The organism is Paralcaligenes sp. KSB-10, assembly GCF_021266465.1.
In the GTDB taxonomy this organism is placed as follows: domain Bacteria; phylum Pseudomonadota; class Gammaproteobacteria; order Burkholderiales; family Burkholderiaceae_B.
In genome coordinates this window covers 1,316,557-1,373,395 of the sequence record NZ_CP089848.1, presented here as the reverse complement: position 1 = coordinate 1,373,395, position 56,839 = coordinate 1,316,557, and the positions used below count along the sequence as shown (strand labels likewise).

The 56,839-nt window shown below is 58.5% G+C and carries 52 protein-coding genes and 1 tRNA gene (2 of these 53 running past the window's edge); 15 read left to right on the top strand and 38 right to left on the bottom strand.

All coding sequences use genetic code 11. The features are described from left to right. Positions 1-199: the 3' portion of an AraC family transcriptional regulator gene (locus LSG25_RS06255; protein WP_232743835.1), read on the top strand. Its footprint begins 992 nt before the window's first position; 199 of the gene's 1,191 nt are visible here — the last part of the coding sequence; its start codon lies beyond the left edge, outside the window; it ends in the stop codon at positions 197-199. Here the strand turns inward: LSG25_RS06255 and LSG25_RS06250 are convergent. The 15 genes from LSG25_RS06250 to LSG25_RS06180 form a co-directional block, all read right to left on the bottom strand. Next, a complete protein-coding gene (locus LSG25_RS06250; protein WP_232743834.1) occupies positions 104-1,162 on the bottom strand; it encodes a TadE/TadG family type IV pilus assembly protein in 1,059 nt (352 codons plus the stop codon). The genes LSG25_RS06255 and LSG25_RS06250 overlap by 96 nt on opposite strands. Before the next feature lie 884 nt (positions 1,163-2,046). Further along, complete coding sequence (hslO, locus tag LSG25_RS06245) at positions 2,047-2,970, bottom strand: Hsp33 family molecular chaperone HslO (protein ID WP_232743833.1); 924 nt, start codon at positions 2,968-2,970, stop codon at positions 2,047-2,049. 141 nt (positions 2,971-3,111) lie between these two features. Further along, the gene (locus tag LSG25_RS06240) at positions 3,112-3,633 is read right to left on the bottom strand and encodes a gamma carbonic anhydrase family protein (protein WP_232743832.1); all 522 of its coding nucleotides are present in this window, start codon (positions 3,631-3,633) and stop codon (positions 3,112-3,114) included. Between the two features lie 83 nt (positions 3,634-3,716). Beyond that, a complete protein-coding gene (locus LSG25_RS06235) occupies positions 3,717-5,393 on the bottom strand; it encodes an acyl-CoA synthetase (protein WP_232743831.1) in 1,677 nt (558 codons plus the stop codon). A 109-nt stretch (positions 5,394-5,502) separates the two neighbouring features. Then, positions 5,503-6,006, bottom strand: a complete 504-nt coding sequence (locus tag LSG25_RS06230) for an RDD family protein (protein ID WP_232743830.1) — start codon at positions 6,004-6,006, stop codon at positions 5,503-5,505. 175 nt (positions 6,007-6,181) lie between these two features. Continuing rightward, a complete protein-coding gene (locus LSG25_RS06225) occupies positions 6,182-6,361 on the bottom strand; it encodes a hypothetical protein (RefSeq protein WP_232743829.1) in 180 nt (59 codons plus the stop codon). A 126-nt stretch (positions 6,362-6,487) separates the two neighbouring features. Then, positions 6,488-7,963 carry a class I SAM-dependent RNA methyltransferase gene (locus LSG25_RS06220; RefSeq protein ID WP_232743828.1) on the bottom strand — a complete coding sequence of 492 codons (1,476 nt, stop codon included), beginning with the start codon at positions 7,961-7,963 and terminating at the stop codon, positions 6,488-6,490. A gap of 12 nt (positions 7,964-7,975) precedes the next feature. Next, a complete protein-coding gene (locus tag LSG25_RS06215; protein WP_232743827.1) occupies positions 7,976-8,392 on the bottom strand; it encodes a CopD family protein in 417 nt (138 codons plus the stop codon). A gap of 75 nt (positions 8,393-8,467) precedes the next feature. Then, the gene (locus LSG25_RS06210; protein WP_370635961.1) at positions 8,468-9,760 is read right to left on the bottom strand and encodes a glutamate-5-semialdehyde dehydrogenase; all 1,293 of its coding nucleotides are present in this window, start codon (positions 9,758-9,760) and stop codon (positions 8,468-8,470) included. Between the two features lie 71 nt (positions 9,761-9,831). Next, complete coding sequence (gene holA, locus LSG25_RS06205; RefSeq protein WP_232743826.1) at positions 9,832-10,893, bottom strand: DNA polymerase III subunit delta; 1,062 nt, start codon at positions 10,891-10,893, stop codon at positions 9,832-9,834. Between the two features lie 7 nt (positions 10,894-10,900). Beyond that, complete coding sequence (gene lptE / locus LSG25_RS06200; protein ID WP_232743825.1) at positions 10,901-11,560, bottom strand: LPS assembly lipoprotein LptE; 660 nt, start codon at positions 11,558-11,560, stop codon at positions 10,901-10,903. 8 nt (positions 11,561-11,568) lie between these two features. Further along, complete coding sequence (gene leuS, locus LSG25_RS06195) at positions 11,569-14,226, bottom strand: leucine--tRNA ligase (protein ID WP_232743824.1); 2,658 nt, start codon at positions 14,224-14,226, stop codon at positions 11,569-11,571. A gap of 161 nt (positions 14,227-14,387) precedes the next feature. Continuing rightward, a complete protein-coding gene (rpmG, locus tag LSG25_RS06190; RefSeq protein WP_232743823.1) occupies positions 14,388-14,555 on the bottom strand; it encodes a 50S ribosomal protein L33 in 168 nt (55 codons plus the stop codon). A 34-nt stretch (positions 14,556-14,589) separates the two neighbouring features. Next, the gene (gene rpmB / locus LSG25_RS06185; protein WP_232743822.1) at positions 14,590-14,826 is read right to left on the bottom strand and encodes a 50S ribosomal protein L28; all 237 of its coding nucleotides are present in this window, start codon (positions 14,824-14,826) and stop codon (positions 14,590-14,592) included. 198 nt (positions 14,827-15,024) lie between these two features. Next, positions 15,025-16,218, bottom strand: coding sequence for a Bcr/CflA family multidrug efflux MFS transporter (locus LSG25_RS06180; protein ID WP_255696645.1), 1,194 nt, complete (start codon positions 16,216-16,218; stop codon positions 15,025-15,027). A 327-nt stretch (positions 16,219-16,545) separates the two neighbouring features. On the opposite strand from LSG25_RS06180, the gene LSG25_RS06175 reads away from it, so the two are divergent. Then, a complete protein-coding gene (locus LSG25_RS06175; RefSeq protein ID WP_370635994.1) occupies positions 16,546-17,733 on the top strand; it encodes a class I SAM-dependent methyltransferase in 1,188 nt (395 codons plus the stop codon). A gap of 51 nt (positions 17,734-17,784) precedes the next feature. Here LSG25_RS06175 and LSG25_RS06170 read toward each other — a convergent pair whose 3' ends face one another. From LSG25_RS06170 to radC, 5 genes are all read right to left on the bottom strand, one after another. Further along, positions 17,785-19,206 (bottom strand): MATE family efflux transporter, encoded by a 1,422-nt coding sequence (locus tag LSG25_RS06170; RefSeq protein ID WP_232743820.1) that lies wholly within the window; start codon positions 19,204-19,206, stop codon positions 17,785-17,787. Continuing rightward, entirely contained in the window at positions 19,203-20,972 is a 1,770-nt protein-coding gene (locus LSG25_RS06165; protein ID WP_232743819.1) for a glycosyltransferase family 39 protein, read from the bottom strand. Before LSG25_RS06165 ends, LSG25_RS06170 begins: the two co-directional genes overlap by 4 nt. A gap of 97 nt (positions 20,973-21,069) precedes the next feature. Then, positions 21,070-21,336: a type B 50S ribosomal protein L31 gene (locus LSG25_RS06160; protein WP_232743818.1), complete on the bottom strand. Its 267-nt coding sequence runs from the start codon at positions 21,334-21,336 to the stop codon at positions 21,070-21,072. A gap of 592 nt (positions 21,337-21,928) precedes the next feature. Beyond that, the gene (gene kynB / locus LSG25_RS06155; protein WP_232743817.1) at positions 21,929-22,558 is read right to left on the bottom strand and encodes an arylformamidase; all 630 of its coding nucleotides are present in this window, start codon (positions 22,556-22,558) and stop codon (positions 21,929-21,931) included. 275 nt (positions 22,559-22,833) lie between these two features. Beyond that, positions 22,834-23,511, bottom strand: coding sequence for a DNA repair protein RadC (gene radC, locus LSG25_RS06150; RefSeq protein WP_232743816.1), 678 nt, complete (start codon positions 23,509-23,511; stop codon positions 22,834-22,836). A gap of 49 nt (positions 23,512-23,560) precedes the next feature. Here radC and LSG25_RS06145 point away from each other — a divergent pair, with 49 nt between their 5' ends. The 3 genes from LSG25_RS06145 to maiA are packed head-to-tail and all read left to right on the top strand — an operon-like array spanning position 23,561 to position 25,653. Beyond that, complete coding sequence (locus LSG25_RS06145) at positions 23,561-24,037, top strand: peptidylprolyl isomerase (protein WP_232743815.1); 477 nt, start codon at positions 23,561-23,563, stop codon at positions 24,035-24,037. Next, positions 24,037-24,999 carry a 4-hydroxy-3-methylbut-2-enyl diphosphate reductase gene (ispH, locus tag LSG25_RS06140; protein ID WP_232743814.1) on the top strand — a complete coding sequence of 321 codons (963 nt, stop codon included), beginning with the start codon at positions 24,037-24,039 and terminating at the stop codon, positions 24,997-24,999. Before LSG25_RS06145 ends, ispH begins: the two co-directional genes overlap by 1 nt. A 9-nt stretch (positions 25,000-25,008) precedes the next feature. After that, on the top strand, positions 25,009-25,653 hold the full coding sequence (gene maiA, locus LSG25_RS06135) for a maleylacetoacetate isomerase (protein WP_232743813.1): 645 nt from the start codon (positions 25,009-25,011) through the stop codon (positions 25,651-25,653). A gap of 469 nt (positions 25,654-26,122) precedes the next feature. Here the strand turns inward: maiA and LSG25_RS06130 are convergent, their stop codons facing one another. Beyond that, positions 26,123-26,740 (bottom strand): 2-hydroxychromene-2-carboxylate isomerase, encoded by a 618-nt coding sequence (locus LSG25_RS06130; RefSeq protein ID WP_232743812.1) that lies wholly within the window; start codon positions 26,738-26,740, stop codon positions 26,123-26,125. Between the two features lie 206 nt (positions 26,741-26,946). Between LSG25_RS06130 and LSG25_RS06125 the strand changes: the two genes are divergently transcribed. Both LSG25_RS06125 and LSG25_RS06120 read left to right on the top strand, forming a co-directional pair. Further along, positions 26,947-28,395 (top strand): YdgA family protein, encoded by a 1,449-nt coding sequence (locus LSG25_RS06125; RefSeq protein ID WP_232743811.1) that lies wholly within the window; start codon positions 26,947-26,949, stop codon positions 28,393-28,395. Positions 28,396-28,446: 51 nt separating this feature from the next. Next, positions 28,447-28,522 (top strand) — tRNA-Thr (locus LSG25_RS06120). A gap of 63 nt (positions 28,523-28,585) precedes the next feature. Here LSG25_RS06120 and LSG25_RS06115 read toward each other — a convergent pair. Then, the gene (locus LSG25_RS06115) at positions 28,586-29,560 is read right to left on the bottom strand and encodes a quinone oxidoreductase (protein ID WP_232743810.1); all 975 of its coding nucleotides are present in this window, start codon (positions 29,558-29,560) and stop codon (positions 28,586-28,588) included. 94 nt (positions 29,561-29,654) lie between these two features. Between LSG25_RS06115 and LSG25_RS06110 the strand changes: the two genes are divergently transcribed. Further along, positions 29,655-30,506 (top strand): LysR family transcriptional regulator, encoded by an 852-nt coding sequence (locus tag LSG25_RS06110; RefSeq protein WP_232743809.1) that lies wholly within the window; start codon positions 29,655-29,657, stop codon positions 30,504-30,506. Between the two features lie 109 nt (positions 30,507-30,615). Here the strand turns inward: LSG25_RS06110 and LSG25_RS06105 are convergent, their stop codons facing one another. Then, positions 30,616-31,176 (bottom strand): transcriptional regulator, encoded by a 561-nt coding sequence (locus LSG25_RS06105; protein WP_232743808.1) that lies wholly within the window; start codon positions 31,174-31,176, stop codon positions 30,616-30,618. On the opposite strand from LSG25_RS06105, the gene LSG25_RS06100 reads away from it, so the two are divergent. Next, positions 31,110-32,276, top strand: coding sequence for an LPS O-antigen chain length determinant protein WzzB (locus LSG25_RS06100; protein ID WP_370635960.1), 1,167 nt, complete (start codon positions 31,110-31,112; stop codon positions 32,274-32,276). The genes LSG25_RS06105 and LSG25_RS06100 overlap by 67 nt on opposite strands. Positions 32,277-32,413: 137 nt before the next feature. Next, complete coding sequence (locus LSG25_RS06095; RefSeq protein WP_232743806.1) at positions 32,414-33,247, top strand: EcsC family protein; 834 nt, start codon at positions 32,414-32,416, stop codon at positions 33,245-33,247. Positions 33,248-34,022: 775 nt separating this feature from the next. On the opposite strand, the gene LSG25_RS06090 is transcribed toward LSG25_RS06095, so the two are convergent. The 7 genes from LSG25_RS06090 to LSG25_RS06060 form a co-directional block, all read right to left on the bottom strand. Beyond that, a complete protein-coding gene (locus LSG25_RS06090; RefSeq protein ID WP_232743805.1) occupies positions 34,023-34,214 on the bottom strand; it encodes a hypothetical protein in 192 nt (63 codons plus the stop codon). A gap of 76 nt (positions 34,215-34,290) precedes the next feature. Beyond that, on the bottom strand, positions 34,291-34,824 hold the full coding sequence (gene def / locus LSG25_RS06085; RefSeq protein WP_232743804.1) for a peptide deformylase: 534 nt from the start codon (positions 34,822-34,824) through the stop codon (positions 34,291-34,293). 47 nt (positions 34,825-34,871) lie between these two features. Further along, positions 34,872-35,102, bottom strand: coding sequence for an acetyl-CoA carboxylase biotin carboxyl carrier protein subunit (locus LSG25_RS06080; RefSeq protein ID WP_232743803.1), 231 nt, complete (start codon positions 35,100-35,102; stop codon positions 34,872-34,874). Positions 35,103-35,157: 55 nt separating this feature from the next. Then, positions 35,158-36,513 (bottom strand): acetyl/propionyl/methylcrotonyl-CoA carboxylase subunit alpha, encoded by a 1,356-nt coding sequence (locus LSG25_RS06075; RefSeq protein ID WP_232743802.1) that lies wholly within the window; start codon positions 36,511-36,513, stop codon positions 35,158-35,160. 30 nt (positions 36,514-36,543) lie between these two features. Beyond that, positions 36,544-37,515: a tripartite tricarboxylate transporter substrate binding protein gene (locus tag LSG25_RS06070; protein WP_232743801.1), complete on the bottom strand. Its 972-nt coding sequence runs from the start codon at positions 37,513-37,515 to the stop codon at positions 36,544-36,546. Positions 37,516-37,613: 98 nt separating this feature from the next. After that, the gene (locus LSG25_RS06065) at positions 37,614-39,848 is read right to left on the bottom strand and encodes an acetate--CoA ligase family protein (protein WP_232743800.1); all 2,235 of its coding nucleotides are present in this window, start codon (positions 39,846-39,848) and stop codon (positions 37,614-37,616) included. A 74-nt stretch (positions 39,849-39,922) separates the two neighbouring features. Continuing rightward, the gene (locus LSG25_RS06060) at positions 39,923-41,452 is read right to left on the bottom strand and encodes an acyl-CoA carboxylase subunit beta (RefSeq protein ID WP_232743799.1); all 1,530 of its coding nucleotides are present in this window, start codon (positions 41,450-41,452) and stop codon (positions 39,923-39,925) included. 154 nt (positions 41,453-41,606) lie between these two features. On the opposite strand from LSG25_RS06060, the gene LSG25_RS06055 reads away from it, so the two are divergent. Continuing rightward, a complete protein-coding gene (locus tag LSG25_RS06055) occupies positions 41,607-42,539 on the top strand; it encodes a LysR substrate-binding domain-containing protein (protein WP_232743798.1) in 933 nt (310 codons plus the stop codon). 26 nt (positions 42,540-42,565) lie between these two features. On the opposite strand, the gene LSG25_RS06050 is transcribed toward LSG25_RS06055, so the two are convergent. The 6 genes from LSG25_RS06050 to LSG25_RS06025 form a co-directional block, all read right to left on the bottom strand. After that, a complete protein-coding gene (locus LSG25_RS06050) occupies positions 42,566-43,483 on the bottom strand; it encodes a diguanylate cyclase (protein ID WP_232743797.1) in 918 nt (305 codons plus the stop codon). A 40-nt stretch (positions 43,484-43,523) separates the two neighbouring features. Further along, entirely contained in the window at positions 43,524-46,037 is a 2,514-nt protein-coding gene (locus LSG25_RS06045; protein WP_232743796.1) for an ATP-binding protein, read from the bottom strand. Continuing rightward, on the bottom strand, positions 46,034-47,380 hold the full coding sequence (locus LSG25_RS06040; protein WP_232743795.1) for an ABC transporter substrate-binding protein: 1,347 nt from the start codon (positions 47,378-47,380) through the stop codon (positions 46,034-46,036). The genes LSG25_RS06045 and LSG25_RS06040 overlap by 4 nt, the downstream gene beginning before the upstream one ends. A 250-nt stretch (positions 47,381-47,630) precedes the next feature. Continuing rightward, complete coding sequence (locus tag LSG25_RS06035) at positions 47,631-48,407, bottom strand: IclR family transcriptional regulator (protein WP_232743794.1); 777 nt, start codon at positions 48,405-48,407, stop codon at positions 47,631-47,633. Next, on the bottom strand, positions 48,404-49,270 hold the full coding sequence (locus LSG25_RS06030; RefSeq protein ID WP_232743793.1) for an N-formylglutamate amidohydrolase: 867 nt from the start codon (positions 49,268-49,270) through the stop codon (positions 48,404-48,406). The genes LSG25_RS06035 and LSG25_RS06030 overlap by 4 nt, the downstream gene beginning before the upstream one ends. Before the next feature lie 38 nt (positions 49,271-49,308). Next, positions 49,309-50,721, bottom strand: a complete 1,413-nt coding sequence (locus LSG25_RS06025; RefSeq protein WP_232743792.1) for a YfcC family protein — start codon at positions 50,719-50,721, stop codon at positions 49,309-49,311. A gap of 262 nt (positions 50,722-50,983) precedes the next feature. Here LSG25_RS06025 and LSG25_RS06020 point away from each other — a divergent pair, with 262 nt between their 5' ends. Beyond that, entirely contained in the window at positions 50,984-51,586 is a 603-nt protein-coding gene (locus LSG25_RS06020) for a hypothetical protein (protein WP_232743791.1), read from the top strand. A gap of 40 nt (positions 51,587-51,626) precedes the next feature. On the opposite strand, the gene LSG25_RS06015 is transcribed toward LSG25_RS06020, so the two are convergent. Next, positions 51,627-53,114, bottom strand: a complete 1,488-nt coding sequence (locus tag LSG25_RS06015; RefSeq protein WP_370635959.1) for a diguanylate cyclase domain-containing protein — start codon at positions 53,112-53,114, stop codon at positions 51,627-51,629. 307 nt (positions 53,115-53,421) lie between these two features. On the opposite strand from LSG25_RS06015, the gene LSG25_RS06010 reads away from it, so the two are divergent. Further along, the gene (locus LSG25_RS06010) at positions 53,422-54,576 is read left to right on the top strand and encodes an acyl-CoA dehydrogenase family protein (protein ID WP_232743790.1); all 1,155 of its coding nucleotides are present in this window, start codon (positions 53,422-53,424) and stop codon (positions 54,574-54,576) included. Positions 54,577-54,610: 34 nt separating this feature from the next. Further along, positions 54,611-55,585 (top strand): tripartite tricarboxylate transporter substrate binding protein, encoded by a 975-nt coding sequence (locus LSG25_RS06005; RefSeq protein ID WP_232743789.1) that lies wholly within the window; start codon positions 54,611-54,613, stop codon positions 55,583-55,585. Between the two features lie 68 nt (positions 55,586-55,653). Here the strand turns inward: LSG25_RS06005 and LSG25_RS06000 are convergent, their stop codons facing one another. Then, the gene (locus LSG25_RS06000) at positions 55,654-56,556 is read right to left on the bottom strand and encodes a LysR family transcriptional regulator (RefSeq protein WP_232743788.1); all 903 of its coding nucleotides are present in this window, start codon (positions 56,554-56,556) and stop codon (positions 55,654-55,656) included. Between the two features lie 138 nt (positions 56,557-56,694). On the opposite strand from LSG25_RS06000, the gene LSG25_RS05995 reads away from it, so the two are divergent. After that, positions 56,695-56,839 carry the start of an acetate--CoA ligase family protein gene (locus tag LSG25_RS05995; protein ID WP_232743787.1) on the top strand. 1,955 nt of this gene lie beyond the right edge of the window, so the window shows 145 of its 2,100 coding nt (coding positions 1-145); the start codon lies at positions 56,695-56,697; its stop codon lies off the right edge, out of view.

The window sequence follows — 56,839 nt, the reverse complement described above, 5'->3', positions numbered from 1 at the left end:
ATTGTTCAGGAGCCGTTATGGCGTGTCTCCGAGCGAGTGGCGCTCGTCCTGGCTTGCGTCCCGGATGCGGGGAGAACCCTCGTTGACCGCGGCCGGCCGGATATCAACTGCCGACACAGCACAGCGCCACGCCGCAGGCGGGATCGTCTGGCGCAACGGCGGGGCCGTCGGCGAGTCCCTCCGCGGAGGGCGGAGCTGAAGGTGCCGGTGCTACGTCCGAAACGGGCGAGGAAGAATCGAGGCGTGTACCGTCGGGCGGCATTTGGCCCGGCTCGGGCGCCACTGCGCCAGGCAGCGTGAATAGCGGCAGATTCAGGCACCATAGGCCATGGCAAGGGTCGGCCGCAGACATCGATTGGGCCTTTGCGGGGACGTGTTGCCAGACGATTTTCCGATTCGCCGATACCGGCCAGTCCACCGGGTGCGACTGCATGGTAAGTTCGAGTTCCTGGCTGATGGGCAGATAGCCGCCATGCGCCATGGCCTGGCCGGCATAAGACGACTGCGTGCCTAGCTGTTTTATCAATGCCTTCATGCCGGGCAGAATTGGTTCGTGCAGATACGTGACGCGCAAGGCAAGTACATTGGCCTGATAGATCGAAAGGCCGGACCGAGGGCCCTGGCCTTGAGGCCAGCCGAGCGCGCGGTAGCGCTGGTCCTGCTCCGCCTGATAATTGTTGTTGATGGCCGCCAAACCGGTTTTGCGCGCGATGTCCAGGCGCGAATCCGCAAAGTCCTGGAATGACGCTCTGCTGGGAGAGAGGAGTTCGATTTTCCAGGGTGGATTGCCGGTCGTTTGCATCCGCCTGGCGAATGCGATTTTCATCCGGTCGCCGGCAGTTTGATTGGAACCCGATATATACAGCGGCAGCAGGGCTTGCTCGAATGCCGCTTCGATTGCCTGCGGGCTGGCGTGCTGGGTAATGCCGGCACGGGCCGCCTGCAACAGCGCCACGCTGACGACTTGTTTGACGTAAAACCATTGGGCAAGTTCTATGCTGCCCATGCCGATCAGCAGGATCGGAATGGCACTGACCGAGAATTCAATCAGGCTGGTACCGCGTTGTGCTGTTTTTTCCTTGCATGGCGTACGAGCCGGCAGGCGGGGCCCGCGACGGCTGTCTGGACCGGGAGCACGGCGATAGGGATAGGTGGGCCACATGCCCTCAAGTGTGCCTTGAGCGCGATGCCGCGTCGATTGTGGATTATGCGCAGCGGGATGTGGCTTAGTGTGTTTTTTGAAGTGTTTACGGGATTTGGTGGATTGGTCGCTTTGGTATTTGAAGACGCCGTCTATCGGGGCTTGGGGTCAGGCCCGGCACGGCGTGCTTCATCCGGATTTAGCTCGTCAAGGCGGGCGTCGGTCGAACTCACTACGCCTCGCACACTGCGCGAGGCTCCGTTCAGACAGCGCCCGACGACTTCCCCCGCCTTGCCGAGCTAAATCCGGCGCACGCCTTACGCCGGTCCTGACCCCAAGCCCCGATAGACGGCTCGCGTTAGGGCATGCCTGGAATTCACTTACTCGTATTCGCAGTTATAGGCCTGCACTCATGTCTTTATCGCGTGGCCACTACATCACGATGTGCCAAACCCTGGATTTATTAAGCGCCCGACGCCTCAACGTAGCCTGTGATTGGCTCAACGCGGCTTTCCCAATGTATACCCCGATGCATTACCTCAACGCGAGCCGCAGGGTGGGCGGTGCTGTGCAGTCCGGCGGTAGTCCAGCGCCGGGTGCTGACGAAGGGAAGGCGGGGGCTTTCGGCGGGCGCTGTCTGAGCCCGGCCTCGCGAGGCCGGGCGAGTTCGCCCGACGCCCGCCTGGACGAGGCAGACCCGGGCAGTCGGCTAGCGCAGCTAGCCGACCGCTGGACGTGCCGGACTGCACAGCACCGCCCACCCTGCGGCGTCTTTATAGAAATACTTCCGCCCAGACAGACAACACAGCAACACAGCCCAAAGCCACAGACCAAGCCTAAAAACGGCTCAAAACAAAAGTCACTGAAACGCGCCCACCCCCGCGAACACTTAAACCAAAAATACTCTAGTGCACCGATTTGCGGTCGGGCTGCGCAATGTTCGCGCTTTCCACGAATAGGCCCGCGCAGTCGACCGCGTCGAATTGGTATGGCTTGCCGCAAAAATTGCAGGCAATATCGATATGGTCTTGTTCGCTGAGCATGCTTTCGATTTCGCCTCGGCCCAGCATGCGCAGCATATCGGCGACGCGTTCGCGGGTGCACGGGCAATGCCAGCGTACCGCCTGCGGTTCGAAGGCGATCAGCGACTCTTCCCAGAACAGGCGATGTATGAGTGTATCGGTATCCAGGGCCAGCAGTTCGTCGGTTTTCAGTGTGCTGGCCAGATGACCGGCGCGCTCCCACGTGCTTTCATGTGCTTCGGCGCTGGTCGCCGTCGTGCCTCCATGATTGGGCAGGCGCTGCATCAGCAGCCCGGCGCAGTGCTCCGCGTTCGATGCCAGCCACAGGCGCGTGTCCAGTTGCTCGGAATTGCGCATGTAAAGTTCCAGCACTTCGGCGACAGTAGCGCCTTCAAGAGGCACTATGCCTTGGTACGGCTGCATATGGGGCGCTTTCTTGCCCGGATCGAGCACAACGATAAAGCGTCCCTGGCCGTGGGCGTTGAGCAGGCTTTGCAGCGTTCCGTCCACGGGGATGTCGTGACCTTCACGCAGCGTGGCTGTGGCACGTATTGACAGGTCGGCATTGCATTCGACCACGATGAGCGCAACCGGCCCGTCGCCCTGCAACTGCAGAACCAGGGAACCTTCAAACTTGATATTGGCGGTGAGCAATACCGAAGCTGCAACGAGCTCGCCCAGCAGTTGCCGGACGCATTCAGGGTAATGCTGATGAGCCAGGCCGGTTTGCCAGGCACTGGTGAGCTTGACGGCCTGGGCCCGTGTACTGTGGTCTTCGAAAAGATATTTTTTCAGTTGATCGGTCATGGAACCATTTTAACGTATGGTCATGATATTGCGGTTCAGGGGGCGCTCAACCGGGCGGCCAGCCAGCCCCTATCATGCCTCATCTGTAGAGGGCCTTTTGTCTGGGCCCCCGCCGTTGCCATGCCGGCATACGGCGGTATGTCAGGGCAGGCGCTTGAGGCTTTTGCGGTATTGACGGCCCCGCTCTACATAATGGCTGGTATTCTCGTGCATGTTGCGAATTTCGTCGGCCGATAATTCGCGCACGACCTTGCCGATGCCTACAACCAGGGAGTTGTCCGGAATCTGGCGGCCCTCGGGCACGATGGCGCCAGCGCCGATCAGGCAGTTGCGGCCTACATGGGCATTGTTAAGCACGATGGCCTGCATGCCGACCAGGGAGCCTTCGCTGATGGTGCAGCCGTGAAGCATGGCCTGATGCCCGACGGTTACGTTGTCGTGGATCGTCAGCGGGCAGCCGCCATCGACATGCAGCACGCTGCCTTCCTGCACATTGCTGTTGCATCCTATCCTGATCGGGGCATTATCGCCGCGAATGTTCACATTGGACCAGATGCTGACCCCGGCCGCTATCGTTACATCGCCGATAATGTCGGCGCTTTCGAAAATAAAGGTGTCTTCATCGATGCTGGGGCTTAATGCTTCGAATTGGTAAATCGCCATCGGATATCCAAATAAGTCGGGTTGCTGCGCGTAAAGTCGCCGGCCTGCGCCAGCTGCCTTCTGGATTGTACCGTTTGCACAGCCTATTTTTTGTGCGGCTGGCCGTGCCCGGAACTGAGTTGCTGTTCGCGCGCCCGCAATACATGGCGGCGGATTTTCCCGGTTGTGGTCATGGGCAGCGCGTCGACGAACTCGATTTCCCTGGGACTCTGGTAGGGAGCGAGACGGGACTTGACGTGTTCCTGCAGCGTCTTGACCAGGCCCGCCTTGTCTGTATCGTGAAAGCCGGATCGTAAAACGACGTATGCCTTGACCAGGGCGCCTCGGGTGGCGTCGGGCTTGGGTACGACGGCGGCGTTGGCCACGGCCGGGTGGGTGATGAGGCAGTTTTCGACTTCGCCAGGCCCGATGCGGTATCCTGAGCTCTTGAAAACATCGTCGCTGCGGCCGGCATACCAGAAATAGCCGTCTTTATCGACCTGGGCCAGGTCGCCGGTTAAACACCAGTCGCCGATGAATTTTGCCTGAGTGGCCAGGTCGTTGCGCCAATATCCAAGGAATAATACGGGATCGGGATACCCGTGCATATCGTAGCGGTTAAGCGCGATTTCGCCGATCTGCCCAACGGCGCAGGGCTTGCCTTGCGCATTGAGGACGGCAAGCCGGTGGCCCGGATACGGGCGGCCGATGCTGCCTGGTTTGGCGGGCCATTTATGGCGGCTGTTGCCGATCAGGTAGTTCATTTCGGTTTGGCCGAACATTTCGTTGGGGGTAATGCCCAGTTCGCGCTCGCACCAGTCGAAAACGGCGGTTCCCACGCTTTCCCCGGCGCTCATGATGCAACGCAAGGCAAGTTTGTAGTGCTCGCGCGGCGCCCGGATTTCGTCCATCATGATTTTGATGGCTGTGGGAAACAGGAATGTATTGGTGACCTGATAGCGCTCCATGATTTCGAAGGCGCGCGTGGCGGAGAATCGACCCAGGGTGCCCACGATGGAGTGCCCGAAATACAGAGTGGGCAACAGCGAGTCGACGAGCCCGCCTGTCCAGGTCCAGTCGGCCGGACTCCAGAAAATGTCGGACTTTTGAGGAAACCAGTCTTGCGAGGCGACAAAGCCGGGCAGATTGCCGATCAGGGCGCTGTGGGGCAACAAAGCGCCCTTGGGGGCACCCGTGGTTCCCGACGTGTATAGCAGCAGGGCGGGGTCGGACGACTTGGTGACGACGCTTTTAAAACTGGTGGCTTGCCGAGCCAGAAGCGAACGCCACGGAATGATGCTGTCGTGCAGAAAGCCCAGCCCTATGACTTGCGTGAGCGCGGGACATTGCGTTTGGGCCTGGAGCAAATCGGGCCCGGTGGTGTGGTCGACAATGGCGACACGGGCCTCGGAGTCGCGCAGGCGCACGCTCAGGCCGTCGGCGCCGAATAGCGCCGACAGAGGCATGGCGATGGCGCCGACGCTGAAAATGGCCATGTAGGCCGCGGCGGTTTCGGGGCGTTGCGCCATGACGACAGCCACGCGGTCGCCGGGTACGACCCCCATTCTGCTAAGGCCATTGGCCAACTGATTGGCGGTTTCAGACAGGCGGGCGTAGGTCCAGACTTCGCGGTGGCCGAGTTCGTCTTCGAAGTAGATCGCGATGCGCCGGCCTTCATGCGGATTTTCCGCCCAGCGATGCACGCACGCCTGGGCGATATTGAATTGAGAAGGGACAAACCATTGGTAAGACGGGTACAGATCCGAGTATTGGTCGTTCATTGTCTTCTGTATCGAATGGCGCGGGGGGAGGTGCGACCTACCCTAAAGCATGACGGACAAGCAGGTTCTGTGCAATCCCCCTCGATAAGAAAGCCGAATACCCTAGGGTTTATACGGGGTGTTTGGGTGTGTCCGGCACTGCGATCAGACGTGTCCCCAGCAGGCGGTCGTGGAGAAACTGCTGATCGGCATCGATCCAGGTCCAGAGAAACAAGGTGAATGGGGCCGCGACGATGAGCAGGTCGGTAGAGCTGTAACCGCTGGCATGCGAGGCGGCGCGCACCAGCATTGCCGCAACCAGGGGAATCGGCCAGATCAGGATATAGCGCAGAATCAGACGAGAGAGCGGCGGAGAGGCGCCGTTGCGATCGATCAGCCGGATGTTCCAGGTTTTCATGGGCAGGGTTTGCCCCTGCTTGCGCCAGCAAAGCACAAAATACAGGCCGATTGCAACAAATAGCAAGGCTTGCCGGGTATGGCGCAGCATGAGTCCGCTGCGGCTTTGCGTAAGCGTGTCGAACAGGTAGCCCGCGAGGAAAATCACCCCGAACAACAGTACTGCTTCATACATCATGCAGGCGAACCGGCGCCAGCGCGAGGGGGAGGTGGACATGGGGGGCGACATTGGTTGCCGGACGGCGTCAGCGGACAAGGATTTGCTTGAATTCATAGGCGCTATTATCCCGCAATTCGTGGCCCCACAGAATAAAAGCCGCTGAGCGCGGCTTTTATGTGCTTAGGGCATCGGATGCCCTGCAAGGCTGTCATGGCAGCCTTGCCGTCAGCTTTTAGCTGGCGGATTTGACCTGAGCGTGGCTCGGTGCCGACTGAAACAGGCCGGCAATCCTGCCTGCCAGGTTTTTGAGCGCGACGGCCGGCTTGAAGCGGAACTGCTCTTCAATCGCTTGCAGCATCAACTGGCGTTCGAGTTCGTCGGTAAGGCGGATGTTTTGGTTCAGGTCTTTCATGGCTATTTACTCTACTTAAATTGAGCGTTTCGCTCAGGGTTAACCCTATTATAGGGGTTAACCCTAGATTTAAGCAAGAATTATGTTGCACTGCCATAAAAATGTTGCGCTACAGCACAGTATGTGTCAGGAGCCTGGGCGGCGATAGCCGGCCGCGACCATCTCGAAGCTGAACAAGCGGCAATCCAGGGCCCCGTTGTACAAGGGGTAGCGGCGCTTGGGCTTGAGGCGCAGCAATTGCGGCAAGTCCATGTCGCTGGAAATAATGCTGATTTCCCAGCCACTATAGTTCTTTTTGAGATTTTCCGACCAGGCGCGCCACAGGCCGGCCTCGTCGTTGACCAGGCGTTCACCGTAGGGGGGGTTGGTAATAAGCCAGCCCGATTCGGCCGGTGGCCGGACCTGTCGGGCATCGCCTGATTCGAAGCGGATTGAATCGGTGGTCAACCACGCGCGTTCCATATTGAGTTTGGCGGCGTCGATGGCGGCGGGGTCGATATCGTAGCCGACCAGCGGGCTTTCAAGCTGCGGCGCGATATGTGTGCGGGCCTCGTCCTTGATGTCGCGCCAATGCCGCGCGTCGTGGTTGCGCAGGCGCTCAAAGCCGAATGGGCGCCAGATGCCGGCCGGCACGCCCAGCGCGATCCAGGCCGCCTCGATAAGTATTGTGCCGCTGCCGCAGAAAGGGTCCAGCAGAGGCTGGGACGGGTCCCAGCCGGAAAGCGCCAGCAGGCCCGCCGCCAGATTCTCGCGTAGCGGGGCGCTGCCCTTGTCGAGTCGCCAGCCGCGTTTGAACAGCGATTCACCCGAAGTATCGAGATAGAGTGTGCCGGTATCCTCGGTGAGGAACAGGTGTACTCGGGCATCGGGCCTGACCGTATCGATATCGGGGCGGCTGCCTTCGCGGTCCCGCAGGCGGTCGCAGATGCCGTCCTTGGCGCGCAGATTGCAGTATTGCAGGCTTTTCATGGGGCTGCGTATGGCCGAGGTATCGACACGCAGGGTTTGTTCGGCGCCAAACCAGCGTTCCCAGGGAGTGCGATAGGCGAGATCGAGGATGTCGTCTTCATGATGAACCGGGCCGTGGGCCACTTGCACCAGAATGCGCGTGGCCAGCCTGGAATACAGATTGGCACGTTGTATGCCGGTCCAGTCGGCGTAAAAGCTGCATCCCGCGCGGGCGGGCTGGACCTGGTCGAAACCCAGGGCTTGCAGTTCGGCGGCCAGTGCTTCTTCGATACCTTGGGGGCAGGGGGCAAAGACAGGAAATATTTCGGCGCGCGACTGCGATCGGGAGCCCCGATGCTCGGTGTGCCGGGCATGAAATTCGTCGGTTTCGGGTGTGGCGGCCGCTGGCGCGGCGTGTTCCTGGCTGGATGCGTTGCGGGAGCGCTGTTTGCGGGGGGCGGACGCCACGGCGATGGGAGGAAGAGGAGCAGGCTCGCGTGTGTTGCGCTGCTGATCGCGTGCGCGCTCGAGCTGGGCAACCTGGCGAGCCCGTCCTCCGGCTCGTTTGCGGCGTTCAGCCGGCGCTTCGGAGGGGCGGGCGGCCGCTGTTTTTTTGAGCGTAAGCGTTTTTTTGGGCTTGGGACTATCGGTCATGGTCGCCTGGACTTAAAAGGGTCGGACTACGACCAGAATAATGATGATCAGCAGCAGAATAACGGGTATTTCGTTAAACCATCGGTAAAACCGGTGGCTGCGGGTATTTTGCCCCGCCGAGAATTTTTTGAGTAGTCGTCCGCAGGCATGATGATAGCCGACGAGCAGGACGACGAAAAAAAGCTTGGCGTGCATCCAGCCGCTGCCCTGGCCTATTTTGTAACCCAGGAAAAGCCATAGTCCGAAGATCACCGCCAGAACCGCCAGGGGAGTCATGAACCGGTATAACCGGCGGGCCATGCCCAGCAGGCAGTCGAAGGTTGCGCCGTCTTGCGTTTGCGCCAGATTGACGTAGATGCGCGGCAAATAGAACAGGCCCGCAAACCACGAAACGACAAATAGAATATGGAAGGTTTTAATCCAGAGCATGACGCCGTTCAATAAAAAATGACCTGCGCGCAAACCGCGAAAGCCGTGCGGCTTGCCGGTGGGAAGCCGGCGTTTTCAGCCGCGCAGTTGGCCTTCGCCGGTAAGTACCCATTTGAGCGTGGTCAGGCCTTCGAGGCCGACCGGACCGCGGGCGTGCAAACGATTGGTCGAGATGCCGATTTCGGCGCCCAGGCCGTATTCGAAGCCATCGGCGAAGCAGGTGGGCAGATTGATGTAGACCGAGCTTGAGTCGACTTCGCGCTGGAACTGCGTGGCGGCGGGCAGGCTTTCAGTGACGATCGATTCGGTATGGCCGGAGCTCCAGCGCGCAATGTGCTCGATGGCCTGATCCAGGCTGTCGACGACTCGGATCGCCAGTATGGGCGCGAGGTATTCGGTGGCCCAGTCTTCCTCGGTGGCCGGTATGGCGCTTGCAACCAGGGCCCGGGTTCGTTCGCAGCCGCGCAACTCAACCCCTTTGTCGCCCAGTGTTTTAGCCAGGCGCGGCAGAATGCGGGCGGCGATGTCCTGGTGCACCAGCAGGGTTTCCATGGCGCCGCAGACGCCATAGCGGTAGGTTTTCGCATTGACGGCGACATTGTGCGCCTTGTCGAGATCGGCGGCGGCATCGATATATACATGGCAATTGCCGTCCAGATGCTTGATGAGCGGCACCTTGGCCTCGGCCGAAAGCCGTGCGATCAGGCCCTTGCCGCCGCGCGGAACGATGACGTCGATATAGTCGGTCATGGTAATCAATTGACCCACCGCCGCGCGGTCGGTGGTGCCCACGACCTGCACGGCATGGGCGGGCAGCGCCGCATCGGCCAGGCCTTCCTGGATAATGGAGCCCAGCGCCAGGTTGGAATGCAGGGCTTCGCTGCCGCCGCGCAAAATGACGGCATTGCCGGATTTCAGGCAGAGCGCGGCGGCGTCGATGGTAACGTTGGGGCGCGATTCGTAAATAATGCCGATCACCCCAAGAGGTACGCGCATCTGCGCCACACGCATGCCGTTGGGCCGCGTGGTGGATGCCGTCTGGCTGCCGATGGGGTCGGGCATGTCGGCAATTTGCAGCAGGCCCGTGGCCATGGTGTTCAGTGCCTTGTCGGACAGCGTCAGGCGATCGATCATGGCCGGGGCCAGTTGATTCTTCCTGGCATGGTCGAGGTCTTTGGCATTTTCTTCCCGCAGATATTCTTTATTGGCTTGCAGGCGTGCGGCCATGGCACGCAGGGCGTGAGCCTTGGCGTGGCCCGCGGCTTTCATCATGAGGCGCGAGGCCTGGCGGGCCTGCATGCCCAGAACGGTCATGTCGTGGATGACTGCGTCGGTTGACGCTGCGTCGAGAACGGTGGAGTCGGTCATGATTCAAATAAAACAGGGGATACCGGGATTATCCCAGCTTTCCGGGCTTTCACAAAAACGGGCGGCGACGGTCAATGTGCGGCCCTGGGTTTGCCGGCGGCGATACGCAGGGCAAGCCGCCCCATTTCTTCCCATGGGTCGTCGAGCCGGCCGGGCACCTTCAGCCCTTTGATAAGGCGATCGACATCGTGGGCGTGCTGGACGGCGGCCGGCCACGCCTTGTGCGGCACGCGCGCCAGCGTCTGGCGCACCAGCTGTTCGCGTGCCCCGAAAATCCGTTGATTGCGCATCTCGCTTCCCAAGTCGCGACCCAGCGACTGGGCCAGCGCCAGCCGGGCCATGATGCGGATTTCGTCGCCGACCGCCCAGAGTACCAGGGGCAGCGCTTCTCCTTCGGCGCGCAGTCCGGCCAGTATGGTCAGGGCCTTGGCTGCCTGGCCGGCCAGCATGGCATCGCGCAGGCCGAATACATCGTAGCGCGCCACGTTCAGGACGGCGCGCTCGACGTCGGCGGCGTCGATCTTGCCTTCGGGGTACAACAGGGCCAGTTTCTGTATTTCCTGAAAAGCCGCCAGCAAGTTGCCTTCGACCTTGTCGGCCATCCATTCGAGCGTTGCCGGATCGAGCTGCTGATTCTGCCTGGCCAGCCGTTGCTGTATCCAGCGGGGCAGATCGGTGCGCTCGACGTTGGCCAGTTCAATGGCTGTGCCGCACTGCATCAGGCCCTGTGCCCATTTGCTGGTGCGGGTTGTCTTATCCAGCCGCGGCAGGCTGACCAGCACAAGCGTATCGGCAAGCTCGCCGCTTTGCGCCATGCCGGCCAGTTTGAGGAGGACTTCGCCGCCTGTCTTGCCAGGCTTGCCGGTGGGGATTTTCAATTCGATCAGGCGTCGATCTCCAAACAGCGAGATGTTCTGCGTTGCCGCGGTAACGGTGCTCCAATCGCTGCGCGCGTCGAGCATGAGGCTGGTGCGCTCGGCATAGCCCGCCCTGGTGGCCGCGGCACGCAAGCCATCCATGGCTTCGGTGATCAGCAGGGGTTCGTCGCCCGACACAATGTAAAGCGGATCAAGCGCGGCTTGAGCCTGTTGAAGGCTTTTCAACAGGCTGTCGATGTCGAGTCGGCGTCCCATGGCAGCCTTACTGCAGCCCGGTTCCCGGCGAGATGCGCGGCGTGATCCAGGGCGTGGGTTTGGGCGTATTCTGGTACCGTGAAGAGCCTTTGGGGTTTTCTTCGATCGGCTGCTGGTCCAGGTTCTTGACGGCTTCGGTCACATCGGGCGAGCTCAGGCGCCGAACGACGCGGTCCACCAGGCTCTTCTGCATTTGCTTGAACATGGTGCCGATTTCTCCCTGCTTGGCCTGAATCGCATTTGGATCGTAAGGCATGTCCTGGCTGGAAGTGAGTGTGGTGGGCGGCAGCAGTATGTGGCCCTTGGCATCGATCAGTTCGAAGACGAAGGTCAGGTTGAGCTCGTATTCTTCGACCAGGCCCTGGGCATTGATGGAAACTTCGCGCAGGGACTGGTTGTTGGCCAATTGAATCAGCTTGGCCTGGGCATCGCCCGGTTTGTCGACAAACCGGGTATTGGGCGAGCTGGCCTGGATGGCGCGCCGCATTTGCGCGCCGAATTCCGAGTTTTCGGGAATATTGGTATACAGCGTGTCGAACGGCAAAGGCGCAGTGCCCCGCAGCTTGAAGCCGCATGCCACCAGCAACGCGCATAACACAACGCAGACAAGCCCCCGCAAGCCGCGTTGCGTCGATGGGGAAGGGTGCCTGAGCTGGAAATTGTGCATAGCTGATTTTATCCGACAATATTGACGAGTTTGCCAGGAACCACGATGGCTCGCTTGACGGGCCGACCCTCGAGAAAGCGGGCTACGGCATCGTGGGCCACCGCCAGTTGCTCGATGTCGGCCTTGTTGGCGCCGTTGGCGACGGTGAGAGAGCCGCGCAGCTTGCCGTTGACCTGCAGCATGAGTTCGATTTCATCGGCAATCAGCGCCGCTGCGTCGACATCGGGCCAGGGTGCATCGAGCAGGTCGCCGTAGGCGCGATCGAAACCAAGATCCTGCCAGAGCTGCCAGGTGATGTGGGGCACGACCGGATACAGCACGCGCAGCAGGATGCTCAGCGTTTCGGCCACGGCCTGCGATGCGGCCTGGCTGTCGCCCAGTTTGGCCGACTCGATGGCGTTGAGCATTTTCATGCAGGTCGAGACCACCGTGTTGTACTGAATGCGCTGATAGTCGTAATCGGCCTGCTTGAGCAAGCCATGGATTTCGCGCCGCAGGGCCTTGATGGCTTCACTGGCCTGGGACCAGTCGGCGGCGGCAGCCGGCGCGCCCAGTACGGTTGACTGCCTGTCGAGGCAGAGCATCCAGAGTTTGCGCAGGAAACGGTTGGCGCCTTCCACGCCCGAATCGGACCATTCCAGAGTTTGTTCCGGCGGGCTGGCGAACATGACGAACAGACGGGCGGTATCGGCACCCATGGAGTCGATGAGCGACTGGGGATCCACGCCATTGTTTTTGGATTTGGACATGGTGCCTATGCCGCCATACTGGACGGCCGATCCGTCCGATCGCAGGTGCGATCCGCTGATCGCACCCTTGGCGTCGTAGGTGTTTTCGATCTCTTCGGGCCAGAAGTATTCGATGCCGCCCTGCGCGTTCTTGCGCGAGTAGATGTGATTGAGCACCATGCCCTGGCATAGCAGCCGGGTGAAGGGCTCGCTGAATTTCACCAGGCCCAGGTCGCGCATGACCCGCGTCCAGAAACGGGCGTACAGCAGATGCAATACGGCGTGCTCAATCCCGCCTATGTATTGATCCATGGGCATCCAGTAGTCGTTGCGGGCATCGACCATGGCCTTGTCGTTGTTGGGCGAGGTGTAGCGCATGAAGTACCAGGATGAATCGACAAAGGTATCCATGGTGTCGGTTTCACGCCGCGCCGCTGTTCCGCATTTCGGGCATTTGCAGGACAGGAATGCCTCGTGCTTGGCCAGGGGGTTGCCGCTGCCGTCGGGGATCAGGTCGTCGGGCAGCACCACCGGCAGGTCTTGCTCGGGCACCGGCACCGGACCGCAATCGGGGCAATGGATAATGGGGATTGGCGTGCCCCAGTACCGCTGGCGCGAAATCCCCCAGTCGCGCAAGCGCCAGGTGGTTTGTTTTTCACCCAGGCCCTGAGCAGCCAGATCGGCGGCCACGGCATCGACGGCCGCGGCGGTGCTCAGGCCGTCATATTTGCCCGAGTGGACGGTGTGCCCCTGCTGCTTGTCGCCATACCATTCCTGCCAGGCGTCGGTGGAATAGGTTTTGCCGTCGATGGCAATGACGTCGCGGATGGGCAGGCGGTATTTTTTGGCAAAGGCAAAATCGCGCTCATCGTGGCCGGGCACGCCCATGACCGCGCCGTCGCCGTAGCTGATCAGCACATAATTGCCGACCCATACATCGACCTGGGCCCCGGTCAACGGGTGTGTGACGGTCAGCCCTGTGAGCATCCCTTCTTTTTCGCGCGTGGCCAGTTCGGCCTCGGTCGTGCCTCCTTGCTTGCAGGCTTCGATAAAAGCCGCGAGCTCGGGGTTGCCGCGTGCCGCGTGCATGGCCAGCGGGTGCTCGGGAGCGACGGCGCAGAATGTAACGCCCATGATGGTGTCGGCGCGGGTCGTAAAGACATACATGCGTCCGTCTTGTATGAGTTCGCCGGTATCGTTCTTGATGTCGTGCGTAAAGGCAAAGCGCACGCCCGCGCTTTTGCCTATCCAGTTTTCCTGCATCAGGCGTACGCGCTCGGGCCAGCCGGGCAGGCCGCTTTTCACGTGATCGAGCAGTTCATCGGCGTAGTCGGTGATGCGCAGGTAGTAACCCGGAATTTCGCGCTTTTCGACCAGGGCGCCCGAGCGCCAGCCGCGTCCGTCTATGACCTGCTCGTTGGCCAGCACGGTTTGATCGACCGGATCCCAGTTGACAACCTGGGTTTTGCGATAGGCGATGCCCTTGTCGAGCATCTGCAGAAACAGCCACTGGTTCCATTTGTAGTATTGGGGGTCGCAGGCGCACATTTCGCGCGACCAGTCTATGGCCAGACCCATCGCCTGCATCTGCTTTTTCATGTACGCGATATTGTCGTACGTCCATTTGGCGGGCGGCACCTTGGATTTGATGGCGGCGTTTTCGGCCGGCATGCCGAACGCGTCCCAGCCCATGGGCATCAGCACGTTATAGCCGCGCATGCGCAACTGGCGCGCCATCATGTCGTTGATGGTGTAGTTGCGTACGTGCCCCATGTGCAGTTTGCCGCTCGGGTAGGGCAGCATGGAGCAGGCATAGAACTTGGGCTTGGCCGTGCCGTCCGGGAACGTGGCGTTTTCCACGACGCGATACGCGTCGCGTGCTTGCCAGTTTTGGTGGGAGGCCGCTTCGACGGCAGTGGGGTTATAACGTTCCTGCATGGGATCCGGGGGTTCAGTGAAATTCAGTAAGGTAAACCCCGCATTATAGGGCGGCGCGGCCGCCGAGGTCGAATGCGGGGTTGGCCCAAGGGGCGGCGTGTTTGGGGCGGGCATGAAAAAACCCCGCCGCGGCGGGGTCTTCGATAAAAAAACCGCTTTTTTTATTTAAGCTTGGTTTCTTTGTAATCGACATGCTTGCGAGCAACGGGATCAAATTTTTTGATCAGCATTTTTTCGGGCATGCTGCGTTTGTTTTTGGTGGTCGTGTAAAAATGACCAGTACCGGCGGTCGATTCGAGTTTGATTTTCTCGCGTATACCTTTTGCCATGATCAGCTCCTGATGGTTAGAACGCTAGCGTGGCTTAAGCCAGTTCGCCGCGGGCGCGCAAGTCGGCCAAAACGACATCGATGCCGTTTTTATCGATTGTGCGGATCGCTTTGGTGGAAACGCGCAAGCGTATCCAGCGGTTTTCGCTCTCGACCCAGAAGCGGCGCGATTGCAGGTTAGGTAAAAAGCGACGCTTGGTTTTATTGTTTGCGTGCGAAACATTGTTGCCCGTCATTGGGCCTTTGCCGGTAACTTGGCATACGCGTGCCATGGTCATACCCCTTGATAATTTAGATTGGCCTATCACCGTCACTTGCCCCACCGGCGACTCGGGCCATACATACATTGCATGCGGTTTGGCATGCAGCTTGGTATTCGGGCCTGTGCCTTGGTGGATAATCGTGTAGGCTAATTAAAAGACCGGTACATTCGTAAAGCCTAGTATTCTAATACGAAATGCCCAGTCTAATCAAGCGGTACGTAAGGCCACGCGCCCAAATAGCCACGACAGGCAGGCACAAAGCGCCAGCATGCCTGTCAAAGGCAGGGGTGTACTGGATTGCCATTCACTGACGGCCAGGCCCGACAGGGCTCCGCACAGCATTTGCAATGTACCCATGAGGGCGGATGCCACTCCCAGGCGATTGCCCTGCTCGGACAGGGCCAACGCGGCGGCATTGGGGCTTACGAACCCCTGGCTTCCCATGAAGCCGATCAGGCAAAGCATGAGCAGAGGCAGCGTCATTGCGCCCGCGAGGGTGACCATCAACGCCGCCAGGGTTATGCCGGCCAGGCAGATTTGCGCGATTTTAAGCAGGGTTTCGGGGGAGTAGCGGTTCAGCAGCCTTGCGCTGATCTGCGAGGTAATGATGAGCGCCGCTGCGTTAAGTCCGAATAAAAATCCGAAATATTTCGGATCGACATGAAAAATCTCGATGAATACACGTGGCGATCCGGAAATGTAAGCAAACATGCCTGCCGATCCGAACCCTCCGGCAAGCGTGTAGCACATGAATCCCCTGTGGCGCAGCAATCCCGTGTAGTTGCGGGCAATCGTGGAGACTCTCAGCGGAATGGCCTTTTCGGGTGGGAGCGTTTCGCGCATGTAGCGGATTACGCCCACCAGCAAGAGCACGCCGCAGATTGTCATGATCGCGAACAGGCCGCGCCAGCTTCCGAAAATCAGGACTTGTCCACCTAGAAGCGGGGCCAGTATGGGAGTAACTCCCATGACCAGTATCAGTACGGACAGGGCCTTGGCCGCTTCGCGGGTGTCGAAGTTGTCGCGTATGACGGCCCGCGGGATGACCATGCCCGATGCTCCGCCAAATGCCTGCACGATACGCCACAAGGTCAGGTGTTCGATACTACTGGTCAGGCCGCAGGCGATCGAGGCGATAATGAACAGGGCCAGCCCCATGACGAGAGGCAGCTTGCGACCGTAGCGATCGGCAAAGGGCCCGTAGAAAATCTGCGCGATGGCCAGGCCGAACAAATAACTGGCCAGTGTCCGCTCTACTTGCCCCTGTGTCGTGTTCAGGCCTTGCACTATCGCGGGGAATGCGGGCAGATACATATCGATGGCCAGCGGGCCGAGGGCCGTAAGCAGGCCCATCAAGATCAGCCACCGGGGGAAAGCGTGTTTTTTTTGCACAGAAGACATATCTGGAAAGGGTAAGGCGCCGGGGCGCCGGTGGCGTGGTCGCTGGTGCGTCAGGGGTGGCGCGCAGCCGGCAATCCTGCTGAATTAATGATACGGGAAATGGGGGACAGGGTGGTGGCCGGGTATTCGCGATCGGCCATTTGATGATAAATTGGACACAAATTGAGGGTGGCTGGCATCGTAGCACGTCTCAATTCGTCTTATTTTTGTGAAAACTTGGCTTTATTCAGAATTTCATCGCTTAAAAATAGGAGATTGCTTGTGAGTTCGGTTGTGTCTGCTGTCGAAAGTAAGCTTGCGCTGTTACCGTTGCCCGTAGAACTCGTCATGCCCGATGGAGCGCGTTTGGGAGCGCCCAATCCGCAGGTTCGCATGACTATCAAAGATAGAGCAACTCTGGCGCATCTGGCCACTGGTGAAGTGGGAGTACTGGGAGAAGATTATGTCGAGGGGAAGCTTGATATCGACGGCTCCATGCGCGATCTTATGCGGGTTGCCGCGGCTATTTTGCCCGGCTCGCCTGTTGATGCGGCTCGCGGCGGTTGGCTGACGGGACTGGTGCAGCGCCTGGTGTCGGTGTGGCGCCATTCCATCGAACGCGACGAACGCCAGATTCAGTTTCATTACGACTTGTCCGACGAGTTTTATGCCTTGTGGCTGGATCCGCGCAGGGTTTATTCCTGCGCTTATTTTCGCGAACCCGGCATGTCTGTCGCCCAGGCGCAGGAAGCCAAGCTCGATCATATCTGCCGCAAGCTCATGTTGAAAAAAGGCGAACGTTTCCTGGATGTCGGCGCCGGCTGGGGAGGGCTGCTGATGTGGGCCGCCGAGAATTACGGGGTTGATGCAACAGGCATAACCTTGTCCAAAAACCAGCATACCCATGTCAATCGCCTGATCGAGGCCAAAGGCCTGGGTGGGCAGGTACGCATGCATCTGCTCGACTACCGCAAGCTCGACGAATCGACGCCCTACGACAAGATTGCCTCGGTTGGCATGTTCGAACACGTGGGCAGGGCTCAGCTCAACGGCTATTTTTCCAAATTGCGCCGTCTGGTGCGCCCGGGCGGCCTGGTGCTCAACCATGGAATTACGGCCGGCGGCGTAAAGAACGCCGAACTTGGCGCCGGCATGGGCGAGTTCATCGAGAAATACATTTTTCCGGGTGGAGAACTGACCCACATCAGCAATGTGCTCGCCAATCTGACCGACGGCGGCCTTGAAGATGTCGATATCGAGAACCTGCGGCCGCACTATGCGCGTACCCTGTGGGCATGGAGCGATGCGCTCGAGGCATGTTTGCCGCAAGCCCGGGCGATTCTCGGAGGCGAGCAGGGTGAACGCTCGCTGCGTGCCTATCGAATGTACCTGGCCGGTTGCGCGATGGGTTTCGAGCACGGCTGGATAGCGCTGCATCAAATATTGGCCCAGCCCATTTCGATAGGGCGCACCGATGAACTCGACAGCCCGCCGGACTTGAGCTACCCATGGCGCCGCGACTACATTTATTCGTAGAAGCGTCGCCCGCAAGGGCCGGCTCTTGTGGCCGTCCCTTGCGGGCCTGCATCAAGCGGCTTGGCGGGAGTGGCGCTGACCGTGAATCCGCACCACGTGCCAGTACCAGCTATGCAGCAATAAGGCCGACAGGCCCAGTCCGGTCAGCGCCATGAGCCACATGGTTGCGGCACCGGTCGGTGCGCCGGGCATCAGGGCGTTGATGAGGGGGCGCAGGGCGCCGGCTCCAGCGCCGAAACCCAGCCACCAGCCTCCGACCAGTCCGATGCCGGTCAGGGCCACGATCTGCAACAGCAATGGGACGACCGCGACTTTATAGGCCCGCAGCAAATAAGACCCTATGCATTGCATGGCGTCGCATAGATGGAAAAAAGGAATGATCTGCAATAACGTTGCCGCGACGGCGGCGACCTGCAGATCGTCGGTATAAGCCTCCAGGATGAGCGGGCGGCCAACGATCAGCAGGGTTGCGGTGATCAGCGCACCGCCGAGCACCACAAGCAGCCCCGCCAGCCCGGTTTTTTTTGCGCGCTTGAAGTCATTGGCTCCTATCGCTTGCGCGGTGAGCGATGCCGAGGCGACCCCCACCGCCATGGGCATCATGTAGCACAGCGCGGCCAGATTGGCGGCAATTTGATGCCCGCCTGAAACAAACATGCCTTCCCGCGCAATCAGCAATGCCATGAAGCTGAAGGCGCAGACCTCAACCAGGTAAGAGCCGCCCATGGGCAGCCCCAGCCGCAGCAATTCCTTCAGAACAGGCCAGTGCAGGCGGCCGAGGGTGGGCTTGAATCTTGTGTAGTAGGGGTCGCGTCGCAGCACCCAGAGGCCCGTGCCCAGGCAAAGCCAGCTGACTACCGCAGTCGACAGGCCGGCGCCGGCGGCCCCCATTGCCGGCAGGCCGAGCTTGCCGAACATGAACAGCCAGTTGAAAAGGAATTTGAAGACGATGCTGATCAGGTTGATCGTCATTACGGTTTTGGGCCGCGACACCGCCGCCCCCAGTGCGTAAATCGTGCGAAAAACCAGTGTGGCCGGCAAAGCCAGAATCAGGGCGCGCAAGTACCAGGTGATTCCGTTGCGCACGGCAGGCTCGACATCGCCCGACAGCATCAACCAGACATCGGGGAACAGCATGGTCACGGCACCCACCAGCGACAGCCCCAGGGCCAGCCAGACACCCTGGCCCCAGGTTCGGCCTACTTCCAGATAGCGCCCGCCTCCGTAATGTTGGGCAAGAATGGGGATCAGGGCGTGCACGACGCCCATCAGGCCGACAAAAATGGTGATGTAGATGGACACGGAAAGCGCCATGGCCTGGAGGTCTGCGGCGCTTGCGTGGCCGGCCATGGCGGTATCGATCACGCCGAATGCGATACCCGCCCAGGAACTGACCAGCACCGGCCAGGCCTGCCTGAGTGTTTCCTTGATGTAAAACCCCAACGTTACCGGTGAAGGTATGGTGGATCTCATTTCTTGATTACGCGCAGCAACCGGAAGATTTCATGGCGGTCCGGCCCGCGCTTGCCCTGCCACAACACTTCGGCTGTGCCGGACTCGGCCGCTCCCGAATAGGCCGCCGTACCATTTTCGAGGCTCTGCGGTGAGGTTTGCTGCAGAATCAGCGTGCAATGGGAGTCGTAGCTGAAGTTAATTTGGTTGAAGACCAGGAACGAGGCGCGCTGGCCCGATCCGACTCCTTGTGCGCGCACGCATTCGTGCGGCTTTTTATAGGTTTGCAATGCTGTTTTCAGCTGGGCCGACACATCGCGATAACTGCGCACGTAGTCCAGCGCCGGCATCCAGAGCGTGGCCAGCAGCACCCAGGTGACAATCAGGCCTCCGGCCGACAGGACTGTTCCACGCCACAGGGCAAGGGGTTTTGAATGGAGCCGCCAGCGCACCAGCCCCACCCAGGTCAGGGTAGCCGCCAGGGCGATCAATACGGCTGCGGGCGCCACATGGGCCTCGTAGCCGGTCGTTTGTCGCGCGATGTTGTGGGCAATTTGCCGCGGCCAGCCTGTTTGCAGGGCAACCCATCCGAGCCATACCGTGGCGGCGGTGAGCGAAAAGCACATGACGGCAAACCAGTCCAGCGAATTGACGACTCCGCGCCTGAGGGTGGGCAGCGAGAAGGCGGCAAGCACGGCCACCGGCACAGCCATCAGGCTGTATTCAGGCTCGAATACGTCGGCCAGGAAAAACATGGTCAGCAGCGGCCAGGCGGCGAACATCAGCGGGATCCAGATATGCGGTGCCGCCAACCATGAGCGCCAGCGCCAGATCGCCAGCAGCGCAAAGGGCCAGGTGGGCCACAAGAACCAGGGCAGATCGCGCAAAATGCTCAAGCTTGTTTCGTAACTGGGCCAGGAGAAGGAGCCGAGATTCCATCTCCACCAGTTTTGCATCCAGTAGTCGCCGATCCGGTTGGCCGGGATCCACCACAGGGCAATCAGCGATATGGTCACTACTATTGTGATGACGAGCCAGTGCTTGGCATGCCACAACACGCTGCGCGGCTGAAATATAAAGGGCACCGCCAGCATGATGGGCAGTGATCCGATCCAGCCCCGTGTCAGGAAAGCCCCGGCCAGTGCGACGCCCAGGGTAATCGCGCCGGACAATGGCCGGTCCAGCATGCGGGCCACGGCGTAAAAAGCCAGGGCCTGGAATGCGATAAGGGCGGGCACCTCGGAGGTTTCGTGCATGCGCCACAGGATGCCCACCGTAGCGACAATGAGCAGGAGTGCGGCATCGGCAATCATGCGCCCGTAGTCGCGCACGGTGGGTTCCCCGCCAAACGGCAGGGCCAGCGGTTGCGGTTCCGGACGGCGGCCCAGCAGATAGGTGCCGTACCATATCGAGCTTGTAACCAGCCCGAACCACAGCAGATTGGGCAGGCGCGAGGCAATCAGGGCGGCGTTCAGGGAGGAGGTGAAGTACTCGAAAAACGGCCCGAAAAGCCAGATGCTGAAAGCCCCGACCCAGGTAATGAGGGGGCCGTCCTGCGCGTGGGCAAGCACCCCGACCTGCGGCAGCAGCCAGGCCTGCGCCGGGCCGTGCAAGGCGGTGAGCATCGTGGCCAGCCCCACCACATCGTCGGTTTTCCAGGGGTCTCGAAAAAACAGCCCCGCAAAAATGTAAACGACTCCAAGAACCAGGAGCAGGATTCTAGGCAGCTTGATCGTAGCCGGCGCAGTCAGGCGAGCGGGGGTGGATCGGGAGTCGTTGGGTGACACGGAAATGGGCGCCCCGAGAGGTAAAAAGACAATGCTATCTTAAAGTAAAAAGGCAGCCGCTAGGCTGCCTTCAAGGAACGACGCAGGATCGTTCGATTTACGATGCTTTCTTGGTTGTGCCAGCGGTGCGGGCAAAACGGGCGCGGAATTTTTCAACGCGGCCGGTTTCGACGATGCGTGTTTGAGCGCCCGTGTAGAACGGATGCGATTCAGAAGTTACGTCGCACTTGAAAAGAGGGTATGTTTTACCGTCGAGTTCGACTGTTTCGCGGCTGTTGAGCGTAGAGCGCGAAATAAATTTAGTGCCTGTTTGCTGATCCAGAAACACCACGTCGCGGTATTCGGGGTGGATGCCTTCTTTCATGTCGGTTTCCTGTTATTCCTGGGATGCTATCCCAAATAGTCCGGGTCGCCAGCCAGGCTTGAAGGCATTTTGCGCAAAACCCCAAAGGGCGCCGCAGCTGTTTTTGCCAAACCTAACCACGTATCCAATAATTAGCCAGAAATTCTAGCATGGAAAGCCGAGGTTTGTAAATCGGTTGGCAAACTGTTTTTGGCGGCCGGGCCATTGCCTGGGGTATTTTGGGTTTAAGTGTTTTATGGCGGCTGGGCGCGATTCAGTCGATTTTTTTTGGGGCCGTTTGGGTTTGATATTATTACTTTGGACGGGTAATTCTATAAAGACGCCGCAGGGTGGGCGGTGCTGTGTAGTCCGGCACGTCCAGCGGTCGTGGTGCTGCGCACCCCGACTGCCCGGGTCTGCCTCGTCCAGGCGGGCGTCGGGCCAACTCGCCCGGCCTCGCGAGGCCGGGCTCAAACAGGGCCCGCCGACATCCCCCGCCTTCCCTTCGTCAGCACCCGGCGCTGGACTACCGCCGGACTGCACGGCACCGCCCACCCTGCGGCTGCGTTACGGGAATGCATTGAGTGCCGTAAACGCTTGAATCCAAAATGTTCTAGTTCAGCGACCGCAGCACGGCGCGCACCGGGCTGGCGTCGGCCTCTATAAAAGCCAGGGGTAGCGCAATAAGTTCGTAATCGCCTGCCGGAACCGCGTCAAGCACCAGGTTTTCGAGTACTCGCATATTGTGGCGCAAAATGGTCTGGTGGCTGTCCAGGGTTTTACTCGATGCTGGGTCGATGCTGGGGGTATCGATGCCGATGAGCAGGACGCCTTTATCGGCCAGGTACGCGACGGTTTCCGGGGCGAAGGCTGAAAACTCGTCGCTCCAGAGCTCGGTCGCGGCCCGCATGCTGGTTCGCACGAGTATCCGGGGTGGGGCACCGGCCAGGGACGGCAGCAGATCGTCGATGGTTATCAGGGGGCGGCTGTGGATGGCGTGGATGACCCGGCAGGGCCCCAGAAATGGTTCAAGCCCCAGCGTGCCGACGGGTGCTCCTTCGGCGTCGTAGTGCAGGGGGGCGTCGGCGTGGGCTCCCACATGCGGCGACATGGTTATTTCGCTGACATTGACTGGGCAATTGGCGCCGATGGACCAGCGCCAGTGTTGTTTATAAGGCGTGTCGCCCGGAAATACCGGCGAGCGCGACGATACGGCGGGTGATATGTCCCACAGATGTTTCATGGTCTTGTGCGGGAACCTCCGAGGCGTGGCTCGGAGAGGGATAGCGTGCCATGTGCGGCCCGGCCCCCGCTTCCTTTATGCGAGTGCTATCAACAGTTTGCAGGTGTTTGAAGCTTATACCATTCCGGCGGTTTTTGTTTGGAATGGCGGAGTGTTTGCACAGGGCCGCCACTACGTGTCCTCTGCGGATTGCCCCAATTCCTGATCGTGGGGCAACTCTTGCGGGCCCGCTGTCGCGTAAACCCGCTTGTGCAAGCGCGGGCGGCGAGCTGCGTTTAAATCTGCCCCCGTTCGGCCAGTGAAATGGCTTGGCCGCCCGTTACGATAAGGTGATCCAGCAATCTGATGTCGACCAGCGCCAATGCATGTTTCAGGTGCCGGGTGAGGGTCAGGTCGGCTTCGCTGGGTTCGGCCACGCCCGAGGGGTGGTTGTGGGCCAGGATCAGGGCGGCGGCGTGGTGCCTGAGCCCGGCCTTGATGACCTCGCGCGGGTATATCGACGCCTGGGTGAGGGTGCCTCGTGATATTTCCTCGCTGACGATCAGGCGGTACTGGCTGTCGAGGTACAGGGCCATGCAGTGCTCGACCCGCAAATGTCCCAGAGTGGCGGTACAGTAATGCTTGACACGCTGCGGCTGATCCAGGGCGTGGCCGGCCTTGAGGTCTTCGGCGAGGGCGCGCCGATTCAGTTCGTTGATGGCCAGGAGTTCGCAGGTTTTGGCCATGCCTAATCCGTCGATGGACAGGAGCGTTTGCGCGTCGGCCGCCAGCAGGCCGCGCAGGCCTCCGAATTGCGTCATCAGGCGATGTCCCAGGCTGACGGCGTCGCAGCCTTTTATTCCGGTACGCAGGATGATGGCCAGGAGCTCCGGCGAGGTCAGAACCGCTGCGCCGTGAGCGATCAGGCGTTCGCGCGGACGCTCGGGATTCGTCGGGGACGTGTGAAGTGTCATAAGAGGCTCTAAAATAGATCAATAGCAATGACCTCCACGGTGACAGATTTTGACTTCCATTTCCGATTCAGTGAACGCTTTTGTCCGCCCCGACTCCTACTTGACCCTGCATTATCGTATCGTACTGGCGTCCGGCCCCGGGGCGGGATCGGTGTTTGCCGACACCTTCGATGGCCGCCCCGCCACGCTGCAGATGGGCAACGGACAGTGGGCGCCCGGCATGGAAGAGGCCTTGCTGGGCCATGAAGACGGCACGCGTTTCAGCGTCGAGCTGCCGGCGGCCCAGGCTTATGGCGAGCGCAATCCCGATCTCCTGCAGCGTGTAACGCTGGCCATGCTGGCCGAGCACACCGAGCCCGGATCCCGGTTCCAGCCTGGCGATATGGTCGAGTTTTCGGCGCCCAACGGCGGTCGCTATTCGGGGGTATTCAAAGAGCAGGGCGATACCTGGGCGCTTTTCGATTTTAATCATCCGCTGGCGGGCGTCGATCTGCGCATCGATGTGTCTTTGTTGGGAGTATTGTAATGTCTGCGACACGCAACGAGACGCAGTCCGATGTCGAAGTCGTTCTGGCCCAGCCCCGGGGTTTTTGCGCCGGCGTGGATCGCGCCATCGATATCGTCGAGCGGGCGCTTGAGCTTCATGGCGCCCCTATCTATGTGCGTCACGAGATTGTTCACAATCGTTATGTGGTGCAGGATCTAAAAGCCAAAGGCGCCATTTTCATCGACGAGCTTCACGAGGCCCCCAAAGGCGCCATTGTCGTGTTTTCAGCGCATGGGGTGGCCAAGACCGTGCGTGCCGAGGCCGAGCTCATGGGTTTGCAGGTCTTCGATGCCACGTGCCCGCTGGTTACCAAGGTGCATGTCGAGGTTGCCAAAATGCGCGCAGCCGGGCGTGAAATCATCATGATCGGCCATCGCGGCCATCCCGAGGTCGAAGGAACTCTGGGGCAGGCGGACGGCGGCATGTATTTGGTCGAAACTGCCCAGGATGTGGCCCAGTTGCAGGTGCGCGATCCCGACAATCTGGCGTTCGTCACGCAAACCACTTTGTCGGTCGACGATGCCGCCGCGGTGGCGCACGCTTTGCGCACGCGTTTCCCGACTATTACCGAGCCCAAGAAAAGCGATATCTGCTACGCCACGCAGAATCGCCAGGACGCGGTCAAGATCATGGCGCCGGGGTGCGACCTGGTCTTGGTCGTCGGCAGCCCCAATAGCTCGAACTCCAATCGTTTGCGCGAGGTGGCCGAACGCAAAGGAGCGGTCGCGCACCTTATCGACGACCCAGGGATGATCGATCCGGCCTGGCTGAACCAGGCCCGGCGGGTTGGCGTAACGGCAGGTGCGTCGGCGCCCGAGGTGCTGGTGCAGCAGGTGATAGGCCGTCTTAAGGAGCTGGGAGCGGTTTCGGTGCGCACCTTGCCTGGAGCCCAGGAAAACGTGGCTTTTCCTCTGCCTAAAGAATTGTCGCGCAAACGTTAGGACGATGTCATGAAGCTATACAGCTACTTTCGCAGTTCCGCCGCGTATCGCGTGCGTATAGCCCTGAATCTGAAAGGCCTGAGGTATGAAACGATGCCGGTGCATTTGCTCAGGCACGGGGGGGAGCAGTTGTCGGACGCGTATCGCGCCTTGAATCCGACGGCGCTGGTGCCTACGCTGGTCGATGGCGATCTGACGGTGGGCCAGTCCATGGCCATACTCGAGTATCTTGAAGAAACTCATCCCGAGCCGGCGCTGCTGCCGGCCGATGCGCCGGGCCGCGCGCGGGTGCGCGCGATTGCCCAGATTATCGCCTGCGATATACACCCGCTGGATAATCTGCGCGTGCTCAGGTATCTGAAGCACGAGATGAATGTTTCTGAAGAAGCCAAGAATGCGTGGTACAGGCATTGGGTGGTCGAGGGTTTGACGGCGATTGAAAAACTGCTGGCCGGCAAGCCGCAGACCGGCCGTTATTGCCACGGCGATCGGCCTGGTTTCGCCGATTTGTGCCTGGTGCCGCAAGTGGCTAATGCGCGCCGTTTCGAGTGCGATCTGGGCGCCATGCCGACTATTGTGCGGATCGACGCCGCTTGTGCCGAACTTCCGGCGTTTCAACAGGCCGCACCCGCCAATCAGCCGGATGCCGAGTGATCGCTGGCGTAGGTGGCTTCTGCGGCCAGTCGCCCTCTGTGTTCTTTAGACGCGGGGGTGGCGGCCCAGGCGGGGTGGAGCTCGCATCGTCCGGTCCTGGCTTTCGCCAGGACTGCCCGCGGCCGCAGCCTGGATCGGGCGGTCGCGGAACTCGCGTCGTCCACAGCCCCCCGGGCTGTGGACACCCTTGACGCTCAAACAACCGCTCCCTTGCCTCCCGATCCAGGCTGCGGCCGCGGCGGACTCAAGCTCGCCCACCCCGCCTGGGCCGCCACCCCCGCTCGCATTGGAGTTTTTTGTACGATCCAGGCCTGCGTTTTTCGGATGATCACAGGCTTGCGTTTTTTGCACGCTTATGGGGCTGCGTTTTTTGCATATCCCCTATGCCAGCGTTTTTTGTAAGCGCACGGTGCTTCAGGACAATGCGGCAATAGGGGCTCGTACAGGTCCCTTGTGGCCGCCTGTCAGGTCAATCCGCCCGTACCCTTGCTGGGCGCCGCAGCCATTTGCGGATGTAATCGAAGCGGTCGTAGCCCCAGAACGGTTCGTTGTCCACGAAGACGAACGGAGAGCCGAATACGCCGCGCGCGATGGCCGCATCGATACTGGTTTTGAGTGAGGCTTTGATGTCGTCCTGCTGGATTCCCTCGGCTAGCCGAGCCGGTTCTACCTGCGCTTTCTCGGCCAGTTGCAGCACTGTATCCAGCTTGTCGATGTCTTGCTGCTGCGCGAAGTAGGCGCGGTATGCCGCGTGTGCGAACTGCCTGCTTTGGGCGGCGCCCAGGTTTTGTTGGATCCAGAGCATGGCGCGGGCGGCCAGCAGAGTGGAAATCGGAAATCGGGCCGGATGGTTGTACGGAATGTCGAAAAGGGCGGCGGTGCGGTCGAAATCGTGCCGCGAGTAATCCCCTTTGATAGGCACTTCGATCAAGGGCGGAACGCCCATTATCTTGAACATCGGGCCAAGCAGAATGGGGTGCCAGTTCACGGTACGGCCAAATTCCGCCGCCAATTGGTCGATGCGGGTACTGGCAAAATAGCCGTACGGCGATGAAAAATCAAAATAAAAATCGATGGGAGTGCTCATGGGTGTGGCTGCTCGCAACAAATGTTATTGGGATGGACGGCAACGGCCCTGGCCCTGAAGCGCCTGTTCGCAAAAACATGTAATTCTGGCTCGGTGCCGACAGGTCTGTTTGAGTGTATAGCGATTTTTGCTTTCTATTGGTTATGATTGTGGATTGCATGGCTTTTGCGCCATGCGTCGAACCATCATAAATCGGCAGGCTATCAATGAAAAAAAGCGCGAAGGTACTGGGTGTAGTGCTTGTTCTGGGAGTCGCCTACCTGGGCGCCTCCTGGTATGTGGGCAAGCGCGCCCAAGCCGTAATAGAGCAGTCCGTCCAGCAGGCCAATGTGCGCCTGGCCAAAATGTTGGGGCCGGATCTGGGCGGTAGCGGCCTTAAGGTTTCCATCGGCGATTACAGCCGCCATGTATTTTCATCCGATGTGACGTATGTGCTTGAAATGAAGGGCGCTGACGGCAAGCCGATCGATTTCAAGCTGGCCGATCATTTGCAGCATGGCCCCTTTCCGTTCGATGCGCTCCGTTCGGGCGATTTTTCTCCCATGCTGGCGTTCAGCCGCGCCCGATTGGCGCCCACGGCAGCCTCGCAAAAATGGTTTGATAGCCTGAAGGGGCAAACCCCGGTTGCGGCCGTGACCAAAGTCGATTTTTCAGGGGCAGGTCATTCGCAGTGGACGCTGCAGCCTTTGGATTACGCCAATGGCGGCGACAGCGTCAAGTTCAGCGGCGGCAAAATCGATATGGTGTTTTCCCGGAATTTCGACAACAGCACGATTACCGGGCAATTCGATTCGTTTGGCCTGGCGCAGGCCGACGATCATGAGAATCTGCAGTTCAAGAATATCGAGCTGAAAAGCAAAACGATCACGGCTGGTGAAAACGATACCCAGGTGCAGAGTTCCGCGAGTGCCGACAATATGGTTTTTTCATCCGATGTGAATGAGCCGCTGCAGGTTGAAAAGTTGACGGTCAACCTGGAAAGCCAGCAGAAAAACCAATTGCTCGACGGCGCCTTGCGATACGATTTCGGGCGCATCGTTGCCGGCAAGGCCGATCTGGGCAGCATTTCGGCCGGAGCCAAGGCCAGCCATTTCGATGTGGCCACGCTGAGCGCGCTGGCCAATCAGTACGATGCCATTAAAGCCAAGCACGGCAATGCTACCGATGAAGACTTGACACTGACCGATGCTGAGTCGGCCCTGCTGCGCCAGAAGTTCCTGGACGTGCTGGCCAGCAATCCTTCTGTGTCGATCGACCCTCTGGTCTGGAAAAACGACAAAGGTCAAAGCACAATTGCGCTGAATGTGAATCTGGTCAGCCCCGCCGACAAAGAGGCGGCTCTCAACGCGGGCGCCGATACGCTGTTGCCGCAAATCCTGAAACTGGTGACGCTGGATATCTCGATATCCAAACCCATGTTCATCAAGACAATGAGCCAGTTGCAGGGCGGCGGGCCGGCCGGCGGGCAGGCCGATATGCTGGGCGCCATGCTTTTCGATCAGTATCTGGGCAAGCTGCAGACCACCGGCCTGGTCAAGCTCGACAGCGACAAGGCCGTGTCGGCGATTCGGTACGAAAACAACAGTATCGATGCCAATGGCAAGAAAATGTCGGTGCAGGAATTTGTGCAAAGAGCCATGGCCGCGGTCATGTAATTTCGACAAATGTGTATAATGGCGGGCTTGGTCGGAACGGTCATCCGCCACGCCGATGTAGCTCAGTTGGTAGAGCAGCTCATTCGTAATGAGAAGGTCGAGGGTTCGACTCCTTTCATCGGCACCAATAGAATCAAGCACTTGCGCCAATCTTCACAGATTGGCGTTTTGTTTTGCGGCCTGCCCGCCCTCAGGGGATCAGCAGCACGCTGCCGGTGGTGCGGCCTCCTTCGAGGTCGGTTTGTGCCCTGCCGGCTTCGGCCAGGGTATATTCGTTGCCGATCTCGGCCACGACACCTGCTTGCATTACGGCGATGAGTTCCTCGGATGCGGCCAAATAAGTATTCGGGTCAGCCGAATAGGCCATGATGCTGGGGCGGGCGAGGGACAACGAGCGGCGCGGGCCCAATTGGTCGACGCTGATCGGCGGTATCGGGCCGGCCGCCTGGCCCATGCTGGCGACTGTACCGAAGGGGCGAACACAGGCAAGCGTCTTCAGGAGCATGTCGCCGCCTATGCCGTCGATGGCGAAGTCGACGCCGCGGCCATCCGTCAAGGCTGCGATCCCAGAGACGATATCGGCGTTGCGCCCAACGATGACATGATCGGCGCCGTGCATTTTGGCGGTCTGCGCCTTCCTGGCCGATCCGGCGGTGCCGATTACCCTTGCGCCAAGATGCTTGGACCAGCGCACCAGCATGGCGCCCAGGCCGCCTGCCGCGGCATGAATAAGAACTGTGCTTTCGGCATTGACCGGATACGTGCGCGTGAACAGCATATGCGCCGTTAGCCCTTTTAGCATCGAAGCCGCCGCAATGCGCGGGCTGATGTGGTCGGGCACCAGGATTGCCCGCACCCGTGGCAATAGCCGTGTCGTTGCATAGGCTCCGACCGGGGCGCCTGCGTAGACGATGCGATCCCCAACAGCGAGATCCGCGACGTCGTCTCCCACGGCTTCGACCACTCCGGCGCCCTCGACACCGAGGACCGCCGGCAGCGGCGCAAGCGGATACAGGCCGATGCGGTGGTAGATGTCGATGAAGTTGACGCCAATTGCCTGGTGCCGAATGCGCACTTCGCCTGGCCCGGGTGCCTGTGGCTCGCACGAGACGACTTCCAGTTGATCCACGCCGCCCGTGCCTCTCATTCTGATCATTTGATCCATTGCTTCCTCCATTAAGTTGGAGGTATTTTCATTGATTGCAGTTTGTTTGAAAATTCCCTAATATTTGTCATATTATGTGAAAAATTTAACAATAATGGATTGGGAAAACCTCCGTCATTTCGCCGCGCTGGCGCAAGCGGGCACCTTGTCCGGGGCGGCTCGGGAGCTTCACGTCGAGCACGCGACCATAGCGCGCCGCATTGCCGCGCTTGAAACCGAGTTGAGCCTCAAACTTGTGGATCGGCGCGGCCGCAGGCTGTCGCTTACGGTGGATGGCGAGCGCGTCGCAGCCCTGGTCGAGCGCATGGAGACGGGCGCCCGGGCGATCGACCGGGCAGCCGGAAGCGCCCGCTCCGCTCTGGCGGGCAATGTCACTATCAGCGCGCCGCCGACCTTGGCCGCGGCAATGTTGGCACGCCCGCTGGTGGCCCTGCGCACGCAACATCCCGCGCTTACGATTCGTCTGTTAGGCGAAACCCGCCAGGCTTCGCTGGACCGCCGGGAAGCCGATATAGCCATCCGGCTCAGTCGGCCCGCCGAAGGCGAGCTCATCATCGTGAAGCTCGCGGAACTTGCCTTTCGCCTGTATGGCAATCCTGCTTACTTGGGCCAGACGCAGCCGCAGGATTGGGCCTTTGTTGCTTATGATGAGGGCCTGGATCTTGCTGCGCAGCAAGCCGCCCTTATCCGGCAGGTGGCGGGCCGACCCATCCGTTTTCGGGCGAGTACGCTGGAGATCCAGCGTGCCCTGGTGCGGGAGGGGGGAGGCGTGGGAATGCTGCCGGATTTCATGGCAGGGGATGATTCGGCACTCGTTCCCGCGGTACCCGGCCAGCCGCCGGTGATGCGGGATGCGTGGCTGGTATTCCACGCCGACATGAAAGGCTCGGCCGCCATCCGCGCCGTCGTCAAGTCTATTCGTGAAGGTTTCGGAACAGTTTCCTGAAGTATTTTGAGCTGAAGCGACTCCCTGAATCAGCATGCTGAAAAAGAAAAATCACCACAAGCCGTCGGTGGATTGAAATCTTGTTCCGGCCGCGTACTGTGGCCAAGCTTCAGCTAAGCCACATTTCCTGCTCCAGGGCTAGCTCCCTGATGATCTGGATAATCAGGTAACGGCGATGTTCCGTCAACAAGCGCATTTTTTCAATCAGCTCGCGCTCCTCGTCGCTGTATCCGACGCTGCTCGCTGCGGGCTCCTTGGACACCAGCCGAGTTGGCTGCGCACGTATCTTTTCACCGACGCCGTAGCGCAGCCACTGAGCGGACACGCCCAGCCAGTCAGCGAGCGTTTCAATCTTGTCCGGCATGGGGCGGGACTTGCCCGACAGCCACTTTTGAGCCGCCTGCGGCGTGACAGGTTCGTTGGAATGCCGAAGATTGAATTGCAAGGCGAGATCCGCCGCCGTTTCGACTTTCTTCCGGCTGCGTTTCAAGGCTTGTTTGAGCCGTTCCGCGAAGGCAATTTTTTCATCATGAGATGGCATGCCGAAAGTGTGGCCCAAGAGAATCCGCAATTGAGAACCATTCGGTTGTTTAATAAAACCAAATGGTTTATATTGGCAACCGTTATCTTCTGAATCAAAATGTAAATATGCCTGTGCAACACCCCGCATCGCCAGATAGCGATGAAATAGATTTGTTCGAGTTGTGCCGCATATTATGGGAAAAAAAATGGGTGATTCTGGCGTTTACCATGTTGGTAACCGCCGTGGCGACGTTCTATGCATTCACCGCCGCGCAGCGGTGGACGTCCGTGGCCTATGTCAGTCCTCCCAGGGTCGAGCAGATAAAAGCCTATCTGGAGCAGCGGCGGGCGCTGGCCCGCGCGGATGGCACCAAGACGGTGGATACCGATCTTCTTATCAAGAACCTGTTTGCCAGTTTTGTTGATTTGAGTTCCGCGCAGCGCACCAAGCTGGAGTTCCTGGCCACCGCGCAATACTATAAAAATTTGAGTGCCAATGCCGATCCCGAGAATGCCAGGCGGATATTGACTCGCCTGGCCGACCATAGCCTATTGGTAAAATCTCCCGGCAAGGATCAGATCGCTCCGTATTACACCGTTTCCTTCACAGCGCTCACCGCCAGGGCGGCGCAAGAGGTTCTGGGCGCGTATATCGCGATGGTCAATAAAAAAGCTTTTGATTTGATCGATGGCGAGTTTGAAGATTCCCTCAATGCGAGCGTCCAGTTCCGGCAAGCCGAGCTGGAGAGTATTGAATTCAAGCTCAAAAGCGCTCGCGAGAATCAAATCGCCACGTTACAGACGGCACTGGCCACCGCGGGCAAGGCAGGCTTGAGGGATTACGCAGTAGGGCGAAATAATGCCGGCAACACGGTGATTGAATTGAGGGACGCCAATCATCTGTTCATGCTGGGCGAGAAATACCTGTCCGCCGAGCTTGACACAGCCAAAACATACCCTTTGATTTTTCCGGCCCGTTATTACGAGATCAAGCGCGAACTGAGCTTGCTGGAGCCTTTGCTGAAATACAGTATTGCGACATCCAACAGTTACAGTTTCCAGCTTTCCCCGACCTTGCCTGCATCACGCGATGCGCCAAAAAGGTCTTTGATCATCGCATTGGGCATCTTGTTGGGCGGAATGCTCGGTTGTGGGTGGGTTCTTGTGAATGAGGCCGTGCGAAAATACAAAATCGCAAGCCTGGAACGGACGGTGGCCGGCATGGAAAACAACCAGGGCCGTTCATAAAACGGACAGAATGACGCGGGTATCCGGTCGAGCGCGTCTCTTGATACTATTACCGGCAGAGCAGGGGCGAACAAGCCCGGTGTCGATGGCATGTCTGCCAGACACGAAAGATCTGCACGCGTACAGGAATCGTCTCGATGGATACACTCACGGCTCAGGAAACGGATGACTTGCGCAAGGCGGTGCGCCTGCTGGAAGAGCCTGGCCTGGGGATAAAGATTGCCAATTATGTCGGCAAGCCGCTGGCCCTGGGGGTCGACAGGCTGCCCCGCAATTGGCAACGAAAAATAGGCGAATATACAAAAAAATCCCTGCTCAGGGTTACGGACGCCGCCATTTTCACGATGGATGCGCGGAAAATACAAAAGGCATCGTGGGACTCGTCGCACAAAATAGCGGCGACGCTGGCTGGTGCGGCGGGGGGCGTGCTGGGCCTGGCGGGCCTGGCTGTGGAACTGCCTCTTTCGACGACCGTTATGTTGCGTTCGATTGCCGATATTGCCCGCAGCGAAGGGGAGGATCTATCCCGCCCTGAAAGCCGGCTGGCTTGTATCGAGGTTTTCGCGCTGGGCGGCAGGTCCAAAGACGATGACGCGGCCGAATCCGCCTATTTTATGGTCAGGACCGGCTTGAGCCAGGCCCTGGCGGCGGCCGCCGATTATGTGGCCGCGGCTAAAGCCGGCGAACTCGCGGGCAAGGCCGCCGCGGCGCCGCTGGTAGGTCAATTCATTGAAAAAGTCGCCAGCCGTTTTTCCGGGCAAGTGGCGGACAAGGTATTGGCGCAGGCCATTCCTGTGCTGGGGGCTTTGATGGGAGGTGGCGTAAATTATATTTTCATCGACCACTTCCAGGATATGGCCCGAGGCCATTTCATTGTCCGGCGACTTGAGCAGCGCTACGGGAAAGCGTTTGTCCAGGCGCAATATCAAGAGATATTCGCCGAGATTCTGGCTCGGCAACGTGGGCGTTAGTGTATTTTTGGTTTGAGTGTTTATGGCATTCGATGTTTTGGTCGGTTTGGTATATAAAGACGCCGTCTATCGGGGCTTGGGGTCAGGGCCGGCACGGCGTGCTTCATCCGGATTTAGCTCGTCAAGGCGGGCGTCGGGCGAACTCACTGCGCCTCGCACACTGCGCGAGGCTCCGTTCAGACAGCGCCCGCCGACTACCCCCGCCTTGCCGAGCTAAATCCGGCGCACGCCTTACGCCGGTCCTGACCCCAAGCCCCGATAGACGGCTCGCGTAATGGCATGCCTGGAATGAACGTGCTGGCCCCAGCGTATACCTCGATGCATGACCTCAACGTTTCTCTCAGTGCATGACCCCAATGCTTCTCTCTATGCATTGCCTCAACGCAAGCCGCAGGGTGGGCGGTGCTGTGTAGTCCGGCGGTAGTCCAGCGCCGGGTGCTGACGAAGGGAAGGCGGGGGCTTTCGGCGGGCCCTGTCTGAGCAGTGCCTCGCGTGCGAGGCACTGCGAGTTGGCCCGACGCCCGCCTGGACGAGGCAGACCCGGGTAGTCGGCTAGCGCAGCTAGCCGACCGCTGGACGTGCCGGACTACACAGCACCGCCCACCCTGCGGCGTCTTTATAGAATCAACCGCCGCCTACACAGCAAACACAGCAAACACAGCAACACACAACCCAAAGTCACTACCCAAGCCTAAAAACGGCTCAAAACAAAAATCGCAGAAACACGTCCAGTGCTGTAAAACACTTGAATCAAAAATCCTCTAACGCCTGGCCGTCAGAAGAAACTGGCTACACCCCAAAGCACCAGGGTTACGCCCCCGAGCATGCCGACCAGCAGCAGGAACGCGCCTTGCGAACCCTGGAGCATAGCCGGCCGCTGATCTTCGGGAATGGCGTACGCTCTGGCTGCCGCACGCGCTATTACCCAGCCGATCATGATCACTATGACGCTCATTACAGCGCTCACATACTTCTCCCCGCAAACGCCCGGTCACGGGCAAAACATGGCGCCAAGACTAGCATATTTCCTTCTGCCCTTGAGTTCAGTCGTCGGCGGCGGGATCGAGATCCGGAAACAGTATCTCGGTATAGCCGAACTGCGAAAAATCCTTGATTCGCGATGGGTACAGGCGTCCGATCAGATGATCGCATTCATGCTGGACGACGCGTGCGTGGAAACCTTCCGCCGTGCGTTCCAGCGGCTTGCCTTGCGGGTCGAAACCCGAGTAGCGGATATGCCGGTAGCGGGGCACCGCAGCGCGCAGGCCCGGCACCGACAGGCAACCCTCCCAGCCGTCTTCCTGTTCATCCGACAGCGGAGTAATGACGGGATTGCAGAGGATGGTTTGCGGCACGGGAGGCGCGTCCGGATAGCGGTCGCTGGCATCGAAGCCAAAAATGACCAGTTGCAGATCGACTCCTATTTGCGGCGCTGCCAGGCCTACGCCGCCCGCATCGCGCATGGTGTCGAACATATCGGCGATCAATGCGTCCAGCCCGGCGCTGTTGAAATCGACCACCGGCTGGGCAATGCGCAGCAGCCGGGGATCGCCCATCTTGAGTATTTCACGTAACACTATGATTTCCTGTCCTATGCAATAGTGGAAATATAGCGCAAGACGAGTCAGGCGGAATCTGTATCTATTATGGCGACCACTTGCCCTTCCGTCACGGGATCGTCTTCTTTGACCAATAGCTGGGCGATGCGACCCGATTCAGTGGTCAGTATTGGAATTTCCATTTTCATTGAATCGATAATCATCACAGGCTCTTCTTCGCCGATTGCGGCTCCTTCCTGTACCTCGATTTTCCATACCTTTCCAGATACTTCCGACAAAATTTCCTTGCGCGTCATTTTGTTCCTCTATAGCAATGCTTCAACTGCCCGGCGGGATTGGGCAGAAGATTTTTCAATTTCTGGGTCCCGGCCCGGCCACTTCCATACCCAGTCCAGTATGCACTTGCCCGGAGCGGAACTGAGGGCTTTCGAGCATGCGTCGCACAAATGGAATGTTGTGCTTGACGCCTTCGATGACCGTGGCATCGAGGGCGGCCAGCAGGCGGTCGATGGCTTGGTTGCGATTGTTCCCGTGTGCAATAAGTTTCAGGATCAAAGGATCGTAGTGGGGCGTTATCTCGTCCCGTTCCGAGTATCCGGTTTCGGTGCGTATTCCTGTTCCGGCCGGCAGCCTGAATGTTTTGAGCGTGCCGGGCGAAGGGTAAAAACGTATGGGATCCTCCGCATAAATGCGGGCCTCGATTGCGTGGCCGCCGTTCGGAATGGCTTCGGGCAGGACATCTTCGAGCTTTTCTCCGGCGGCGAGCCGGATTTGCGCAATGACCAGGTCGATGCCTGTGATTTCCTCTGTGACGGCGTGCTCCACTTGAAGCCGTGTATTCATTTCCAGAAATCTGAAGTCTGTGCCTTTCTCGTACAGCGTTTCAATGGTGCCAATCACGTCATAGGGAAGCCTGCGCAATACTTGCACAAGGTCGTCCGCCGCCTTGTCCAGCAAGGCGCGGGAAAGCAAAGGAGCTGGGGATTCCTCGATCACTTTTTGATAGCGGCGCTGAATGGAGCAGTCTCTTTCAAATAGGTGCCTGACATTGCCGTACTGGTCGGCGAGTATCTGGAATTCGATATGGCGCGGTTTCAGCAGCAGGTTTTCCAGATATATTTCTGCGCTGCCGAAACTTCTTTGCGATAATGAACGCGCCTGGTCGAGGGCCTTGGCCAGCTCGGCGGGATTGCCCGCGCTTATCATCCCGATACCGCCGCCTCCCGCCGCGGGTTTCACAAGTACGGGATAACCCAGCAGCTCCGCCGCGGCAAGCGCGGAAGCGGCGTCTCCATTCAGAAGGCCCGAGCTGGGTGCCATTGAAAGGCCGTGATGAATCATCAGGTCGCGGGCTCGCGTCTTGTGCCCCATGGCTTCAATCCACCGAGGGCTTGGGCCGATGAAGCGGGCTCCGGTTGCATTGACGCGCTGCGCGAACTTGGCATTTTCCGACAGGAAACCGTAGCCTGGATGGATGCCGTCGGCACCGGACTTGCCCAGCACATCCAGCAATGCATCCTGATTCAGATAGCTGGCCTTGGGTTCGGATTCGCCTATATAGAATGTTTCATCCGCCTCCGCCAGGTATTGAAGGCCCGCATCGGCCTTTGAATATACGGCGACCGATTCGACCCCTAGCGCGCGCAGCGCGCGAATGATGCGTGCCGCAACCGCGCCTCGATTTGCAATGATGACTTTGTTGAACATGTCTTGGCCTGTGGAAATTTCACTTCAGAATTATTTGGATTTGATTTCCACAAGATCAGGCAGTTGCTTGGCGACTTGCTGCCACATCGTCAGGTCGCGGCGAATTTGCGCACTGAGTTCGTCGGGGCGGCTGGGAGCCACTTCGCCGCCCACGGCCAGCAGTCTTTGCGAAAAATCCTTTTGCTGGATGATTTCCCGAGTAGCTTGCGCAAGCCGGTTCTGTATTGATACTGGCGTGCCGGCCGGTGCATACAGGATGTAGCGGATGGAGATGTCGTAATTCACACCGATCTCGGCCAGCGTCGGCACTGAAGGAAGGGCGGCGCTGCGCTTCAAGGAGGTGACGCCCAGCGGCTTCAGTTTCCCGCTTTGGATGAACGGCAATAGCGCGGGCAGCGCCGCAAATACCATATCGACCTGGCCCGCGATGGCATCGCTGGCCGCCAGCGCTCCTCCTTTATAGGGGATGTGAAGCAGCTTCATGCCCGCCCTGGCGTTCATCAACTCTACAAAAATGCGCACCGATGCGCTGGAAATCGTGAATTTCCCTGGTGCGGCTTTGGCCGCGGCGATCAGTTCTTTTATTGTTGGGAATTTTATCTTCGGGTTGGCGGCCACCACGAATGGCATCTGGGCAATCAGGCTTACCGGGAGGAGGGCGGACAAAGGATTGAATGGCGGCTTTGGGCCAAAAACCGAGTTCCAGATGTGGGCGCCGTCGCTGATGAGCAGCGTATAACCATCTGGCGCGGCTTTTGCAGCCGCATCGCTGCCGATATTTGTCGAGGCGCCGGGCCGGTTTTCCACAATGACCGCCTGGCCCAGCCGCTCCGAGAGGTTCTTGGCGAACAGGCGGGAAACAAAATCCGTGCTGCCGCCTGGTGAATAAGGAATGATGATATGGATGGTTCGTGTTGGATAGCTCTCGGCGAGGGCTGGCTTCAGGCCGCAGACCAGTGTCATGGCGATTATCGCGGCAAGGCGGGAAAAGTGGATGTTCATAAGTCTCCTTTGTGCATTTTTTAACCGGCGGGTATATGTTTATTTTCCTGCTCGGAGCTATAGCCGCGTGGAGGGCCGGCGCTGCGGCGGCTGGTTCCTTACAACTGCCTCGGTTCATACTCCAATTGTGGTTTTTTGAAATGAAAATTCTCATAGTTGGCGAGCGCTCTCAATGCGCAACCCGCCATGGCGAAATTTTCGAATACAGGTACGCCCGCCGCCGCTGCGCGATCCCTCTGCAAGCGGCGTGCCGCATCGGTTTCGGGACTGCCGTCCGAGCGTAATATGACTGCCAATGCCGTACCTCCATCTTTCGATTGGCGGTGGGCTATACAGGCGTCCATGATATGTTCCATCGTGCGTCGGCCTCGATAGCTCAGTAAGGCTGGCAGATTCAGATGCACTACGACCGCATCGGTGCGGCTATCGCTGCACAAGGCATCGAGAATCTCGCTGGCGACGCGGCCTTCGGTTCGGTCAAATACATTGGCCGGCACGTCGATGGGATTGTTGTCGCTGGCACCGTCGGGCAGATTCAAGGCGTGCAGCCGCTCTTTGGTTTCGGCGGAGAATTCCGCCAATGAGAAGCCGAGTTGGGCGAAGCCATCGCTTGCCACGACGCTGGCGCCGCCGCCGTTGCCCATAAGGGCAAGATTGCATGTCGGCCGCGTGAAATTCGGCCTTATGGTCTGGAACAGCAATAAGGCGTCGACCAGCTCTTCCATGGTATTGACCGGCACACAGCCGGTTTGCGTGGTTACCGCCTGCCACACCTGAATGTCTCCCGCCAGCGATCCCGTATGTGAAGCAGCCGCCTTCTGTCCCTGGCTGGTGCGGCCGCCTTTCAATAGCACGACAGGTTTCTTGGCGCCGGCTTTGCTTAGAAGCTCAAAAAAAAGTCTTCCGTCCTGAATGTCTTCAAGATATAGCCCGATGATGTGCGTTGCATCGTCGGCAAGAAAATATTCCAGCAGGTCGTTCGGCCCCAGATCGATGCTATTGCCTATCGTTACGACTCCGCTGAAGCGCAAGCCGCGCAATTGTCCGTACCGCAGCATGTCGATGCCAAAGCCGCCGCTTTGCGAAATGACGCCGACATGCCCGACCGGATTCTGAATCTTGTGTGTTTCCGTAAAGCTTACCCGCCCTCGGGGGGTATAGATACCCAGGCAATTGGGCCCAAGAACGCGCATTCCTCCGATCTTTATGGCTTCCATCAAATCGTGTTTACTGCCGCTGCCTCGCCCCCCCTCACCGAATCCGCTGGTCATGATTTGCGCAAATCTCAGCTTTCCCCTTGCGTTTTCCAATAGCTCCGGCACCGCTGCTCGAGGCACGGCTATGTAGGCATAATCGACCTGCCGGGGCATGTCGGAAAAGTTCCGGTACACGGGCCTGCCGTCGATTTCGGCCAGGCTGGGATGCATAGGGTATATTTCCCCTTCGAAACCGAGGATTTCCAGATTACGGATAAAACGGTTTCCGGCACCCCGGCCCGAAGCCGAGACACCCGCCACTGCGATGGTTTGCGGTGCGAATAGCGGCTCGAAATCCACGGGCCGGGCTTTTGGGCCATGCCATGCCCGGCGGCGTTCGGACGCGAAAGTGATACGCACATCCACCGCCACCGCGGTCTTTGTATCCACGATCAGCGGATTGATATCCAGTTCGTCTATTTCATCGGCCAATGTCATCAGGATGCCTGTGCTGCCCCCTACCTTGACAAGGGCATCGACGATGGCTTCTTCGTTCGCCACCATGCCTGCCCGCGCGCCTCGAAGAATTGGCAATGCGCGCAACTCCTTCAACATGGCCCACGCCTCGCGCGTGTCGACGGGGCACACGCGGAACACCACATCGGAAAAGATCTCCACGAACACACCGCCGAGACCCACCATCAACATGGGTCCGAATTGGGGATCAACGTAGCCGCCAATCACCAATTCATGACCCGGGGAGGCCATTTCCTCAACCAGAAATCCCTCTGGCTGTTGCCGCTCGGCAGGCCAGCCATCGCGAATTCCACATGCCGCGGCACGTACTTCATCGGCATTTTGCACACCGAGCCGCACACCGCCAAGATCACTTTTGTGCAAGGCTTGTGACGACAGTACCTTGACGGCGTAGGGAGATGACAAGCTTGCGCAGGCCAGTGCCGCAGCGTCGGGATCCGTCACGGCCAGCGAGCGCGGAACCCGCAGGCCAAAGGCGGCCAGCAGGGTCTTCCCGGCTTTTTCATTCAACGCCGTCAGGCCCAGCCGCCTGCATCGGTCGAAGTAGGCCGGCAGGTTATTCCGTTCAATGCTTTCCCTATTTGCCGTATGTGGATCCACGGAATTCAGTCCCTATCGAGGCTTGGATGACGCATTCAAGATTTGTTTCTCCAGATGATTTTCATGCTTGACCGCTAATAACTGGTCGGCCAATTGGCAAGAGCATGTTGACCTACGAAGCCTTCCCCGAGGTGAACCTTCAGCAAGCCTTTCAAGGTCTTTCGCGTATGGCGGGGATCGATGATCGCCTGCGTTTCGTAGAGCGCCGCGAGCGACCATGCCGACGAATCCTGCCGGATATCGGCAAGCAAGGCATCGAACCGCTCAGGGTCGTCTTCCCGTTTGAGTTTATGCAGCATATGCACGCCCAGCGCCGGATCGACAAAACCCAGGTCCGCTGTGGGCCAGGCGAGGACTTCATGGGAGTTTTTGCCACCGCCCATATTGAGATAAGCCTGGCCATAGCTTTTGCGCATGATCACTGAAATCTTTGGCACACTGACCAGACTCAGGGCATTCATCCAGTTCATGATGCGGCCCGGAGCCCAGCGCTTTTCACTGTCCACCCCGATCAAGAAACCTGGCTGATCCACGAGAAAAACGATGGGTATATTGTAAGAGTCGCATAGCACCATGAAGCTGGTCGCTTTGCGCATGGCGTCGATATCGATGGCGCCACCTTTGAATTTCGGATTATTGGCGATTACTCCCACGGAGTATCCGTCTATCCTGGCCAGCCCGGTGGTGATCGACTTTCCGAACCGCGCTTTCAACTCGAAAAAACTATCGAGATCGGTGATTGAACGGATAATTGCGCGAACGTCATATACCGCGGTGCGGCTTTCGGGAAGCGCCTCCAGCACCGCCTCGCCGGTTTCGTCGCTTCCTTCCGGCACCGGGCATCGAGGAGGCGTTTCACCCGCGTGGCTTGGCAGATAGCTCAGGAACCTGCGGATGATTTCGAGCGCCTGCTGGTCGGTATCGACGACGACATCGACCAGCCCTGTTGTTTCGCTGTGCAGGCGCCAGCCTCCAAGTTCTTCGGGATCCACCTTTTGATTGATCGCTATCGAGGTTACGCGGCTGCTGGCTACCGCCATGGTGGCACCTTTGCGCATTACGGCAAAATCCGCCATGCAGCTGTACCATGTCGACGAGCCGTAGCAATTGCCCAATAGTGCGGATACCCAGGGCGTCTTGCGACTACGCAGATATTCGAATGGGTCCTGGCCCAGCATCGCTCTGCCGGCCCCTCCCATGCGGTCTGGCATACGGGAGCCGGCGGACTCTCCCAGAAAAATAAGCGGCATGCCCCTTGACGTGGCTGTTTCCCGAATGTGACGGATTTTCTTGCCGTTGATGGCGCTGCTGCTGGCACCCAACACCGTAAAATCGTTCGACACCACGGCTACGTTGCGGCCGCTGATGGTGCCGTAGCCGGCGACCTTTGCATCTGCGGGTGTTTTCCCGCGGGTTTCGGGACGAATGCCGCGCGCGAACATGCCGGATTCGATAAAGCTGCCAGCATCGAGCAGGATATCCAGCCGTTCGCGTGCGTTCAATTGTCCGGACTCGCGCCGCGCGGCGAGCTTTTCTTCCCCTCCCATGGCGAGAGCTTCTTCCGTGCGACGCTTAAGCTCGTCAAGTGGTCCGCTGAATTTCATTGATACTCCGACAAAAATTGGGTGCTCCGGCGTCAAGCAAGTGTCGGGTAGAATGAACTATGCAGTCAAATATAAAATTAGCATCCATGTATGCATTTACATCATAGGTTTGCAGCCATGGTCAATACCGGATTCCCGGGAATATGATGAAATTTTGCGCGAGAGAAAAATGGGGCTCAAGGTCAATCTGAAACAGATCAGCGCGTTCAGGTCAGTCATGATTTCCGGCTCCACGAGTGGTGCCGCCGAATTGCTCAATATTTCACAGTCGGCTGTCAGCAGGCTGATACAAAATCTTGAAGCCCAGACCGCTTTCCCGCTTTTTTTGCGGCAGAATGGAAGGCTTTATCCTACGCCGGAAGCTTTGGCTTTCCTGGAGGAAGTCGAGCAGGTCTATAGCCGGCTGGATCATCTGGGCAATGTGATGGGCAATATCCGGATGCTGGAGAGCGGACATTTGCGCGTCATAGTTTCGACGCCGTTCGCGCAATGGCTATTGCCGGAGGCGCTGGCGCGCTTCCGAAAGAAGCGTCCGGATATCCGGGTGTCGGTGGAAATTGTCGTCAGGCGCGACATGCCCAAGTGGCTGGAAGAGCAGAAATTCGATGTTGCCTTGATTACCTTTCCCGTCGACTATCCCGTGGCGCATCTGCGCAATCTTCCAAGCCTTAACGCTGTGTGCATATTGCCGCTGGGCCATCCCTTGGCCGACGTTCCCGTCGTTCGTGCCCGCGACCTGGCAGGTCAGCCATTCATATCGATCATTCCAAACACGGTTCCGAGAATGAAGATAGACCAAATATTCAGCCAGCTTTCGATTCAGCGATCGGTGATGATCGAGATACAAACAGGGGCTTCGATCTGTTCCCTGGTCGCGGCGGGCCTGGGTGTGGCGATTGTTGATCCCGTTACGGTTGGGCGCCCCGAGGGCAAGAAATTTATCGTGAAGGCATTCCGGCCGACCATTAGATTCGATTTCGGCATGTTGCTGCCCATCCAGCGTCCCGTATCGAGCCATGCAGACGAATTCATCGGCATAGTGCGCGAGCAAATGAACGCTTTTCAGCAAGTCTGCAAGGCTTTATAGCGGCATGGACTGATTTCCGCCCGAACTCAGTCCCACAGTATGCGGTTGCGGCCCGCTTGCTTTGCCGAGTACAAATGCTTGTCGGCCACACTGACCAATTCCGCGGAACTGCGGCTGTTGGCCGGTATGGTCGAGGCAACGCCGATGCTTACCGTAACGCATGATGCATCGGGCGAGGCGGGGTAGGGAATGGCCAGCGATGCGATGGCGGCGCGGATCGATTCGGCGACATGGGCGGCTCCTTCTTCATCGGTATTGGGCAGCACGCAGGCGAATTCCTCGCCGCCGTAGCGCGCCGCCAGATCGGTTTTCCGCAGCATGGCGTCATCGATTGCCCGGGCGATTCGTTTCAGGCATTCGTCGCCGGCCTGATGGCCGCAGGTATCGTTGTAGCGCTTGAACGTATCCACATCTATCATGAGCAAAGCCAAAGGCTGGGCAAGTTCGGCCATGCGTTGCCATTCGCGTTCAAGGGTCTTGTCGAATTCCCGGCGATTCGCGATTCCGGTCAGGCCGTCGCGGTGCGACAGGCGTTCCAGCAAGACACGTTGCCGGCTCAACTCCAGGTGGTTGCGGATTCGGGCCCTCAGGACAGGGATGCTGAACGGCTTGGCGATGTAGTCGATTGCTCCCAGGCTCAAGCCTTGCTCTTCGTTTTCTTCATCGGTGAGCGAAGTCAGGAAAACGACGGGAATCGACGCGGTCGACCGATTCGCCTTGAGCCGCCGGCATACTTCCAGGCCGTCCATGCCCGGCATGCGGATATCGAGCAGAATCAGGTCGGGCTGATGCTCCATCGCCAACTGCAAGGCCTCGGCGCCGCTATAGGCGGTGAGGGCGCTGCACAGAGGCTCCAGTGCAACACTGGCGAAGGTGACATTGATAGGAAGGTCGTCGACGATCAGTACCTTTTGTCGGCGGCTTGGCATGTCTGTGGTGAACATGGCCTACATATTCCTTCCCATTGAGCGAGGTGCGAGGTTGTTATTCATGTTTGTCGTCCCATTCGGCGGATTGAGGTAAAAAACGCTCTTGCAGCAGTTGTATGCTCTGCAGGGTAGCTTGGCGAATTTGAGCAGCCAGCTGTTGGCTTTGCAAGAGATCGGCGCGCTTCACGGCCTGCTTCAGCTGTGCACCCAAAGCCGCCAATTGGCTCAGGCCCGCGTTGCCGGCGACACCGATCAGATCGTGCGCCATTTGGTCGAGAACCGTAAATTCCCCCTTTTGCGCCGAGCTGGCAATGTGCAGGCTGCGTACCCGGCTGTCTTCAATCAGCACTGTCAGCAGATTCTCGAAATGCTCGGCGCTCATGGTTTGCTGCATTCTACCCAAAACCAGGCCTTCAAGGGATATCTGCGCGGAATCGGCCGGCAAGTAGGCGCCGGGCGCGGACATGAACGCTGCATCGCCGCGGCGCCTGCCCGTCGAGGGCGGGGGAGCCGGGGCTTGCTGTTCGGCGGCGGGCAGCGCTGTTGCGTCAGGATCGTCCGGCCGCGGTACCTGTACGCAGCGCAGCAAGGTTTCCCATAGCACTTTCTCGTCTATAGGTTTGGCTATATGCGCCACCGTGCCGGCATCCTTACCGGCGGCGACATCGTGCGCGCTGGCGTTCGCCGTCATGGCAATGATGGGCAATGCGAGGAATCGCGGGTTGGCGCGCAATGTGCGAGTTGCGCTTAATCCGTCCATGACGGGCATCATCATGTCCATCAGTACAGCGGCGTAGGTACCATCGGGTGCAGCCTGCAATATGTCGATCGCCGCCTGGCCGTTTTCAGCCACATCGACGGCGATTCCTTCCGATTTCAGCAGTTCCACGCCGATTTGCCGATTCAGATCGTTGTCGTCGACAAGCAGGATGCGAAGGTTCTTCAACGTCGAAACATCGGGCAACGGCCGATCGGCAGGCGCCGGCACGTGGCGATGGCCGTCAGGCCTGTCGGCAAGTCGCGAGCGGGCCAGCCGAACCGTAAACCAGAATGTGCTGCCCCGTCCCTGGACGCTGTGCATTCCGACCTGGCCCTCCATAAGTTCCGCCAGATGTTTGGAAATGGCCAGGCCCAGTCCGGTACCGCCAAAGCGCCGCGTGATCGATTCATCGGCCTGCTGGAACGCCTGGAAAAGACGTTCCATCTGTTCGGTGCTCAGGCCGATCCCCGTATCCTGGACTTCGCATCGCAGCAGTATGCCGTCGGCGCCATCGGGCTGCGCATCCATACGCAGGCGTACTTCACCGCTTGCAGTGAACTTGATGGCATTGTTGAGGTAATTGAGCAGAATCTGGCGAATGCGGGTTGGGTCTCCAATGGCCATCGCGGGTACGGTGGCGTCTATGGCCACGCGCAAGGCGAGGCCTTTGTCGGCAGCCTTGGGCCGCATCATTTCTGTTACCTCATCTACCAGGCGTGGGAGGTCGAACTCGATTGCTTCTATGGTCAGCTTGCCGCTGTCGATTTTCGAAAAATCAAGAATGTCGTTGATGATTTCGAGCAAATGCCTGCCGGCCTGCAGGATTTTTTCCAGGCAGTCGCGCAAGCGGGGCGTCAGATCGTCTTTTAACGCAATTTGCGTCAGTCCCAGCATGCCGTTGAGCGGCGTGCGGATTTCATGGCTCATGGTTGCAAGGAATGCTGCTTTGGCCTGCGCCGCCTGCTCGGCGATATCGCGCGCGTGGGCGCTGGCAGCCGCTTCCCGCTCCAGTTGGTCGGCGCGCTGCATGGTGTCCTTGAACACCTGCAATGCTTTGGCCATGCTGCCTACTTCGTCGCGCCGCGACGTGCCGGTAATTTCATCGTCATAGTTGTTTAGCGTGAGTCTGCCCATGATGCGTGTCAGACGAACGATGGGCCGTGAAATCTGGATGATTGTCACGTACCCCGAAAGCACCAGCACCAGCACCAGCACGATCCCCACCGCCAGCGCCGTAGTCATGATCGTGCTGTTGGTGGTTTTGTTCAGCGTTACGGATGTTGTCTTGAAGTTATCGATGGAATTGTTGCGCAACGCATTCATTTCGCTTTGCAGGGTATGCATCGACGGTTCGAATTGCTGGTGGATGATGGCCAATGCGCGATCGCCGCGCCAGCGGGCGGCCCAATCGATCACCGATGCGGCCAGGGCGAACGATTCTTTTGAATGATCCAGAATGCGCTCCAGCTCGGCCTGTTTTTTTGGCATCAAGGGGCGGATCCGCTGTATTTTATCGTTGAACTGCGCCTGAAGACCGTCAATGATTTTCTGGCTGGTGCGCATTTTTGAAACTTCCTGCTCGGTCAGGACGGAATACAGCAAACGACTCGAATCGCTCATGCGCAGCAAGGCGTCGCCGATCAGCAGCGCGCTTTGAGCTTCGTGATTGATCAGTGCGCGGTACTCGCGGTCTACGGATCGCATGTTCGACAGGGCATACAGGGTGGTGAGCGCCGCCATTACCCCCAGCACAGCCACCATCAGAACGATCTTGGTGGCCAGTTTCAAATTGGAAAAACGCTTTTTCATGGAGTTTTCCCCACCTGGCTCACGTTGCTCCGCAGTCGTTGCGACGCCTTATTCCGGTAGCGGGCAATCACGTCGTGCAACTGCTGCGCGGCCTGTTCGTCGGTGATCTGGCCAAGGAAATGACGATGTACCACATCGTAAATGCCTTCCTTTACAAGAGGGGGATTTGCATTGCCCATGGCCACAGAGCCCATCAGGGTGCGCCGCATATTGGCACTGCGCATATCGTTGATGGCTTGTTGACCGCACGCATCGAAAGGCGCCTTGGAAACATCCACCCGTGCCGGCGCCGCGCCGGTCATGAGATTGAGGGCTGACTGGAAGTCCGGATTCATCAATGTGGATTCGAGACGCTGCTTGGTCAGTTTGCTGCCTGGCCCCTGTTTGAATACTACATATTGATCGCTATTGAACAGATAGACCCCTTGCGTGTCAGGGAACCGGAAACAATAGAAATCGCGGTCGGCCTTTAAATGATCGTGTACGAACTCGCCGTCTACCCAACTGCCTTGCACCTGCAGCAGTGCCTTGCCCTTGCGCACGAGATCAGTTGCCTGATCCCAACGCCGAGTATCGAAACCAGGGTCGACGTAGGTTTTCAGTATGCGCATCCGCCGGAAAATGGTTGCGGTCACAGGCGCTTCGAGCGTCTTGGCATCGAGCTCTATAAAAGCTTTTCGATAGAACTCGGCGCCTGCCGTTGAAACGGCCACCGATTCGAACAACAAGGTCTGCTCCCAGGCGTCGCCGCCAATGGCCAGTGGCAAGATTCCGGCTGCTTTGGCCTTGTCCAGCAATGTGATCAGGTCCGGCCATGTGTCGGGCGCCTGGCCGCCGATACGGTCCAGCGCCGCCTTGTTCACCCATAGCCAATTGGTCGAATGGGCATTGATGGGTGCTGCCATCCAATTGCCCTGATATTTCGATAGCGCCTGAATGCCTAGCGGCACCACCTCATCCCATTCTTCGCGGCGGGCCACTTCATTCAGATTTTCCAGCAAGCCGGTTTGGGCCCATTCGTGGATGGCAAAACCAATCATTTGCGCTGCTGTCGGCAGTTTGCCCGCGTCTACGCGTTGTCGCAGCACATCGGTGTAACGCGCCGTTCCGCTGCCCGAGGCAGACGCTTCGTGCCAGATGATTCCTTGCTGTTCGATATAGCGTTTCAGCACATCGATACTTGCGCGCTCGCCCTTGGACACCCACCAATGGAAGATGTCGACTTCCGCCGGCTGGGCGGATAAGGGCGGTCGTGCGGGCTCGGGCGGCTGGGCGGGAACGGCCGATGGGCTCAATGCCGCCAGCGCAACTATCCATCTGCATAAGTAGGACAGGGTCCACATGGCTGATTTCCGGGTAGGGGCCAGCTATCGGATGTTCTACACAAGAGATAAGAGTTCTGGGGTTTTGTAACTGGCCTTTCCAAAATACTACAACGAAAAGAAGCCATGGTTTCGTCGAACTTCATCAAGATTTGTCAAGACCGCCCTGTGGTGCGGCAGTCTGCGGAAGTGGCGACGCCGCGTGGAGGCCTGGTGGCGTGCGGATGGCGCAAATCATGGTGAATCCGCCGCTTTCAGTGAATCGCCCGATTCAGTCGCAGCGGGCGGAAATGATCAATGCGCTTTCCAACAGTTTTTTCTTGATGGATTGGGTGCGTTCATTGGAAAAGCGGTGGTCGGGCCCGGCAACGCTGAGGGATGCTATGACCTGCTTGCCCTGGTTCCAAATGGGCACGGCCACCGCGGCGGCGTGAGGCGTATTTTCCCCGCGCGAGATGGCGTAGCCATTGGCCCGTATCCGGTCAAGTTCCTGAGTAAGCTGGCTGCGCTTGACCAGGGTATCGCGTGTTCGCTGCGCCAGGGGCTGGCTCAGCAGGGCATCGAACACCTCGGGTGGGCTATGGGCCAGCAGCACTTTACCCGAGGCCCCCACATAGAGAGGCCGGCGGGCGCTGACATCGTTATGCACCCGATCGGGATCCACGGTGTCCCAGCGCGCTATGCACAGGGTTTCGAGGCCGTCGCGAATGCGCATCTGTACATTTTCGCTGAACAGTCGTCCCAGTTCGCGCAGATGAGGCCGCACCAGGCCTATGAGGCGGGTTTGCTCCTGGGCCGACAGTCCCAGATACAAAGCCTTGGGGCCTAAATAGTAGGCCGGTTGCCTGCCTTCTTTGCGAATCAGCCCACGGTGTTCCAGGGTGTACAGTAGCCGGAAAGCGCGGGCCTTGGTGTTATGGCTGGCCTGCGCCAGTTCCGTTAATCCCAATCCGGGGGTTTGGGCGATCTTGAGCAGCAGCGCAAGAGCCTCGTCGACAGCGGCGACGGTATAGTCGGGCGCGCTCAAAGTCTTGCACGGCTCGTTCACGGAGCGAAATCCAGGCTGTTTTTCAGCTCGGCCCGGATGTAGTCGGCGGTACGCCTGGCCACTTCGTGCAGATGTTTTTGCAAAGGCATAAAACCCTCGTGTTTGCTGAAATCCTGCTCGTCCATATACAGGCGGCGGTTCAGCTCGATCTGCAGACTGTACCGGCGCGCGGCCGGATTGCTGTACGCTTTGACGAGTTCGGCGCCTTTGTACGGCCGGTTGATTGACACATGGTAGCCGAGATCCCTGAATTGGTCGGCCAGCCACAGGCTGAATTCAGGCAAGGCGGTCGTGTGGTCGATGTCGCCGATGACGATATCGGGGCGCAGGGCGCCGGCATCGATGTTCATGGCATTGCCCACCGATTTCATCGAATGGCAATCGATATGCCATACCGCGCCGAACCGGGCGTGAGCCTGGTCCAGCAGCGTTTTGAGTTGATGATGGTAAGGCAGATAGTAATGATCCAGGCGGCTTTGCACTTCGGGCACGCTAAGCCGCTTGTCGTAGAGGGGCACACCCGGCAAGGCGTAGCGGCGGATCAGGCCCATGCCGGCGCGGGTCTTTTCGCTTGTCGAGATGGGGCCGGGCCAGGGCTGGGCCAGCAGTTCGGCGTCTATGTCGAGCATGCTGCGATTGGCGTCGATATAGCTGCGGTGAAATCGGGCGGCCAGCAAGTGGGCGCCTTCAGCGACCGCCCCTTGCCAAAGTTCGTCAACCCAGGCATCCCAGCCCGAATCCAGCGCCGCTTTCGGTGCGCATGTCGGAACGGTAGCCGGGAAGTCGTTGCTGCTGTGCGGCGAGTCGATGACCAAAGGGACCGCCGGGCCGGTGGGGGCATAGAGGGAATAGGCGCTTGTCATGTCTGGCTCTTGCGATGTTTGTGGCCGATGTGGTTTATTTAGTAGCCAATGGAAATGGCATAAGCCATGATGGCCAGCGACAGCACGGTCAGGATCAGCACCAGCGGCAGTATGAATTTCAGCCATTCGATGAAGTTGACCTTTCCGGCCGCCAGGAAAGCCAGCAGCATTCCCGATGTCGGGGTGATCATATTGGTCAGGCCATTGCCGAACAGGAACGCCTGCACGATGGATTGCTTGCCGATGCCCGATAATTGTCCGATGGGGCCGAGTATCGGGATGCTCATGGCGGCCTTGCCCGAGGTAGACGGCACCAGCACATCCAGGATCATTTCGACAAACATCATGCCTTGCGCCGCGAAGCTTGTGGAATGGCCTTCGGCCATGGATGACAGCTTGTAGATCACCGTGTCCAGCACCAGGCTGTCTTTGAGCACGATATTGATGGCCGATGCCAGGCCTATCAGCAATCCCGCCAGTACCATGCCTTTCATGCCTGTCAGGAACGCTTCGCAGGCATCCCTCAAGGGCAGGCCGGCGATCAGGGCCGATATGATCGCAACCACCAGATAGAATGTGCTCAGGTCTTTCGAGTGCCAGTTGTACTGGTTGACGCCATAAATCAGGCCCAGTACGCTGATGCCAAGAACCGATAGAATCGCCAGATGGCGCCCTCCCAAGGGCCGCCCGGCGCCGGCATGCTGGACGGGACTGGCGCTTGTGCCGGCGCGTCTTACATAAAACAGCATGTAGGCGATGCCTATAGCCAGATAGAGAACGAAAACGAAGACGCGCAAGCCTACGCCATTCAAGGCGGGCAGGCCGAGCAGGGGCTGGGTGATGTTGAGCGCAAGCGGGTTGGTAATCGACGCGATGTAGCCGATTTTCGCGGCAATCAACACCAGGCCCACCCCGAACAAGGGCGGCAGGCTCAGGCGCTCGGCCAGCAGCACAACCACGGGAATGAGCACCAGGTACTCGGAGATCAGGCCCAGGAAAGTGCTGCCGCAGGCCAGGGCAAGCATCAACAAGGGTGTGAGCCAGTACACGTTGCCGCGAGTCAGTTCCAGCAGCCGGTCTATCCCCGTATCAATGGCTTCGCTTTTGCGGATAATGCCGAACATGCCGCCGATAATCATAACCATGAAAATCAGGTCGGCAGCCTGGCTGAGTCCTTGGGGTATGGTGGCCAGGGTTGAAACCAGGCTGGCTGGCGCCGCCTCTTTTCCGGATGAGTGCGCGGCGCCGACAAGGACATCGCTGAAATGCCGGGCTTTCGGGATCACCTGATAGGTGCCGGCGATGACCAGCTTGCCCTGACGCTGGAACGAGCCCGAATCGAGCACATACGTCAAGGCCATTGCAAACAGCATGATCAGCAGCATGATGGCGACCGGGTGCAGCATTTTCTTTTCGGGTTTTCTTATTACCGCCGGATTGGAAATATCCACGGAATGTCTCCTGGTATCTTGTTTCGGGCAATGAAATCTTTTGTGCGCACCTAGTTGGCCATTGAATTTCCAGGCCATAAAGACATTTTCTCTAATTGACGGAAAAATAGGTCTTTTGTTTTGTTCAGTGAAACGGAGCCCGGTGGTTTCTGCAAGTCATGCCGGGCCAGCGGACCTTAACTCTGTTCCGAGCAGGGTTACGAGGGAAAAACCGGAAGGCGGACACTATACTCGAACGGTATTCTGGAACTGGAACGCCACAATGAGTCATCCCGCGTTTTTCGATAGCGCCCGCAAAATCACCATGCAGGATCCCCTGGCCGGCTTGCTTGGTGCCGCGGATCAGGGGGTCATCGACTATTCTTATGCCGACGCCGTCAAATTGGCGGGCCATTCATGCCCGACAGTGGCGGGAGCCTATTTAATGACACTCGCTGCTTTGGAGCGCTTGTATGGCAAGAATCTGCCGCAGCGCGGCGCCGTCAAGGTAGAGTTTCGCGCCGACCAGCGCAGCGGCGTCACCGGCGTGATCGCCAATGTGGTTGGCCTGATTACCGGGGCAAGCAGCGACAATGGGTTCAAAGGGCTTGGCGGTCTGTACGATCGCCGCAATCTGTTGTTTTTCAATGTGCCGCTGGCTAACGGCGACATTCGTTTCCAGCGCGTCGATAGCGGCGCCTGCATAGAACTCGCCTATCACCCAGAGGTTGTGCCGGCTTCACCTGTTGTCATGCAGTTGCTGCAGAAAATATTGGGCGGCGATGCGCTGGAAAGCGAAAAACGGGAATTCGCCCAGGGCTGGCAGGCGAGGGTTGAACGCATTCTCGAACAGGCCGACAATCCGGCGCTGATCACCTTTGCGTGACAGACTCCGATTCGGGTGGGCAGCTTCGGCCAGCTCGCTGTCACGAAGCCCGCCGCTCGCCCTTTCTTCTGTCGTAATGGGTTTTCTTGTCGTCGTACATGGCGATATCCGCCCTGCGCAGAGCGTCTTCGAGGCGCTCGCCGCCCCGGCAGGTTGCAATACCTATCGAAAAACTCAATAAGGAGCCGGAGTAAAACTGGTTGTTGAGTTCGATCAGCTTGTGAATGCTTTCGAGCATGGCTTCACCGTCGCGCTCATCGGCGCCCGGCATCAGTATGACAAATTCGTCGCCGCCTATGCGCGCGGCCTGGGCCGGCTTGTCTATGGCCTTGGCCAGCACTTCGCCGACGCGGCGCAGCAGGGCATCGCCGGCTGCGTGGCCCAGCTGGTCGTTGACGGTTTTCAGATCGTTCAGGTCGATCATGATGATGGTTACCGGGAATGGGCCTTTCCGTTCCAGCCGGTTCAGTTCGTCGACATAGAAAGACCGATTCTTCAATTTTGTCAGGACATCGTGCTTGCCGAGGTATTCAAGGTACGATTCGGCCTTTTTCCGTGCGGTGATGTCCGTCAAGGCCAGCAGCACGAGATCCCACTCTTGCTCATGCCCCGGAAATACGGAAAACTGCAGGTGGATATTGATGGCATTGCCGTCGAGCGCATAGTTGATCACTTCGCGTTGGTGGAACAGACGCCCCTCCCACAAGTCCATCAACTGTTCGCGGAAATGGGGCAGCATGTCGTCGCGGAACACTTCCGGCAGGCGGCTCAGCAGGGTGGCTTTATCGGCGACCTTGAGCATATCGAGCGTGGCTTGATTGACGTCCAGCACCCGAATCTCGGCCATGCAACGCTCGACGAATTCCGGGTGCACATCGGTAAAGGTGCGGAAATCGCTAATGCCTCGCATACGCACTTCGTCGAGCAGTCGCTTTATGGCCTGGAAGTCTTCGACCCACAATGACACCGGCGCGTATTCGAACACGCTGCGCGCGTACAGCTCGCTTGCGGCAACCCGCCTGCCGGCCTCTTCGAGCTCGGTGATGTCATCGACGGCGACCAGCACGCGGTCCCAGCGTGTTTCATGGCCAGGCAGGATAACGCCTTTGAGCAGGATGTCGAGGCGGCGGCCATCCAATGTGTAATTGACGCTCTTGCTTTGAAAGTGCAGTTTTCCGGACCACATCTGCACGAGCTCGCCGATGTGCGCATCCAGCATATCGTCGCGCAGCACGTGGTCGAGGCGGGCCGCCAGCTCGTCGAAGCTGCGGGCCCCGTAAAGCGTAAGAGTGCGCTGATTGACTCGCAGCACTTTGATGCAGGCCGAGCAGGCCGCGACACGGCTGGGGTCTTCTTCGAGGAAGCTGCGCAGATCGGAGACGCCCGCCGCGCGCCAGGTTTCAAATAAGTCGCGCAGCTTGCTGTAGTCTTCGAGCCACAGCGAAGTGGGTGTCACATCGAAAAAATCGACCAAGGCAACGCCCATTGTTTCGAGGTTGCGTTCGCTGTTGCCGGTGCCTGGCTGCATAGAGAGTCTCAGTGGGTTTGGTGTGTCGATGGGGTTGAATGGCAAGCAGACCCTGTCGATGACGGCTATTTTATAACGGCTTACTGGATTCCTTTTGTTTTTATAAGGATTTGCGTGGATTGCGCCGCGATCCGGCAACAGTTTAAAAATCGGATGAATTATTTATTTCGTATCAGCATTTAGTAAAAAAATACTTCAGGAATATCAGCCGCCTTGATAGGATTTGCCTGTCGGCCTCTGTAGAAGCCTAAGTCATGCAGAGTGCGGCTATCGACAAAAATTAATTTCCCGAGACGAGATATCAAGCATGATTCGTGATCATGAGGTGCTGAATATATTGCTGGATAGTGTCAGGCGCTTTGTCAGGGAGCGCTTGGTTCCTGCAGAAGCACAGGTTGCCGAATCCGACCAGATCCCAGAGCCGCTGATAGAAGAAATGAAGGCGATGGGCTTATTCGGCCTGACGATTCCAGAGGAGTATGGCGGCCTGGGATTGAGCGCCGAGGAAGAGGTATTGACGGTATTTGAATTGTGCCAGACCTCGCCGGCGTTCCGTTCGATGGCAGGCACCAACCTGGGTATAGGGTCCCAGGGCATCCTGATTGACGGTACCCAGGAGCAAAAGCAGACCTATCTGCCGAAGATGGCCAGCGGTGAATATATTGCGTCTTTTGCCTTGACCGAGCCCGGTTCGGGTTCGGACGCTGCATCGCTGCAAACCACGGCGATGAGGGACGGCGACAACTATATTATCAATGGCACCAAGCGCTACATCACCAATGCGCCTGAGGCCAGCGTGTTTACCTTGATGGCCCGCACGGACCCGGGCAATCGTCGGGCGGGCGGAATCAGCGCATTTATCGTCGACGCCAGATCTAAAGGCATTGCACTGGGTGCGGTGGATAAAAAGATGGGGCTCAAAGGCTCGCACACCTGCGATGTGATTTTCGAGGATTGCGTGGTTCCAGCCAAAAACATTATTGGCGGCAAGCCTGGCCTGGGGTTCAAGACTGCCATGAAAACTCTCGACAAAGGGCGTATGCATATTGCCGCGATTTGCGTCGGCGTTGCTCAGCGCATCTTGAATGACGCATTGAAATATGCGGTCGAGCGCAGGCAGTTCGGCCAGCCGATCGCGAACTTCCAGTTGGTGCAGGCCATGCTGGCCGATAGCAAAACAGAGCTTTATGCGGCTCGCACGATGGTGATTGATGTGGCGCGTCGCCGCGACGATGGCCTGGAGCATACGACGGAAGCGGCCTGCGCCAAATTATTCGCCTCGGAAATGTGCGGGCGTGTGGCCGACAAGGCTATCCAGATTTTGGGTGGCGCCGGTTATATGGCGGAGTACGGCATGGAGCGGTTTTATCGGGATGTTCGCATTCTGAGAATCTATGAAGGCACCAGCCAGATTCAGCAATTGGTGATTGCCAAAAACATGATCAGGGATTTTGCAGGATAAAAAGGGTTCGATTTCAATTTTTTCTGGAGACTTTATGGTGCGTAAAAAAATAACATCGTGTTTTGCGGCGCTGGTGCTGGGTTGTTTCTCTATGGCATCCCACGCGGAATCAAGCTATCCCTCGCGATCGGTGGCAGTGGTGGTGCCGTATTCGCCTGGAGGATCATCGGACATAGCGGCCCGCCTGGTGGCCAGCAAACTGTCCGAGATGAACGGCCAGACGTTTATCGTTGAAAACAAGCCCGGTGCAGGTGGAAATATCGGTGCCGCGTTTGTGAAAAGGGAGAAGCCGGATGGCTACACCATCCTGCTGGCGACTACCGGCCACGCCATCAACCAAACCTTGTTCAAGAAATTGAACTACAGCCTGATCAATGATTTCACGCCTGTGACGACCCTGGTGTCGGGCGCACTGACTCTGCTGGTGAAGGGCGACAGCCCGATGAACAATACCGGGGACCTGTTGTCTTATATCAAGGCGAACCCCGGCAAAACCTCGTTCGGTTCGGCCGGCATTGGTTCGTCTCCGCATCTGGCGGCCGAAATCATGAGGGACAATACGCCTTTCGATTCAATCCATATCCCGTTCAGCGGCAGCTCCAATGACATTACCGCCCTGATCGGCGGCCAGGTGACCTTCAGTTTCGAAACCTTGCCGGCCTCTCTGGCGTTTATCAAATCGGGCAAGGTCAAGGCCTTGGCCATCAGCACGGCAAAGCGCGATCCCGATCTGCCCGATGTTCCTACCATGCAGGAGCAGGGGTTCACGGGTTTCGACGTGGCCTTCTGGAATGGATTCTTTGTGCCTAAAGATACGCCGGCGGCCGTGTCGGAAAAACTGAACGCGCAGATCAAACAGATTCTCGCGATGCCCGATGTCGTGCGGAAATTCAAATCGATGGGGGTCAGCCCGGATTGGCGTTCGCTCGCCGATAGTAAAGATTATATGAAAGGCGAGGTCAAAAAATATGCCCAGGTTATAACCAAGGCGAAAATAAGCATCGAATAAACAGTTTGATGGGCCGCATTATCGCTTGTTAAAAAAGCTTGCCGCCCCTCATGGTGCCGGCAAGCTTGTTATTTTTTTTCTTGCGAAATAATCGACGAAGCCATTTCCAGAAAACGCAGCGTGGTTAGGGATTTGTACTTTGGGTTATATGCCAGAGCCAATCCCATAGCGGGCTGCGGGCTGCGCTTGGCCAGGTTTTTATACACCACGTTTTTCAGGGGCTTGGCCAATGCGCTGGACGGAACGAGCGCAATGCCCATACCTATTTCCACCAGAAAAAGAATGGTTTCGACCTGCTCTGCGGCCTGTGAAATCGTAGGCAGGAATCCGGATCCCTGGAAGAGCAGCATGGATATGGCATGCAAGCCAGGAACGGATCCGGCGGTATAGCCGATAAATGATTCGTGCTTGAGGTCGGCCAGTGCTATTTCTTCCTTTTGAGCAAGGGGATGCTGCCTGGGCACTGCGACCAGGAATCGGTCGTTTTCCACAATCTCGTACTTGATCGAGCTCATCAGGGTCAAGGGAACCCGGATGATACCTATATCTATTTCATTCTTTTCCAGTGACTGCACAATGCCCGAATTATTGTTTTCATAAAAATGCAGGCTGACTTGAGGATAGGTTTTTTTGAATGGTGTCAGCAGCTTTTGCAGCAGGGAATATTTGGCCGACCCGACGAAGCCCAAGGTGAGCTTGCCGTTCAGGCCCTTTTCGGTCATTTTTGCAATATGAGGAATTTCATGAATGCTGAACAAAGTTTGCTTGGCCAGTTCGAGTATGGACTCGCCCGCCTTGGTCAATTGGACACTATGCGTGGTGCGGATAAACAGCGGCACGCCGATTTCGTTTTCGAGCTTCTTGATGGACACCGAGAGGGGCGGCTGTGAGATATGCAACCGTTCTGCCGTGGCGCGAAAGCTGAGAGTTTCGGCCAGGATGACGAATTGCTGTAGTTGCCTGACTTCCATGCTAATACTTTTTATGACATAAATTTTGCATATTTAATATTATACAAGAATGTCTATCGATGTCATGATTTAAAAAATCGTGGCCCTTGAGAAAATGCCAGGCCGTCGATGCATGAATGACAAGTGTGGAGATAGAGATTGCATTCTTTTGACAAGGTGTTTTGTCCTCATTCCGTGGCCATTGTCGGGGCCTCTAATGATCCCGCCAGGATTTCGGGGCGTTCGCTGCACTATCTCATCCGGTCCCGTTATGCGGGCGCGATATTTCCCATTAATAATCGCA

Excerpts from the sequence above, each read along its gene's own strand:
- LSG25_RS06115 (WP_232743810.1), bottom strand. The coding sequence starts at position 29,560 with ATGGATCAAATGATCAGAATGAGAGGCACGGGCGGCGTGGATCAACTG.
- LSG25_RS06005 (WP_232743789.1), top strand. The coding sequence starts at position 54,611 with ATGGTGCGTAAAAAAATAACATCGTGTTTTGCGGCGCTGGTGCTGGGT.
- LSG25_RS06250 (WP_232743834.1), bottom strand. The coding sequence starts at position 1,162 with ATGTGGCCCACCTATCCCTATCGCCGTGCTCCCGGTCCAGACAGCCGT.
- LSG25_RS06015 (WP_370635959.1), bottom strand. The coding sequence starts at position 53,114 with ATGCAGCCAGGCACCGGCAACAGCGAACGCAACCTCGAAACAATGGGC.
- LSG25_RS06080 (WP_232743803.1), bottom strand. The coding sequence starts at position 35,102 with ATGACGCGCAAGGAAATTTTGTCGGAAGTATCTGGAAAGGTATGGAAA.
- kynB (WP_232743817.1), bottom strand. The coding sequence starts at position 22,558 with ATGAAACATCTGTGGGACATATCACCCGCCGTATCGTCGCGCTCGCCG.
- rpmG (WP_232743823.1), bottom strand. The coding sequence starts at position 14,555 with ATGGCAAAAGGTATACGCGAGAAAATCAAACTCGAATCGACCGCCGGT.
- LSG25_RS06160 (WP_232743818.1), bottom strand. The coding sequence starts at position 21,336 with ATGAAAGAAGGCATCCACCCCGAATACCGCGACGTGGTGTTTCTGGAT.
- LSG25_RS06170 (WP_232743820.1), bottom strand. The coding sequence starts at position 19,206 with ATGAGATCCACCATACCTTCACCGGTAACGTTGGGGTTTTACATCAAG.
- LSG25_RS06240 (WP_232743832.1), bottom strand. The coding sequence starts at position 3,633 with ATGGCGATTTACCAATTCGAAGCATTAAGCCCCAGCATCGATGAAGAC.
- LSG25_RS06040 (WP_232743795.1), bottom strand. The coding sequence starts at position 47,380 with ATGTGGACCCTGTCCTACTTATGCAGATGGATAGTTGCGCTGGCGGCA.
- radC (WP_232743816.1), bottom strand. The coding sequence starts at position 23,511 with ATGACACTTCACACGTCCCCGACGAATCCCGAGCGTCCGCGCGAACGC.
- LSG25_RS06230 (WP_232743830.1), bottom strand. The coding sequence starts at position 6,006 with ATGTCCACCTCCCCCTCGCGCTGGCGCCGGTTCGCCTGCATGATGTAT.
- LSG25_RS06235 (WP_232743831.1), bottom strand. The coding sequence starts at position 5,393 with ATGAACGACCAATACTCGGATCTGTACCCGTCTTACCAATGGTTTGTC.
- leuS (WP_232743824.1), bottom strand. The coding sequence starts at position 14,226 with ATGCAGGAACGTTATAACCCCACTGCCGTCGAAGCGGCCTCCCACCAA.
- LSG25_RS06210 (WP_370635961.1), bottom strand. The coding sequence starts at position 9,760 with ATGACCGACTCCACCGTTCTCGACGCAGCGTCAACCGACGCAGTCATC.
- LSG25_RS06095 (WP_232743806.1), top strand. The coding sequence starts at position 32,414 with ATGGATACACTCACGGCTCAGGAAACGGATGACTTGCGCAAGGCGGTG.
- LSG25_RS06180 (WP_255696645.1), bottom strand. The coding sequence starts at position 16,218 with ATGTCTTCTGTGCAAAAAAAACACGCTTTCCCCCGGTGGCTGATCTTG.
- LSG25_RS06130 (WP_232743812.1), bottom strand. The coding sequence starts at position 26,740 with ATGAGCACTCCCATCGATTTTTATTTTGATTTTTCATCGCCGTACGGC.
- LSG25_RS06100 (WP_370635960.1), top strand. The coding sequence starts at position 31,110 with ATGGTTTATATTGGCAACCGTTATCTTCTGAATCAAAATGTAAATATG.
- LSG25_RS06105 (WP_232743808.1), bottom strand. The coding sequence starts at position 31,176 with ATGCGGGGTGTTGCACAGGCATATTTACATTTTGATTCAGAAGATAAC.
- hslO (WP_232743833.1), bottom strand. The coding sequence starts at position 2,970 with ATGACCGATCAACTGAAAAAATATCTTTTCGAAGACCACAGTACACGG.
- ispH (WP_232743814.1), top strand. The coding sequence starts at position 24,037 with ATGTCTGCGACACGCAACGAGACGCAGTCCGATGTCGAAGTCGTTCTG.
- holA (WP_232743826.1), bottom strand. The coding sequence starts at position 10,893 with ATGGGACGCCGACTCGACATCGACAGCCTGTTGAAAAGCCTTCAACAG.
- LSG25_RS06060 (WP_232743799.1), bottom strand. The coding sequence starts at position 41,452 with ATGAAATTCAGCGGACCACTTGACGAGCTTAAGCGTCGCACGGAAGAA.
- LSG25_RS06045 (WP_232743796.1), bottom strand. The coding sequence starts at position 46,037 with ATGAAAAAGCGTTTTTCCAATTTGAAACTGGCCACCAAGATCGTTCTG.
- LSG25_RS06125 (WP_232743811.1), top strand. The coding sequence starts at position 26,947 with ATGAAAAAAAGCGCGAAGGTACTGGGTGTAGTGCTTGTTCTGGGAGTC.
- LSG25_RS06070 (WP_232743801.1), bottom strand. The coding sequence starts at position 37,515 with ATGAACATCCACTTTTCCCGCCTTGCCGCGATAATCGCCATGACACTG.
- rpmB (WP_232743822.1), bottom strand. The coding sequence starts at position 14,826 with ATGGCACGCGTATGCCAAGTTACCGGCAAAGGCCCAATGACGGGCAAC.
- LSG25_RS06000 (WP_232743788.1), bottom strand. The coding sequence starts at position 56,556 with ATGGAAGTCAGGCAACTACAGCAATTCGTCATCCTGGCCGAAACTCTC.
- LSG25_RS06175 (WP_370635994.1), top strand. The coding sequence starts at position 16,546 with ATGCCCGATGGAGCGCGTTTGGGAGCGCCCAATCCGCAGGTTCGCATG.
- LSG25_RS06220 (WP_232743828.1), bottom strand. The coding sequence starts at position 7,963 with ATGACCGATAGTCCCAAGCCCAAAAAAACGCTTACGCTCAAAAAAACA.
- LSG25_RS06020 (WP_232743791.1), top strand. The coding sequence starts at position 50,984 with ATGAGTCATCCCGCGTTTTTCGATAGCGCCCGCAAAATCACCATGCAG.
- LSG25_RS06010 (WP_232743790.1), top strand. The coding sequence starts at position 53,422 with ATGATTCGTGATCATGAGGTGCTGAATATATTGCTGGATAGTGTCAGG.
- LSG25_RS06215 (WP_232743827.1), bottom strand. The coding sequence starts at position 8,392 with ATGCTCTGGATTAAAACCTTCCATATTCTATTTGTCGTTTCGTGGTTT.
- LSG25_RS06075 (WP_232743802.1), bottom strand. The coding sequence starts at position 36,513 with ATGTTCAACAAAGTCATCATTGCAAATCGAGGCGCGGTTGCGGCACGC.
- LSG25_RS06030 (WP_232743793.1), bottom strand. The coding sequence starts at position 49,270 with ATGACAAGCGCCTATTCCCTCTATGCCCCCACCGGCCCGGCGGTCCCT.
- maiA (WP_232743813.1), top strand. The coding sequence starts at position 25,009 with ATGAAGCTATACAGCTACTTTCGCAGTTCCGCCGCGTATCGCGTGCGT.
- LSG25_RS06110 (WP_232743809.1), top strand. The coding sequence starts at position 29,655 with ATGGATTGGGAAAACCTCCGTCATTTCGCCGCGCTGGCGCAAGCGGGC.
- lptE (WP_232743825.1), bottom strand. The coding sequence starts at position 11,560 with ATGCACAATTTCCAGCTCAGGCACCCTTCCCCATCGACGCAACGCGGC.
- LSG25_RS06050 (WP_232743797.1), bottom strand. The coding sequence starts at position 43,483 with ATGTTCACCACAGACATGCCAAGCCGCCGACAAAAGGTACTGATCGTC.
- LSG25_RS06225 (WP_232743829.1), bottom strand. The coding sequence starts at position 6,361 with ATGAAAGACCTGAACCAAAACATCCGCCTTACCGACGAACTCGAACGC.